This window comes from Pseudoalteromonas sp. H103, assembly GCF_001469205.1.
In the GTDB taxonomy this organism is placed as follows: Bacteria; Pseudomonadota; Gammaproteobacteria; order Enterobacterales; family Alteromonadaceae; genus Pseudoalteromonas; species Pseudoalteromonas carrageenovora.
The window spans coordinates 370889-428559 of sequence record NZ_LOFG01000015.1; the positions used below are offsets into that span (position 1 = coordinate 370889).

Consider the following 57671-nt stretch of genomic DNA (forward strand, 5'->3'; position numbering starts at 1 on the left):
GGGTCAGCTTACTTTCAAAATTTAAGTCAATGAATCCCTAATTATTAAAAATAAAAAAAACCTTGATGCAAAACATCAAGGTTTTTTTATAACTATATTTCTCAGCATTATGAGTCGATAGACTTATGATAATCTTCTAAGTCTTTTGCAGCATTTGGGTCGTTGAAAATGCTCTCATCAAGCTCGCCTTCTGATTTAGCAACCACACAGGTAACCATACAATCACCGGTAACGTTAACCGCAGTGCGTGTCATATCAAGTAAGCGGTCTACGCCGATAATTATTGCAATCCCTTCAACAGGAAGTCCTACCTGGTTAAGCACCATTGCTAGCATAATTAAACCAACACCGGGTACGCCTGCAGTTCCTACAGAGGCAAGTGTTGCCGTTAATATAACCATTAAATAATCAGAAATAGTTAAATCAACACTAAACACTTGAGCAATAAACACAGTAGCTACACCCTGCATAATAGCGGTGCCATCCATGTTGATAGTAGCGCCTAGCGGTATGGTAAACGACGCCACTGAGTTGTTTGCACCTAGTTTTTTTGTTGCTGTTTCAAGCGTGATAGGCATAGTTGCGCTAGAGCTTGAGGTACTAAATGCAAATAAACAGGTGTGCTTCATTTTTGCTAAGAAAATAAGTGGGTTTAAGCCTGTAAGCACTTTAAGTAGTACCGTGTAATTTACAAGCGCGTGTAATAATAATGCTAATACAACAACACCAAAATACTTGGCTAAACTAACAATTAAGTTAAGCTCGATAGTTGTAAATAATTTAGCCATTAAGAAAAATACACCGTAAGGTGCAATATTCATTAGTAATGTTACAAGTTTTAAAATAACTGTATTTAAGTCTTCAAAAACACTTGCTACACGCTTGCCAGTTTTACCACTTAATGCCATTGCTACACCAAATAATAGTGCAAACACTATGACCTGAAGCATATTACCTTTAGCCATTGCTTCAAACGGGTTAGTAGGGAACATATCTATAATTACACGGGCAAGGGTCGGTGCTTCTTTAGCATCGTAAGTTGCATTAGATGGTAGGCTGATGCCTTCACCAGGGCTGAATAACAGAGCAAGAGTAATAGCAACGGTAATGGCAATTGCCGTTGTTAGTAAATATAGGCCAATAGATTTTCCACCTAAACGCCCTAATTTTTTAGGATCACTTAAACTACACGTACCACAAACAAGGGATACAAATACAAGTGGTACAACTAACATTTTTAAGCTGGCTATGAATATTTGGCCACCAACATGAAAAATACCATCTACGAAAAAGGCTTTAATTGGCAAAGAGAATAACCCAAGTGGTATTAGATAATCGTCTTCACCAGCTAATATAGCCTGAAATATAAAACCTACTGCAACCCCAAGCGCCATACCAATCATGATGCGAGTGGTTAAACTCATTGAACGGATTTTTGACATATTCCCTGATCTACATTTTATAAATTTGCCATAGACTACCAGCAAGGAAATATTTACTACAGAAAAAATTAGTATTTATTTAAAATTATTTTGCGCAAAAAAGTAATAAAAAACTGAGATTTTAGACTAAGTTATAGGTTAATATTAAGTGAAAATTAATTTTACATATAATAACAACGCTAGGGAGAGGTTCATGCCTTTAATGCGACTGCTCGGCATTTTATTGCTTAGTTTTTTACTCACAGCCTGTGGTGGCGGTGGGTCACTTGAAAAAGATGGCACCATCGGTGATGACGATGATACAACAACCGAGACGTCCACATACACTGTGAGCTTAAAAGGTTACCTGCAATCAAGTGATACGGAATCTAATACCGTTACAGCTGCAGCACCTCTCCAGCTAAAAGCTACACTTGAAGATGAAGACGGGGATGCAGTTGCTGGTGAACGAATAACCTTTACCTTGGCTGATACAATAGGTGAGCTAAACCCAACTACGGGTACAGCTCTCACACAATCAGACGGTATAGCGACCATTGAGCTAACAGCTGGTGAAAATGCAGGTGCAGGGGAAGTAACAGCAACCTACACAATCGACAGTGTTAGTTACACTGATACATTTGCTTTTGAATCAGATGGTGCCCAGTCAACAGATCCTCAGTTAGAAGTTACTATAGTCAACTCATCAGGTGAGTCAGCTAGAAGTGTTGATTATGAAAACCCAGTTACGGCCCAAGTTGTGCTATTAATTGATGATGAGCCAGCCGCTTTTAAGTTAGTTGAATTTGTACTAACAGGTTTAGGTACAATTAATCCAACAAATGGTACTGCATTAACGAACGACCAAGGCATTGCAACTATTAGCCTTTTAGCTGGAACAGAAGCTGGTGCAGGTTCAATAGTTGCTACTTACACTGATAACGAAAACACAGTATTTAGCTCTGATGCATATACTTTTACTACCGAAGGCGACGCGCCAGTTCAAGGTGAGTCATTAGATTTTTCAATTAGTTTAAGTCTTACATCTTCAACAACACTTGCAGAAATTAGTACCATAAGTGCTACAGACAGTGGTGTTATAAAAGCAACAATTTTAGATGGCGATGGGGTTGAAGTTGACGGCGCTGTTGTTAATTTCTCTTCTACGTTAGGTAATTTGATTCCAAGTATTGGCACAGCGTTAACAAACGAAAGTGGCGTGGCTTCACTTAATTTAACCTCTGGGACTGTTGAAGGTGCCGGTGAAATAACAGCACAATATGAAGGAGTTGAACAAACGTTAGGTTTTTACACTCGAGGTGATGCTGTAAATCCTGATCAAAACACTGCTGATATTAGTTTTTCAATTTTAGAAAATTGCCCTGCAAACTTTAAGTCAGTAAGAGATGCAAGCTCGTGTGATGCAGTCACAAGTATTTCGGGCGACTCAACCGCTATTCTTTATATAGAGGTTACAAACGAAGACTCTACTACACCACTTACGCAAACATTGGTAACAGCCACAACTACTATTGGTACTATTACCCCATCAACTGGTACCGCTATTACCGATGCTAATGGCATTGCACTGTTAGATATTGTACCAGGGCAAGATGTAGGTGCTGGCGAAATTACAGTTTCAGTACTTGATAGTAATTTAACAAAGGCATTTCAAATTGCTGCTGTAGATATAGAAATTGCTATTTCAAGCTCAATTGCTGCTGATGAGCTTTTAGCCGCAGGTGCAACAGCATTAATATCTATAGAAATCTCTAAAGATGGTGAATTATACACTACACCGTTAACGGTTGAGTTTTCGTCTGGTTGTGTGAGTTCAGGACAGGCATTAATTGACGAAACAGTTACTAGTATTGGTGGATTTGCACGCTCAACTTATCGCCCATTAACCTGTGTTGGTGGTGATATAATTACAGCAACAGTTATTACTGGTGGTGATACAGTTTCTGCAAATACAACTATTAATGTATCACCAGCAAATATTGGTTTTTTACAGTTTGTAGAAGTTACTGAACCTGTGATTGCGTTAAAAGGAACTGGTGGTGCTGATAGAACTGAGATATCAGAAGTAACTTTTAAACTTGTTGATTCAAATGGAAACGATTTGGCATCAAGAACTGTTAATTTTGAACTTTCTACGTCTGTAGGTGGAATAACATTAGGTACCGCCAGCGCGATTACTAATGCCAGCGGTGAAGTTACAACGTCAGTTCTTTCAGGCTCTATTGCCACACCAGTACGTGTAATTGCATCAAGTGAAGAAGACGTTGATGGCAGTACTGTTATTGTAACGGCTCCTTCAGATATTCTTGTTGTCAGTACAGGTATTGCTGATCAAAATAGCTTTTCATTATCGCGTTCTATTTTCAACCCTCATGCTTTGAATGTGGATGGTAATACAGTTGCGGTTAACGCTCGCCTAGCTGATCATTTTAATAACCCTGTTCCAGATGGTACTGCGGTAACATTTATTACAGAGGGCGGAGTAATAGAACCTAGCTGTGTAACAACAAGCGGTACATGTAGTGTAACGTGGACCAGTAGTAACCCACGACCATTTACTGATTCAATGTACGAAAATAGCATTACTCAAAAATGTGATGGTGGATTACCTTGTCCATTAGGTATTTTAAATAACGACCTAACGGTAGATTTACCACTTGGTGGGCGCGCTACAGTTCATGCATATGCAATTGGTGAAGAGACCTTCTCAGATTTAAATGGCAATGGTTATTTTGATAGTGAAGACTTCTTTGATGATTTATTCGATATTCCAGAAGCATTTATTGATAATAACGAAGATGGCACTTATGGCGGTAAAGATTGTAATGATGGTACCGACCCATGTTCACGTGATAATTCAACCGGCGATGAGTTTGAAGAATTTGTAGATTTTGATGGTAATGGCGCTTGGACTACACAAAACGGTTTATACAACGGCTTATTGTGTCGTGAAGAAGATGAAATCGCAGGAATATGTAGCCGCCAAATGGTTAATGTGTTCCAAAACCAAGAGATTGTAATGTCAGGCGATACGGCATTCTTTAGATTAGTAACCTATGCTGACGATTGCTCGGCTATTGTAGGTGCTAGTGCATCTGAAGTGCGTGTGAATAGTGATCCTACAAGCCCGTTAGTTCGTCGTTCACAAAACGATGCAACCAGTCAGTTAATGTGTCAGGTTGATTCAATAGACTTAACACAAACTGCAACAGGTACGTCTAGTTTAAGTCTTACGGTATTTATTGCGGATATTTATAACAACCCAATGCCGGCTGAGACAACCATTTCTATTTCAACAGATAATGGTATTTTGATAGGAACCGATAGTTATACTTACCCTAATACAACAAGTATTGTACCGGTAGGGTTATCGTTTGGTATTACGCGTGAGGATTTGGATGGCGGTAATGAGCAATTTAGTGGTTTTTTAACTATCAGTGCAGAAGCACCATCAGGGTTAGAAACGACACTTTCAATTAACGTAACCGACGATTTATAATCGTTTTAAATAAAAAATGCCAACCTTTCGGTTGGCATTTTTCGTTGTGTTCTATATATTCCACATCAAATAATCTAAAAACACCTGTTTGTTTAATTTAACAGCAAAAATTGTTCGTTTATTCAGTAAATACAGAAAAGTTTGTATTAAAAGCTTGTAACAATTAGTGTTTGTAGATATACCTATAAATATTCGCGCCGTTTATACCGGCAAACACATTTTAAATATTTGGTTAGAAATAGGCAACTATGGGCAAATCGCTAGTAATTGTAGAGTCACCTGCTAAGGCTAAAACAATTAATAAATATTTAGGTAATGATTTTATCGTAAAGTCCAGTATCGGACATGTACGAGACTTACCTACTTCAGGTTCGAGCAAAGCTAAAGTGCCGGCAACTAAAACGCCAGCAGAAGTACGCAAAATGGAACCAGAAGAAAAAGCAGCGTATAAACAGCAACGAGATTACACAAATTTAGTTGCGCGTATGGGTATCGATCCTGAAAAAGGATGGAAACCTCATTACGAAATATTGCCAGGTAAAGAAAAAGTTGTTCAAGAATTACAAAAATTGGCTGAAAATGCAGACCAAATATACCTCGCAACGGATTTGGATAGAGAAGGGGAGGCAATTGCTTGGCACCTTCAAGAAATTATTGGTGGAGAACCTGAAAAGTATAAGCGTGTAGTTTTTAACGAAATTACTAAAAATGCGATTCAACAAGCTTTCGAAACCCCTGGTGAGTTAAATACCGATATGGTTTACGCTCAGCAAACACGTCGCTTTTTAGACCGTGTTGTAGGCTTTATGGTTTCGCCTTTGTTGTGGGCAAAAGTCGCACGTGGGCTTTCAGCAGGTCGAGTACAGTCAGTTGCAGTTCGTTTACTTGTAGAGCGCGAGCGTGAAATTAAAGCATTTATTCCAGAAGAATTTTGGGATATTCATGCTGATGTTAAAAACGCTGAATCAGAGTTACGTTTAGAAGTAGCCAAACAAGCAGGTAAGCCATTTAAGCCTGTAAATGAAGCACAGGCTACAGAAGCAGTTAAAAGCCTTGAGAATGCCGAATATAAAGTAATAAGTGTTGAGGAAAAACCAAGTAAGAGTCGCCCAAGTGCTCCTTTTATTACTTCAACTATGCAACAGGCTGCAAGTACTCGTTTAGGGTATGGTGTTAAAAAGACCATGATGCTTGCTCAGCGCTTGTATGAAGGTGGTTACATTACCTATATGCGTACCGACTCAACTAATCTATCTAAAGATGCTGTTGAAATGTGCCGCGAATATGTAACACAAGAGTTTGGTGATAAATATTTACCAAAAGATCCAATTAATTACAGTTCAAAAGGTAATGCACAAGAAGCGCATGAGGCAATTCGACCTTCGAGTGTAAGTGTGCTTTCTGGGCATGTAGAAGGTGTAGATGCGGATGCTAAAAAGCTTTATGAGCTAATTTGGCGCCAATTTGTAGCGTGCCAAATGGTACCTGCAGAATACGACTTAACAACACTGACTGTTGCAGCTAACGATTTTCAACTTAAAGCTAAAGGGCGAGTGCTTCGCTTTGATGGTTGGACAAAAGTACAGCCGGCAGTACGCAAAAAGAATGAAGAAGATCAATCATTACCAGCTGTTAAAGAAGGCGAAGTACTTAGTTTAATTGAGCTTGACCCTAAGCAACACTTTACTAAGCCGCCAGCGCGTTTTAGTGAAGCAAGCCTAGTAAAAGAGCTTGAAAAACGTGGTATTGGTCGACCATCTACGTATGCATCAATTATTTCAACGATACAAGATCGTGGTTATGTACGCGTAGAAAACCGTCGTTTCTTTGCTGAAAAAATGGGTGAAATAGTTACCGACCGTTTAGTTGAAAACTTCACTGATTTAATGAATTTTGATTTTACAGCAAAAATGGAAGGTCGTTTAGATGACATCGCCGAAGGCGAACGTGTTTGGACACAAGTACTTGATAAATTTTATGCTGATTTTTCTACTCAGTTAAACATAGCTAAAGATGAACCTGAGCAAGGTGGTATGCGCCTTAATCAAATGGTTGAAACCGATATTGACTGTCCTACATGTGGCAGAAAAATGGGGATTCGAACAGCATCAACGGGTGTGTTCTTAGGGTGTACAGGTTATAGCTTACCGCCTAAAGAGCGTTGTACTACAACGATGAATTTAGTGTCGGGTGATGAAGCTGTTGCTGCTGATGTAGAGGATGAAGAAACTGAAAAGCTAATGCAAATGAAGCGTTGCCCAATTTGTGAAACGGCAATGGATTCATACCTTATCGATGAAACTCGAAAACTGCATGTCTGTGGTAACAACCCTGCATGTAAAGGACATATAGTTGAAGAGGGCACTTTTAAGATTAAAGGTTACGATGGGCCCATTATCGAGTGTGATAAATGTGGTTCTGATATGGAGCTTAAATCAGGTCGTTTTGGTAAGTACTTTGGCTGTAATAACGAAGAGTGTAAAAATACTCGTAAGTTACTCAAAAATGGGGAAGCAGCGCCACCTAAAGAAGATCCTGTTCATATCACTGAGCTTGAATGTGAAAAGTCTGATGCGTACTTTGTACTGCGTGATGGTGCGGCAGGTATATTTTTAGCTGCTAATACGTTCCCTAAATCACGTGAAACACGCGCACCTAAGGTAGAAGAGTTAAAACGCTTTAGAGATCGTATTTCACCTAAGTTTTATTACTTAGCAGATGCCCCAGTTAAAGACCCTGATGGTAATCTTGCCGTTGTGCGTTATAGCCGTAAAAATAAATCTCAGTATGTAATGACTGAAGTAGACGGTAAAGCAACTGGCTGGACTGCTCATTATGAAGCGGGTAAATGGGTAGAAGAAGCGAAGAAAAAAGCTGCGCCTAAAAAGAAAGCGGCTGCTAAAAAAGCACCAGCTAAAGCAAAAGCAAAGCCTAAAGTTAAAAAAGAAGATTAATAAGTATTTAGTTACTTATTTACCTTTTTATAGCACATAAAAAAACCGGAATGCACAGCTTGTGTCATTCCGGTTTTTTTGTACCTAGTTATACCAACCTGCAATAATACTTAATCATTCTGCAGGGCTAAACGTGTCGCTATCTGTGTTAAAAAATTCTCAATTAGAACAACTAAATAGCGAATTTTTTGCCTAGCTATCAACACGTTTTTCTAGCCTCAAAATAAATCAATTAATTAAGCGAATTGGTATCAAATGTTTTCGCAACGGCTTTATTAGCAGTACATTCAACTAGGTGTATTGGTATTAAATCTTAACAGAAGATACTTTTTTATAACCTTCAGATTCAAGCTCATCATTTACGCATCTTAATACGTAGGCATTTATCTCTTCATTGCTTACGTCATCATCTTTAGCCCAGTTAATACACATTTCTGTGTACTCTTTTATCATTTCGGCTGAAGCTGTTGGCGTATCGTCTGCTACCGCGTAAGTCGCAGATACTGCAAATAGTGGAGCTACGATTAATGCTAACAATGCTTTTTTCATTCGTTTATTCCTAAATAAATGGTGTGATGACTGATTTAACTAGTCTAAATTAAAGTACAAATCAGTAGTGCCCAATCCAGAACAATTCTGTTGGTAAGTTGATTTTTAATCGAAAACGAAATAAAAGATAACGAAAAATTTTTATCGTGAAGATGAGAAAATTACGCTTAAATTATATTATAAGTATTTGTGTTGTAATAATTTATAAGCTAAGGTCGCTTTTTTTATAAAAAGTAAAATGAATGGCTGATCAGCAATCAAATATCCCTCACGCACCTCGTAAAGTACACAAGGTGGAGCAAAGGTTAGAATCATTTATATTTGCAGGGCGTTGGTTACTCGCGCCGTTTTTTGTGGGCTTATTGTTTGCAGTAATACTATTACTTATAAAGTTTTTTAAACAACTTTATTTAATGGGCATTGCAACCTTTAGCACAACAAATCAAGAATTACTCGTTGGTATACTTACGCTGGTTGATACAGCCTTATTAGCAGGTTTGCTTTTAATTATTATTTTTAGCGGCTATGAAAATTTTGTCTCAAAGCTCAATATTGAGGGCCATGAAGATAGGCCTTCATGGATGGGGAAGGTTGGTTTCTCTGGTTTAAAAATGAAACTTATTAGCGCTATTGTAGCCATATCTGCGGTTGAGCTTTTAAAGGTATTTATTAATTCAAATATTCACTCAAGTGATGAGTTATTTTGGAAGGTGATTATTCATATTACTTTTGTAAGCTCAGGCGTATTATTTGCGCTCACTGATTATTTAAATAGTAAAACACAATCACATTAAAAAGGTTAAGTTAGTGCTTTGGTGGCAGCTATTTCGTCTCATACCGACAAAAGTGGCCCTAAGCTTTAAGCGCACAAAAAAGCCCGATAAAATCGGGCTTTTAAAATATGTTAGGGCTTTATTAATTTACAAAAGCAAAATAGCACCCAAAACCGCCTATGCTTAACGTATTACCCTCTAAAGTGGCATTACAATGAGATAGTGAATCATGCGCTTCAGTCACTGTTTTACTCAGCTCAAACGTTTGATTTGTGCCAGCTAAATTAAACACACACATTATTGTTTGCTCGTTTAACGTTCTGTAAAAGGCAAGAATTGGCTCAGCAGTATCAATAAACTCTATGTTGCCTTCTAATAACACAGCATGCTCTTTACGCCATGCCATAAACTCACGGTAGGCATTAAGTATAGATTCTGAATCTTTATCCTGAACAGATACAGCACTTTGAGTGTGCGCGTTATCTACAGGTAACCAAGGTTTTGCATTACTAAAACCTGCATGTTTTGAGCCATTGTTATCCCATGGCATCGGTGTTCTGCAGCCATCACGACCTTTAAAGTTTGGCCAGAAAGTAATGCCATACGGGTCTTGTAAGTCTCCAAATGATACAGACGCTTCACCTAAACCTAGTTCCTCACCTTGATACATGCATACACTGCCTCGTAATGAAGCAAGGAGAGCTGTAAGCATTTTACACTGAGCTGGGTCTATTTCACCGTTTTGGCTCCAACGACTTGCTACACGCTCTACATCGTGGTTACTAAACGCCCAACACGGCCAGCCCTCGAGCATGCGCTGCTCAAGTGTTTGTACTGTTTCTCTTATGTATTTACTTGAATAATCATCAGTAAGTAGTTCAAAGCTGTAACCCATGTGTAGTTTGTCACCACCTTGAGTGTACTCTGCCATTGTCGCCAATGAATCTTCTGATGAAATTTCACCTAACGATACAGTGCCTGGGTACTTATTAAGTAATGCGCGTATATCTTGCATAAACTCAATATTTTCTGGCTGAGTGTTATTATAATAGTGATACTGAAAGGCATACGGATTGTCTTCACTAAAACCACGTCCTTGGCGTTTATCTTTAGGTTTCGCTGGATTATCGCGCAGTTGTGCATCGTGGTAGCAAAAATTAATTGCATCTAGCCTAAATCCATCAACCCCTTTTTTAAGCCAAAACTCAACGTTATCAAGTACTGCTTTTCTTACTTCTGGGTTATGAAAGTTTAAATCAGGCTGTTCGGTTAAAAAGTTATGTAAATAGTACTGACCACGACGAGGCTCCCATTGCCACGCACCACCACCAAATATAGATAACCAGTTATTAGGCGCTGTACCATCTTCTTTAGAGTCAGCCCAAACGTACCAATCTGATTTATCATTATTTTGATTTTCACGACTATCTAAAAACCATTGATGTTGATCCGATGTATGACTTAATACTTGGTCAATTATAATTTTGATGTCGCGTTTATGTGCCTGATCTATTAACTCATCAAAGTCGTTCAAGTCACCAAAAAGAGGGTCTATGTCGCGATAATCGCTGATATCGTAACCAAAATCTTTCATAGGTGATTTGAAAAATGGAGAGATCCAAATAGCATCAACACCAAGGCTTTTAATGTAATCAATGCGATTAATTATCCCTTTAAGATCACCAATACCATCGTTATTGCTGTCTTGAAAGCTTCGCGGGTAAACCTGATAAATAACCGCACCTTTATACCACTGCTGTTGGGCCATGCTTTTCTCCGTCGTTCCACACAGTATTTATATTGTTATTAGTTCGATTGAAACAATCGCTAAATTTTCAAAAAGCATACGTGAAGGGGGCTACTCTGTAAAAAGTCTGCATACGTATGCAGCTAATTTACTTACTTAAATGCGCTTTTAAAGAGGTGTATTTAAGGTGCTGTTTTTTTATTGCTAGCTTTACCAATCATGCTTTTTACTTATGAATAAAATAGTGCGGTCTGTTTTGGTGCTTATTTTAAAAGGCTTGCACGGTATTGGTGAAAGTGATGAATGGTCTTACCAATTTCATAAAACATTAAATTATTAAAATAACTTACGTAAATATTAAAAATTGCTTTATTTAACGCTATTTACACGCTGTATCATGGGTAATTCATAGTGCGAACATATCTATTTTTATAAGACTCATTAACAATCATGTTGCACCATAATAATAAATTTAAAATCAATAGCTTAGCTTTTATTTTGTGAACCAACTGTTAATTTATATTACATTGCATGGTCTTGAATACGTATGCATAAAGTTGTTAATAAAATAATTCGAGCGTTAATATTGATGCTGACAACAAAATTAGCTCGCCTGTTTGACTATCACTCAAATAAAGAAGCGAGTATCACAATATGGGTAACGGGAAAAACATCATGTCTATGTTCAAACCAAGTATATTAACTTTGGCATTAGCAACTGCAGGTTTAGCAAGCTTTACCTCTGTAGCAGCGCAAGAAGATACAGTTAAAAATGATGACGTTGAGGTTATCGAAGTAAAAGGCTTTCGTGGCAGTGTTGTTGAATCTATCAACACAAAACGCTTTTCTACACAGGTTGTAGAATCTATCTCTGCAGAAGATATAGGTAAACTACCTGACTCATCAATTGCTGAGTCTATTGCACGCTTACCTGGTTTAACAGCGCAGCGTTTAGATGGTCGTGCAAGCAGAGTATCAATTCGTGGTTTTGGTGAAAACGAAAGTGGTACTACGTTTAACGGCCGTGAACAGGTATCTATTGGTGATAACCGCGGCGTAGAGTTTGACCTTTACCCATCAGAAATTATGAGCGGCGTTACGGTATATAAAACACCAAACGCAAGTATCGAAGCAGAAGGTATTGCCGGTGTTATTAACATGCAAACCGTGCGTCCTTTAAGTAAAGGCGAGCGTGTATTTCAAGTTAATGGCCAATACGAGCAAACCAGCTTTGATAAACTAAACCCAGATGGTAACGACGATGGTTACCGCGGTACTATTTCATACATCGATCAGTTTGCTGATGACACCATAGGTGTTGCATTTGCCTTAACTTCAATGAGCTCACCAAACCAAGAAAAACGTTGGAACGCTTGGGGCTACCCCGAAAGAGAAGTAGGTGGCCAAACATATTCAATTTTAGGTGGTGCAAAACCATTTGTACGTTCATCGACACTTGAACGTGATTCAGCCATGCTCGTACTAGAAGCTGCACCGACTGACAAACTAAATATGACGTTTGATGCATTATATGTAGATTTTACAGATGAAAAAATCTTACGTGGTATCGAAATTCCATTTGCATGGGGGCAAGGTGCACGGGACGAAGACTCATTCGTAATAGATGAGGAATCTGGTTTTATTACGAGTGCCGTTACCGAAGGTCAACGAGTTGTTGTTCGTAATGACTACGAAGAGCGTGAAGCAGAATTAACCGCGTTTGGTTTTAATACTAAATACGATATTGACGATTCATGGTCAGTTGAATTTGATGCAAGTTACTCGCATGTAGATCGTAAAGTGTGGAGCCTTGAAAGTTACTCAGGTACAGGGCGCGGTGATTCACGTGGTGTTGCAGATAATTTAGGTTACACCTTTAATGGTAGTAATACAGGTGCTACGTTTACTCATGACTTAGATTATAGTGATTACAGCCTTATTCAATTAGGCGGTCCTTTATCGTGGGGCGCAAGTAAGGCCTTAAATAATCAATATGGTTTAATTGATGCTGATGGAAATGACATTTCTGGTTATAAAGATCAGGCACAGGATGGATTCATAAATGCACCAACGATTGAAGATGAGCTGTCTACGTTAAAGCTAGCTGCATCTAAAGTATTAGAAAACGAATACTTCAGCTCAATTGAGTTTGGTATGTCTTATAAAGAGCGTGAAAAAACAAAAGATTCGCAAGGTTTCTTTATGACGTTATCTGGCTTTTCGCTTGATAATCCTGGCATGCTAGCTGTGCCAGAGCAATATCGCATGGGTAGCGTTGACCTAGGCTTTATTGGCATGGGTGACATGATTGCTTACGATGTTAATGGGTTAGTAAATGACGGTTACTACAGCTTGTTAGATGAAAGCTTAACGAATACGAGCCATTTAACAAAATCGTGGACGGTAAAAGAAGAAATTACCTCAGTATTTGCACAGGCTAATATTAATGCCGAAGTAAGCGGCTTAGCACTTACAGGTAATGTGGGTGTACGTTATGTTCATACCGACCAGTCATCGCAGGGTAATGCATTTAACACTGTTGATGATATTGTGGTGGCATCACCTACCAATATTAGCCACGATTACTCACACGTATTACCAAGCTTAAACTTATCACTTGCGATTGATGAGCAACAAACAGTTCGCTTTGGTGCGGCTAAAACAATCTCTCGTGCACGTTTAGACGAAATGAATGCATCTATTGACGCATCTTACAATACTACACAGGATGAAAATGGTAACTACTGGTCTGTATCCGGTGGTAATCCTAATTTAGAGCCAAAAGAAGCAACTGGTTACGATTTAACGTACGAAAACTACTTTAGTGATGAAGGTTACTTCTCTGCTGCATTTTTCTATAAAGACTTAACGCAGTGGATTTTTGATGGTAAATACGAAATTGATATGTCGGGTGTTGCAGATCCATCAACAGGTGAAATTCCTGCAACATCAGAGGGCACAGGTAGTGGTAAAGTAAATGGCGGCGGCGGTGACCTATACGGTTACGAGCTATCTCTAGCGTTACCATTTAAAATTTTCCACCCGTCACTTGAAGGCTTTGGTTTAATTGCAAGCCATACAGGTATTGAGTCTGATATTGAAGATCAAAACGGTAATGAGTACGAGCTACCGGGTCTGTCTGACAAAATTCAAAGCTTAACGGTTTACTACGAGATGAATGGTGTGCAATTACGTACTAGTATGCGTAAGCGTAGTGCCTTTAAAGGTGATGTATACGGTTTAGGTTTTAACACCGAGCAAGTAGATATCCTAGGTGAAACAATTTGGGATGTTCAAGCGGGTTATGACTTTTCTGAAGCCGGTATTGAAAGCCTTGAAGGTTTATCAATTCAGTTCCAAATACAAAACTTAACAGAAGAGCCGTTTACATCGCTTTCTGGTGATAACGCGCTACAAGTTCGCGACTACCAAGATTACGGTCGTACTTACTTGTTAGGCTTTAGCTACAAGCTATAATAAAGATTGTGTGTAGGAGCCCTTGTAATTTGTGTTACAAGGGCTTTTTTATAGCTACTCTATCTAATACCAATCCGCAGTAAAACCTAATCATTTTGCGGGGCTAAACGTGGACAATAATATGAAACCAATAAAACACGTTGTCATTGCAGGCGGTGGCACCGCAGGGTGGATAGCTGCAGCTTTGCTTAATAAAGTGTTAGGCAAAGTAATTGACATAACGCTGATTGAATCAAGCACAATAGGCACTATAGGCGTTGGTGAAGCAACAATTCCGCCTATTATTCAACTTAATAACGCACTGGGTATAAACGAGCAAGATTTTATAAACGCCACCAATGCATCTATTAAATTAGGTATTGAGTTCGAAAATTGGAAAACTCCCTCTCATAGCTATATGCATGCTTTTGGCTCATTCGGAAAAGACTTTCCTTTTTGTGATTTTTACAATTTTTGGGTAAAGGGGAAAATTACCGGCTCTGAAGATAGCCTATGGGATTTTTCGTTAAATTACCAAGCCGCTCAACAGCTTAAATTTGCACCATTAAATACTATACCTAATACGCAATTACCTGGCTTGAGTTATGCGTATCACTTTAATGCAACTCGCTATGCAGAGTACTTAAAAACGCTTGCTACTTCGCGTGGCGTTAAACACATAGACGCTAAAATAGAGCAGGTTAATCAATGTCCGCACTCAGGCAATATTAAAAGCATAACACTTGATAATGACACCCAAATTAACGGCGATTTATTTATAGACTGTACCGGTCAGCGCGCTTTGTTAATAGAGCAAACACTTAATACAGGCTTTGTGGACTGGTCGCATTATTTACCATGTGATAGCGCCGTTGCTGTTCAATCTCAAGGCACTGATTCGCTAAAACCTTATACTCGCTCTATTGCGCATAGCGCAGGTTGGCAATGGCAAATTCCGCTGCAAAACCGTGTGGGTAATGGGCTTGTTTACTGTAGCCGATATTTATCTGATGAGTCGGCCACGCAGTTACTATTAAATAATTTACCCGCTGAGCCAATTACAGAGCCACGCGTTATAAAATTTAAAACAGGACGGCGCTTAAAGCAGTGGCATAAAAATGTGGTTTCGGTTGGACTCGCCAGTGGCTTTTTAGAGCCATTAGAGTCAACCAGTATTCACTTAATTCAAAGTGCAGTGACCCGTTTAATAAAGCTGTTTCCGCATTATGGTATTAGCGATGCGTTAGTCGCAGAGTTTAATAAGCAAAGCGTGACAGAAATTGAGCACATACGCGATTTTATTATTTTGCATTACAAACTAACAGAGCGAGAAGACTCGACGTTTTGGCGCCAGTGTAAGCAAATGGAAATTCCCGATTCATTAGCCCATAAACTCAATTTATTTAAACACACAGGAAAAGTAGTACGTGAAAACGACGAACTATTTGCAGAAGTTGCCTGGCAGCAAGTGTTTATAGGCCAAGGACTTATTCCCGATGATTACAATAGTATTGTTGACTCATTAAGCAGTGAACAACTTAACGATTTATTTTCTACATTAAAAACTCTTATTACTTCAACGGTAGAACAATTACCTACTCATAAAGATTTTTTAGCAAAAATTAAAAAGGCCTAATGATGCGATTTTTAAACACACTTTTACTTGTAAGTGCATGCACCTTACCAACCATTAGCTACGCACTTAACGTTGAACCTGCCAATTGGTGGGTAGGCATGAATAAAAACACGATTAACATCATGGTGCATGAGCAAAATATTGCAAACGAGCAAATTAAATTAGCTAAATACAACGGCGTTAAGTTAAATAAAGTAACCCGTACCGATAATCCAAATTATGTATTTTTAAATATTGCCATTACCGACGCCGCTAAAGCTGGAACGCTTAAATTTAATAGCAGTGAAGCGAGCCAAAGTTTCGAATTTCCACTACTTGCGCGTGATAAAAACAGTGTAAAGCGCCAAGGCTTTACATCTAACGATACCCTTTATTTAATCAACCCAGATCGCTTTGCTAATGGCGATGAGCAAAACGATACTGTTCCTAGCATGTTAGAAACGGCAAATCCTAGTATAAAGGGCGGGCGCCACGGTGGTGATATTCAGGGCGTTATAAACGCGCTACCCTATTTAAACGATTTAGGCGTTACACAGCTTTGGTTAACGCCAGTACTTGAAAACAACATGCCAGATTACTCTTATCATGGTTATGCAATTACTGACTTTTATAAAGTTGACCCACGTATGGGCTCAAATCAGTTATATAAAACGCTCTCGGTAAAAGCAAAAGAGCAAGGCATAGGCCTTGTAATGGATATGGTACTAAACCATTTTGGCTCAGAGCATGCTTGGGTTAAAGATAAACCTACCAAAGATTGGATTAACTTTAATGGTGAGTTTAAAAAAGGTAAAAACGCCACAAGCCATGCACGCCAAACTATACAAGACCCACACGCCAGCGAGTACGACAAACGCCAGTTTAACGATGGTTGGTTTGTAGAAACCATGCCTGATTTAAATCAGCGCCAACCACTGCTAAGTGAATATTTAATTCAAAACGCTATTTGGTGGATTGAATACGCGGATTTAAGCGGTATTCGCGTTGATACCTACTCTTACTCAGATAAAGCATTTTTGAGCGATTGGACAAAAGCCATTATGCAAGAATACCCAGACTTTAATATTGTAGGAGAAGAGTGGACCTCTAACCCTGCAATTGCCTCTTATTGGCAACGTGGTAAAAATAACCAAGATGGCTATACATCAAGCTTACCAAGCGTGATGGACTTTTCTTTGCAAGAGTCGGTAATTCAAGCGCTAAATGAAGATGAAAGCTGGAATACGGGCTGGGTTAAAGTATATGAGTCGTTGGCGAATGACTTTTTATACCCTGATACAAATAACATTATGGTATTTGCTGATAACCACGATATGAGCCGTGTATACACCGAACTTGAACAAGATGTTGCAAAAACTAAAATGGCCATGACGCTATTTTTAACTACGCGCGGTATTGCACAAATGTATTACGGTACGGAGGTTTTATTAGATAACACCCCAAGTAAAGACCATGGTGATATTAGAATAGACTTTCCGGGTGGATTTAAAGGCCAAACAAGTAATGCATTTACAGGTAAAGGGCTTACCTTGCAGCAAAAAGACATGCACAAAACAATTAGTACCTTGCTTAACTTTAGAAAAAACAGCACCGCGCTAGATAAAGGCAAATTAGTGCACTTTACGCCTCAACAAGGTGTGTATAGTTATGCGCGTATTAGCGACGAGCAAACTGTATTGGTATTTATGAATAAAAACACAAAAAAGCTAACGAAGAATATTGAATATATGCAGGAGGTAATACCAAAAAATGCTAAAGCGCTTAACATATTTACCAACAAAACACAGTTACTAGGTAACACAGTGGCTTTACCGGCAATGAGTGCAACTGTATTAGTTATAAATACCCCTTAATAGTTTACCTGAATACGTATGCAGCAACTGTATGGTTGCTGCACTAATCTTTAGTATAAAGTTATAAAAATACTGACAAAAAGACACACAATGAAAAAATCAGTTTATCTACCCGCAATACTGTGTAGCGCACTTATTGCTATGGGTTGCTCAGAAAGTAACAAATCCGAGCAACCACAAGCGCCAGCACAAACACAAAACGAATTAACCAAGCCTGTTGTATACCAAGTATTTACCCGTCTATTTGGTAATACCAACACTTCTAATATGCCATGGGGCACTAAAGAGCAAAATGGTGTAGGCAAATTTGCCGACTTTAATGACGCAGCTCTTAAAGGTATAAAAGAGTTAGGTACCACACATGTTTGGTACACCGGCGTGCTACACCACGCGTTAGTTGGGGATTACACAGATTATGGAATTTCTCAAGATGACCCTGATGTAGTTAAAGGCAGGGCGGGCTCACCGTATGCTATTAAAGACTATTACGATGTAAACCCTGATTTAGCAGTTAATGTTACTCAACGCATGGATGAATTTAGCGCACTTATTGAGCGTACACATAACCATGGCATGAAAGTAATTATTGATATAGTGCCTAACCATGTAGCACGAAATTACCAATCCCTTGGCAAACCCAAAGGCGTTAAAGACTTTGGCGCGCAAGACGACACCACTAAAGCGTACGATAAAAATAATAACTTTTACTACGTACCAGGGCAGTCTTTTCAGGTGCCAACATCGCAAGAGTATAAAGTTTTAGGGGGTAATGAACACCCATTAGCGGATGGCTTTTTTAATGAAACACCCGCTAAATGGACAGGTAATGGTGCCCGTGCAGCAAAACCTGACATAAACGATTGGTACGAAACAGTAAAAGTTAATTATGGCGTAAAGCCTGATGGCAGCTACGATTTTGTTCAATTGCCAAGTGAATACAAAAATAAAGACTACCATGCTCATTATGCATTTTGGCAAGATAAAGAGCTTCCTAACAGCTGGTACAAATTTAGAGACATAGTACTTTTTTGGCTCGATAAAGGCGTTGATGGCTTTAGATACGACATGGCAGAAATGGTGCCTGTAGAGTTTTGGAGTTTTTTAAATTCGTCGATAAAAATGCAAAAAAGCGATGCTTTTTTGTTAGCTGAAGTGTACAACCCGCTAATGTACCGTGCGTATATTCACCAAGGTAAAATGGACTACCTTTACGACAAAGTAGGCTTTTACGACACATTAAAAGCCATTATGCAGGGTAAGCAAGCTGCTAATACTATTTTTGCAGCCCAAAGCCAAGTTACTGACATTGAAGCGCACATGCTGCACTTTTTAGAAAACCACGACGAGCAACGTATCGCAAGCCCCGACTTTGCAGGTAACGCTGCGTGGGGTAAACCGGCTATGGTGGTTTCTAACTTAATGAGCCGCGCACCCACGTTATTATATTTTGGTCAAGATGTGGGAGAAGATGGCTCAGAAAACGCAGGATTTGGCACAGCTACACGCACCAGTATTTTTGATTACATTGGCGTACCGGCGCATCAAGCGTGGATGAATAACGGCAAGTTTGACGGCGCTAATTTAACGAAAGAGCAGTCGGCACTTCGTGATTACTATAAAGCCATTATGTCACTTAATAGTTTACCTGTTGTGGTTGGGGGTGAAATGACCGAGCTTAGCGTAACAGGAAGCGAGCGAGTTGTTGGCTTTATGCGCAAACTTGGCCAACAAACGCTGTACGTTTTAAGTAACTTTAGCAAACAACCTCAAACTATTACGGTTAACTTATCAAAAGCGCAATTAGCGGCACTTAGCGAACACACCCAATTGCATGACTTACTTGAGCAGCACAGCACCGAGATCACATCAGGGTCGCAAGGCGCAACATTTACACTCACACTTGATGCATTTAGCAGCGCAGTATTAACAAATAAGGCTAATAATGAATAATCAAAATAATAGCGACAAGCCAAATCTAAGCTTTTGGCAAATATGGAACATGTGTTTTGGCTTTTTAGGTATACAGTTTGGTTTTGCTCTGCAAAACGGTAATGTGAGCCGTATATTTCAAACATTAGGCGCCCAAGTAGATGATATACCCATTTTATGGGTTGCAGCACCGCTTACCGGTTTAATTGTACAGCCAATTATTGGTTACTGGAGCGACAAAACATGGGGCCGTTTTGGCCGCCGTCGTCCGTTTTTCTTTGTAGGCGCGGTGTTAACAACGCTTTCATTATTTATTATGCCGCATTCGCCTACACTTTGGATTGCCGCAGGTATGTTATGGATTATGGATGCGTCAATCAACGTGACCATGGAACCGTTTAGAGCACTTGTAGGCGATAACTTGCCAGAAAAACAGCGCGCTACCGGTTACGGTTTACAAAGCTTTTTTATTGGTATTGGTGCGGTACTAGCCTCAGCATTACCATGGATGATGACTAATTGGTTTGATGTAAGCAATACCGCAGCGCCAGGGCAAATTCCTGAGTCTGTTAAATACTCATTTTATTGGGGTGGGGTTGTGTTACTCGTTGCTGTGCTTTGGACCGTTGCACGTACAAAAGAGTACAGCCCAGAACAATTAGCTGAGTTTGAAAAGCAAAGCGCTCAACCTACTACCAGTAAGCTGGTTGATATTAACTTTAATAAAGGCGCCATTATTTTTGTGGTGTTAGGTTTAGCAACCCTTGCATTAGTAATGGGGTTTTCGCTTGAAAAAGAGCTTTACTTACTTGCTGGCGGTTTACTAGCGTTTGGTATTGTGCAGTGGATTGCAGCGGCGCTTAAAAGTGCGAATAAAACCCAAGGTGGTTTTTACCAAGTAGTACAAGATGTATTTACTATGCCAGAGGCCATGAAGCAGCTTGCATGGGTGCAGTTTTTTAGCTGGTTTACGTTATTTGCCATGTGGATTTACACTACCGCTGCGGTAACAAGCTTTCATTATGATAGTAGCGATGCAACCTCCAAAGCCTTTAACGATGGTGCAGATTGGGTGGGTATTTTATTTGCCGCTTACAATGGCTTTGCCGCGATTGCCGCAATGTGTATTCCGTTTTTAGTTAAAAAAATGGGTTTAAAAGGCGCCCATTGTTTTAATTTATTACTGGGTGCATTAGGCCTTGGCAGCTTTATGTTTATTCAAGACCCTAAAATGTTACTTATTCCTATGATAGGTGTTGGTTTTGCGTGGGCCTCTATTCTATCGCTACCATATGCCATGTTAAGTAACGCCTTACCAAGTAACAAAATGGGCGTTTACATGGGTATTTTTAACTTCTTTATTGTTATACCGCAGTTACTTGCCGCCAGTATTTTAGGGCTTATTTTACGTCACGCATTTTCAAATCAGCCTATTTACGCATTATTAATTGGCGCAGCCTCGTTCGTTGTTGCCGGCATTGCTGTAATGCGCGTTAAAAATTCCAATTAAGGACAAACAATGAAAAAATATAACCTTATAACTGCCTCACTCTTAACATTAGGCTTAACTGCCTGTGGTGCACAAAACACAAGCACAGATAATAAAAATACCGCTGCACAGGTTAAATCAGCTCCTGGCGCACCAGGTGTAGAGCCATTTTGGGCTTATGCAGGTAAAGCAGGAATTGGCACATCTTACGAGCAATACCAAAAAGGCCAATACAGTGATTCAGCTGCAACGGGCGATGTATCTAAGGTGTGGTTTTCAATTGCTAAAGGCATGATCACCGAAACCATGTTTGGGCTTATCCACCAAGCGCAGATTAAAGACATGCAGTTTGTTGTTACAGGTAAAGACTTTACCGTTAGTGAAGCTGATGAATTAGATGTCACCATAGATTACTTATACAAGGATGCGCAAGGGCGCCCACTTTCGCTTGCCTACAAAGTAACAAGCACTGATAGACAAGGGCGCTTTAGACTAGAAAAACACATATTTACCGACCCAGATGGGCAAACATTATTTGTTCGCAGTGTGTTTAACACTGAACTTGAAGGGTTAAAAGCTTATGTTGTTGTAAACCCTTACATAAATAATAACGGATTAGGTGACTTTGCTAAAACAACAGATCAAGGGCTTGTCGCATGGGAAGGCGATAACTATTTAACATTACAATCAAGTTCACCTTTTAAAGCTAAAACAGTAGGATTTACAGGTGAAAGTGATGGTATTAATGCACTTAAAACAACGCAAGCAATTAATAATCAGTATACAAATACCGGTGAAGTTTCAGGTAATGTAAACATGCTTGCAGAACTCGGTGATATTAGTAACAACACCACATTTGATTTAGCGTTAAGCTTTGGCAAAACGCAGCAGCAAAGTATTCAGCAAGGCGAACAAAGTTTGGCTAAGGGCTACCAAGCCGTACTCGATCATTACAACGGTAAAGGCGATGCGCTAGGTTGGCAAGATTACCTACAAAGCCTTAAACCACTAAATACAATGACTGAACAAACTGCCGATAACGGCAAGCTTTTATACACCAGTGCTATGGTTTTAAAAGCCCAAGAAGATAAAACACACGCGGGTGCGCTTATTGCATCACTGTCAAACCCATGGGGCGAAACCGTATCTGCTAAAGAGGGCTCTACCGGTTATAAAGCGGTATGGGTACGCGATTTTTATCAAGTAGCTATGGCTTTTATGGCACTCGGTGATACAGCTACAGCTAAAACAGCGTTCGAATACCTTGAAAAAGTACAAGTTAACAGCAGTACACCGGGTAACAATGGTGATACTGGCTGGTTTTTACAAAAAACACATGTTGATGGTGAACTTGAATGGGTGGGTGTACAGCTTGACCAAACAGCCATGCCTATTATGCTTGCTTGGAAACTTCACCAAGCAGATGTGTTAAGCAATAAAGAGCTAAAAACTTGGTACGGCAAAATGTTAAAACCTGCAGCTGACTTTTTAGTTGATGGAGGCCTCGCTAAAATTTTATGGAACGACACGCAGATCACTCCACCTGCAACACAGCAGGAGCGCTGGGAAGAGCAAGAGGGGTATTCTCCTTCTACTACTGCCGCAATTGTTGCAGGCCTAATAACAGCAAGCGACATAGCAACACTTAGCGGTGATGATAAAAACGCTAAGCGTTATTTAGAAATGGCTAAAAAGTATAACAGCGAAATAGAATCGCAAATGTTTACTACAGAGGGTAATTTAAAAGGCGAAAGTACCGATGGTGAATATTTTATTCGCATTGGTCAGGACACTGATGCCAATTCAAACACTAAAATTAACGCCAATAATGGCCGTGAAGGGTTTAATAAAAAGCAAATTTTAGATGGCGGTTTTTTAGAGCTAGTTCGCTATGGCGTTCGCGGTGCTAACGACGAAAGTATTGTTAAAACACTGCCTGAGTACGATGACGAAACGCTTGAAGATAACCTACAAGTAAAATACAGCTTTAGCTTTGACGATGGCAGCGGCACTTTTGCAGGCTACCGCCGCTATGGCAATGATGGCTACGGTGAAGATGAAGTTAAAGGCACAAACTATGCTGAGGGTGGTAGTAATACACCAGGCCAACGTGGGCGTGTATGGCCATTTTTCACCGGTGAGCGCGGGCATTACGAAATCGCAGCAGCTAATGCAAACAACGCCCTTAATGATGCAAAACAAGCACAAATTAAAAACAGCTATGTTAAAGGCTTAGAGCAATTTGCTAATAATGGCTTAATGCTACCAGAGCAAGTATGGGATGGCGTAGGTGTAAATAAAGCAGGTTACAAGCTAGGTGAGGGCACTAATTCAGCAACACCACTGGCATGGACACATGCTGAGTACGTTAAACTGGTACGTTCATTGAGCGATAAACAAGTATGGGATCATTACCCAGTTGTAGAGAAAGCCTTAAAGTAGAGTTACTTTGAAAAATTTAAAAGCCATGGTTAATAGCCGTGGCTTTTAGGTTTTAAAATGAGGCTTGAACGTTAAGCTGTTATATTAGTTTTAGTTATAGTGACTTAGCTGCTCCCCCTAGCAATCAATGCTGGTGGTAAAAGGGTGCTTTGCACTTCTTCTTCACGTATTAATTTAAGTAGGTTCTCTACTAACATTTGCCCTGCAACGGTGGTGTCTTGCGCTATGGTAGTAAGCGGTGGATTAATATAGCTCGCAATAGCTATGTTATCAAAGCCCACAACGGCCACATCGGTAGGTACTTTTATATTGGCTTCTTTAAGGGCGCGTATTGCGCCAATTGCTATTAAATCACTGGCGGCAAATAGTGCGTTAAACTTAATGTTATTAGCAATAAGTGAGCGTGTTGCATGATACCCCGACTCCTCAGTAGAGATAGCGTTAGCCATTTTTCGCTCATTTATAGTTACGTTATTAGCTAACAGCTCATCTTTAAAGCCTTCAAAGCGAGCAAAAAACTCTGGACTGTGATCAGATGCATCGCCAATAAATGCACAATCTGTACGGCTATGAGCAATTAAATGAGCTGCTGCAAGTTTGCCTCCGCCGTAATTATCACAACATACGGTGAGGTCAGGGCGGTTATCTACAGTGGCGCCCCAACAAACAAACTTTGTATTTTGATCTAGCAGGGTTTTAAATTTTGGTTGAAAGTCTATGTAATCACCGTAGCCGAGTAAAATAATACCATCGGCTCTGTGGCTATCCTCGTAATCTGCTTGCCAATCAGCACTTGCAGATTGAAACGAAACCAGTAAATCGTAACCTTCTTTTGCACATGCGCGGGTAATACTGCCAAGCATAGATAAAAAGAATGGGTTTATTTGTGATTCGTCAGAGGTTGGGTCTTCAAATAATAATAAGGCTAGAGTGCTGCTTTGCTGAGTACGTAGGTTACTGGCATTTTTGTCAACTTTATAATTAAGTTGTTTAGCTATGTCGTGAACGCGCTTGCGAGTTTCTTCATTAACAAGAGGGCTGTTACGTAAAGCACGAGATACCGTTGATTGTGAAACCCCTGCATAATGGGCAATGTCAAATGAGGTGGCTTTACCTTTCATTGTTACAACTTAATTAAATGCTAAATAATTGTGTCATTTTCGACTATTAATGAATTATTTCAAGCTTTTTACGATTTATTATTGATCTAGCCCTGACACCGGTGTCATAATGTCAATGTTTTATCATTTTGTTGTCAAAACGTATTAGCTGCTACTTAAAGTGGCAGCCTTTTTTACTGTGATAGCTACTTTGAGGTGATAGCTCAAAGTGTATAAATAACAACGCAATGCCGTTGTAAAATAATAAGCATAAGCCGCTTACACAAAAGAGATAATACCATGAGCCAAAATTCTTCTGCCCAGTTTACTCCCATTTTAGTCGCCGATATAGGCGGTACTAACGCTCGCTTTGCATTAATTACCGATTTTAACGAGCAATCAAACCAATTTGTTATTGAGCATATTAACATATTTCCTAGTGCAAACTTTGGTTCTTTAGAAAGCGCGCTTGAACAGTATTTAACAACTATTCCTCACGTAACGCCAACTCACGCATGTTTGGCAGTTGCAGGCCCAATAAAAGCAGGGCAAGTACATTTAACAAATTTAGGTTGGCACTTTAGTGTTAACGAATTTAAAGCACATTTTAATCTAACTCAGTTAGAAGTTATTAATGATTTTGCTGCATTTGCCTATGCCGCCCCTTATTTAGACTCAACGCAGAATATTACCATTAAACCAGGGCAAGCCGATGCTAACGCGAATATAGGTGTGATAGGCCCTGGTACAGGTTTTGGCGCTGCGTGCTTAGTGCGTACCGCGCAATCTACGGCAGTGTTAAGCTCTGAAGGCGGCCATATGACGCTTGCACCGGTAAACGAGCTTGATTCTTTATTAATAAATGAGCTTCGTAAAGAGCATCCTCATGTTTCAATCGAAACTGTTTTTTCAGGCCCAGGTATTGCTCATTTATACAAAGCAATGGCTGCTGTGAAAGGGGTTCCAGCTAAAAACTTAGATGCCGCGCAAATTAGTAGCTTGGCTAACAGTGGCGAGTGTGAAGTGTGTGATGCAACACTTAACCAATTTTGTGATTGGATAGGCAGTGTTGCTGGCGACTTAGCTGTAGTATATGGGGCATTAGGTGGCTTATTTATAGGCGGTGGTATTTTACCACGTATGCAAAGCAGATTATTAGAGAGCCGTTTTGTAGAGCGTTTCTCGCAAAAAGGCGTAATGTCTCAATATGCAGGCCAAATTCCGGTTACGCTAGTAACACAAGATAACATTCCGCTTATTGGCGCTGGTGCGTGTTTATATAACAGCAAATAGTTTTTTGCTTAATGGTTGTATTTGGATAATGAACAAATGAAAAAAGTAACCATAAATAGTGTAGCAAGCCATGCGGGCGTTTCTAAGAAAACGGTATCGCGGGTTTTAAATAATGAGCCTAACGTAAGTGCTGCCACTCGCGAAAAAGTGCTTAAAGTATTTAAAGAGCTTGATTATACGCCAAACCCAATAGCACGCGGACTTGCACAAAATCGTAGCTTTATTATTGGCTGTTTGTACGATAACCCAAGTAAAAGTTATATAACGCGAGTGCAAACAGGTGCACTTGCTGCCTGTAAAGAGAATAACTACAACTTATTAATACACCCATGCGAATTACGTGGCGATGATTTAATTAACGATATAGAACAGTTATTACAGACATCACGCTTAGATGGCGTTGTACTTACTCCGCCATTTGGTGATTTTGAAAAGCTCGCTAATTTTTTAAAAGCTAAAAAAATACCTTATGCACGCGTTGCATCAGCACTGCTTGAAGATGATTCAATTTCGGTGCGTAGTAACGATGAGCAAGGCGCTTATGAAATTACTGAGCATTTAATTTCGCTTGGGCACAAATCTATCGCCTTTATTAAAGGGCACCCTGACCACAGTGCAACTCAGCAGCGCTTTAAAGGTTACAGACGAGCTTTAGCAAGTCATGGAATAGAATTTGACGAGCGCTTGGTAGAAGAGGGTAACTTTAGTTATCACTCAGGTGTAGACAGTGCACGCAGTATTTTAGATTTATCGCCAAGGCCTACGGCTGTATTTGCATCGAACGATTACATGGCGGCAGCGGTGCTAAAGCTTGCCACACAACGCCAATTAAGAGTGCCAGATGATATATCTATTGCAGGGTTTGATAACGCACCAATTGCACGCCATATTTGGCCAGGCTTAACTACCATTGCACAGCCAGTTGAAGAAATGACTAAACAGGCAGTGACACAGCTTATTTCGCATATTTCACAACCTCAAGAACAGCCATACCAGGTAACTCTTGAATCACGACTAATAACGCGAGAGTCTACAGCGGCTATTAAGTAAACTTTTTTGTTTTTCACAGTAACCCGAATTTGAGTGACGCTTATTCGGGTTTTTTTTGTGCGGTTTTTACTAGATAAACTAAAATTACCATGTTCATTAATTGGTCACGTTAAAATTTTACACTATTTTTGTTACCCAGGGTTGACACCGGTGTCAATGCTATGCGTTAATACAGTGACACCGGTGTCAGGGTTGTTGTGAGAGGCTCCCTGGTAGCGTACCTTTGAACGGGTAAATCAAAGATGCTCAGTGCAGTTATTTACGTGGAGTCTGTAATTGCTACTGAGCCTTTTTCCTCTAACTGATAGAGATGAGCTAAATTATGTTGCACCCTCGCATTAAAGAAGTCACCCAACGCGTTATTGAACGCAGTAAACAAACCCGTCAAGATTATTTAGATCGTATTTCGCACGCAAAAAAACAAACAAGAGTTCGTGCTGGACTAGGCTGCGGAAACATCGCTCACGTTATGGCTGCCTGTAGCAGCGACGACAAAGCGCGCTTAAAGGCTGATGAGCAGCCTAATCTTGCTATTATCAACTCATATAACGATATGCTTTCGGCCCATGTGCCATACAAAGACTACCCAGATTTAATTAAAGACCTTGCAACTAAGTACGACGCAACAGCACAAGTTGCTGGTGGCGTACCTGCAATGTGTGATGGTGTTACGCAAGGGCGTGACGGCATGGAACTATCGCTTTTCTCACGCGATGTTATTGCTATGTCTACAGCGATTTCATTATCGCATGACGTGTTTGACGGCGTATTTTGTTTAGGCGTATGTGACAAAATTGTCCCAGGTTTATTAATTGGCGCATTATCATTTGGCCATTTACCTGTGTTCTTTTTACCAGCAGGCCCAATGCAATCTGGTATCCCAAATAAAGAAAAAGCACGTATTCGTCAAAAGTTTGCACAAGGCTTAGTAAGCCGCGAAGACTTGCTAGAAGCTGAAAGCGCATCTTACCACAGCGCGGGTACTTGTACGTTTTACGGTACTGCTAACTCAAACCAAATGCTTATGGAAATAATGGGCTTGCACCTTCCAGGTAGCTCATTTATTAACCCATACACAGAGCTTCGCGATGGACTAACAGGTAATGCTGTAGAAACCATGCTTAAGCAGCTTACAGATGATAAAGAAAGCCCATGTTTAGCAGATGTGATCAGCGAAAAAACCATTATTAATGGTTTAGTTGGCTTGCTATCAACAGGTGGCTCTACTAACCACGCTATTCATATTGTTGCTATTGCAAAAGCTGCGGGCATTCAAGTTACATGGAAAGACATGTCTGATCTATCAGAAGTGGTTCCACTACTTACGCGTATTTACCCGAACGGCTCAGCAGATGTAAATCACTTCCAAGCTGCAGGCGGAATGGGCTTTTTAATGCGTGAACTTGCAAGCGCTGGTTATTTGCATACCGATGTTAAAACAATGCTAGGTGATGGCCTTGCACCGTACATGACAGAGCCGCGTCTTGATAAAGACGAAAGCTTAATCATGAGCGATTCAAATGGTCCAACTAAAGTTAAATGGGTAGATTGTCCTGAAAACTCTCTTGATGAAGAAGTACTTCGCCCAATCAACAACCCATTTAGCAAGCAAGGTGGCTTACAACTACTTACTGGTAACTTAGGTAAAGCAGTAATTAAAGTTTCTGCCGTTGCTACTGAGCACCAAGTTGTTACCGCGCCTGCTAAAGTATTTAGCTCACAAGGCGAGCTTCAAGAAGCGTATAGCCGTGGCGAGTTAAACCAAGACTTTATTGCTGTGCTTAAAGAGCAGGGCCCTAAAGCTAAAGGCATGCCAGAGCTTCATAAATTAACGCCTGTAATGGCAACACTTCAAGATGAAGGCTTTAAAGTAGCTATTGTTACCGATGGCCGTATGTCGGGTGCATCAGGCAAAGTACCTGCTGCAATCCACCTAGCGCCAGAAGCTGTTGAAGGTGGCATTATTGCTAAAATTCACGAAGGTGATTTAGTAACACTAGATGCGCCAAGCGGTATATTAAAAGTACATGTTAGTGATGAAGAGCTTGCTAAGCGTGAACTACAACTTAGCCAACCAAGCCTAACATTTGGTACAGGCCGAGAGTTATTTACTGGATTTAGAAATATTGTAAGCAGTGCCGATTTAGGCGCGAGTGCTTTTGGACTTGAATAATAATTGCCACACACTGGGTAATGAGGAACAAGTAATGAGTATTGAAAAAATCTTAGCGTCGGCACCTGTGGTGCCAGTGGTTGTAATCGAAAAACTAGAAGATGCAGCACCACTAGCTAGAGCGTTATATAACGGTGGCTTAAAAGCCCTTGAAATCACGCTACGTACACCTGTTGCTGTTGAAGCAGTAAAACTTATGAAGGCAGAAGTTCCAGAAGCTTTCGTTGGTACAGGTACAGTGGTTGATAAAGCAAGCTTTGACGCTTCAGTAGAAGCGGGCGCTGATTTTATGGTAAGCCCAGGCGTAAGTGATGAATTATTAGCATTGGCTAAAAATTCAGATATTCCATTTTTACCTGGAGCTGCAACTGCGAGCGAAGTTATGCAGTTAGCAAGCTATGGCTTTAAGTATTTAAAGTTTTTCCCAGCTGAAGCCGCTGGCGGAACAGCAATGCTTAAGTCGATTGGTGGCCCATTACCACATATTACTTTTTGCCCAACTGGTGGCATTAGCCTAGCAACTGCACCTAACTACTTAGCACTTAATAATGTTATTTGTGTTGGTGGTACGTGGATGTTAGATAAACAACTTATTGAAAATAAAGACTGGCAAGCCATTGAAGCGCTTGCTCGCCAAGCAAGTGAACTTAAATAGGAGTCTAAAATGATTAATGTAGCAATTAACGGTTATGGTCGTATCGGTCGCAATGTATTACGAGCGCTTTACGAGTCAGCGCAAAACAGTGAAATTAAAATTGTAGCAATTAACGATTTAGCACCTGCTAACGTAAATGCACACTTAACACAGTTTGACTCAGTCCATGGTCAATTTTCTAAAAAAGTAACACTTGCAGATAACACCATGCTAATAGGTGATGACGTAATTACGCTTACTCAAGAGCGTGACCCTGTAAACTTACCGTGGAAAGAGCTAAACGTAGATATCGTTTTAGAATGTACGGGCTTTTTCACTAAGCGTGAAGACGCGGCTAAGCATATTACAGCTGGTGCTAAAAAAGTAATTGTATCAGCACCTGGTAAAGACCTAGACGCAACGGTAGTACACGGCGTTAACAGTGATGTAATTAACGCTGATAGCAACATTATCTCTAATGCATCATGTACTACTAACTGTTTAGCGCCAATTGCAAAAGCAATTAACGACACTGTAGGTATTGAGCAAGGTAGCATGACAACAATTCATGCTTACACAAACGATCAAAACTTATCTGACGTTTATCACCCAGATCTATACCGTGCGCGTAGTGCAACACAATCTATGATCCCAACTAAAACAGGTGCTGCTGCAGCTGTTGGCTTAGTACTTCCTGAGCTTGCGGGTAAATTAGACGGAATGTCGGTACGTGTACCTACTATCAATGTTTCTTTAGTAGACTTTACGTTTATCACTAAACGCGACACAACAGCTGAAGAAATCAACGAAGTAATGAAAGCCGCAGCAACAGGTTCAATGAAAGAGATCTTAGAATACAACGAGCTTCCGCTTGTTTCTATCGATTTTAATCACAACCCAGCGTCATCAATTTTTGATGCAACGCAAACTAAAGCTGACGGCAAACTAGTCAAAGTAATGGCTTGGTACGACAACGAGTGGGGTTTCTCAAACCGCATGTTAGACCAAGTTAAAGCATTAGGTCAGTACTTATAATTGACCCTGTAAAAGTTTAGCTTTATCCAACCAAGCCGCGTATATCGCGGCTTTTTTGTATCTATAGAACATTTATATTTAACCTCCAAATCTTAAAATTCAAGCTCCCTAATTCACAAAGTTAATAACAAGTACAGATGTAACCAGTGTGTTTACAGTTGTTTACAAATCAAAAGCATAGTTCTTAATTTTAACTGCGCTCTATCTTATTGAATTTAATGGTTTTTGTGTTTTATCTCAACTTTGTAATTAACACTTAGTATCTTGTCTATGTTTTTGAAGCCCCTCGATGTTGAAATTATGGTTTTATTAATACTATTATTAACAGCTAGTTAACGTTGTTAGGTGTTGACTGGTTTCATAATTATAAAAACCATAGGTAGCTATGGCCCAGGGAGAAATAAATGTTTAATAATAAAGTATCTAAAGCAGTCAGTTTAGCATTAGCATGCTCAGCTCTGTCTTACACATCGTTCTCATTTGCAGCAGAAGAAGAAAGTGCAGAAAAAGTAGAAAGAATCCAGGTTACTGGTTCTCGTATCAGAACTGATAGCTTTGCTAGTGAAGTTCCAATCGATATTATCACTGTAGAGGATGCCGAAAATGAAGGTATTAAAACGCTTGGTGACTTGTTAAGAACTAGTACAGCAGCTGCTGGTTCAAACCAAATAACTTCTGCGCTTAGTGTTGGATATGTTACTGCCGGTGGTAAAGGAACAGAAACTGTTTCACTTCGTGGTTTAGGTGCATCTCGTACGCTTATTCTATTAAATGGTCGTAGAGCAGGCCCTGCAGGTACTCGCGGAGAAGTTTCAGGCTTCGATTTAAATACTATCCCACTTTCTACTGTAGAGCGTGTTGAAATTTTAAAAGATGGTGCCTCATCTTTATACGGTTCAGATGCAGTTGCCGGTGTTATAAATATTATTACTAAAAAAGGCGACTCAAAAACAGTTACTGTTGATGTTAGTCAACCATTTGAATCAGGTGGTGAAGAACAACGTATAAACTTCTCTTACGGTGAAGAATTTAGTAAAGGTTCTTTTCGTGTAACAGCAGATTATAAAATTACAAAAGAATTAAAACGCGGAGACCGTGATTTTCTTGATTGTTCTGAAAGATTATTAACATATGAAGACGGCTCTTCAGCGGATCCTATCGATCCTCGTACTGGTGAAGCTCACTGTAATGAAACAGGTTATGGATTATGGGTATATAGTGGTGGAGCTTCTAATATAATTGGCAGTGGTCCGCAGCTTGCTTATGATTACGATGGATTCTTTGGTAATAATGGTTACAGTAACTATAACACCACAGCTTCAGAAGCTGGTGATTTAAGAACGCCTGATGGTTGGTACCCAGTTTCTTATGATAAAGAAAGTGATGGATGGTGGAATATGGATCATCCGTTCCGCGATGAAGAAACCATGAACCCAGAAAATAAAGTATGGTCAGTATATGCGTTAGGTGATTATCAAATTACTGACGATATTACAGCTTATGCGGAGTTTATCCATAGTTCTAGGAATACAAAGACCCAAAGCTACCGTCAATTTTGGACTGCTGATGTTGGCATAATCCCAGCTGATAACTTTGATGGTTTCTCTGGAGACGCTTTCTTCCTACCTGTAGCTTTATCAGACCACTATTCTTCAGATACCACTGTAGATTATACCCGTGTTGTTTTAGGCGCTACTGGTAGTATTGGATTTTGGGATTGGGATGTTTCTTACCAGAATAGTTATAACGACGGTGAATATAAAAATGATATTTTTTACCGTGACTCATTGGTTATGGCTCAGCTAAATACTGCAAACGGCACATCGTGTAACGGTGAAGTTACAGAGTTTTCAAATAAAACTTGTGTAGATTTACCATGGACTGATCCTCAGTTCTTATACGGTAACCCTTCTGATGAAGTTAGAAACTTTATCTTTGGTGAAGATATTGGTAATACTGTTTATAAGCAGCAAACTTTTGAAGCTTATATGACTGGCGATATAGTGGAAGTTCCTGCAGGTTCAATTGCGACTGCATTTGGTATTTCAATCCAAAAAGACGAAATTGATGATACTCCTGGTGAAAACACGTTAAACGGAAATTCATGGGGCTTATCAGGAGCAGGTAAAACTGCTGGTTCTCAAATTTCTCGTGCGGTATATGCTGAGTTTAAAGTTCCACTAATTAATGATATGGATTATGTTGATTCATTAGATCTAACAGCATCAGCACGTTGGACTGATGTGTCTACTTACGGCAATGATACAACGTTTAAGCTAGGTTTGAACTGGGTTATTGTTGATGGTCTAAGTGTTCGTGCAAATCGTGGTTCTTCTTTCCGCTCTCCTGCATTGTTTGAGCTATTCTTAGCAGACCAATCTGGCTTTAGTGGTCAGTTATCGATTGACCCGTGTTTAGATTGGGCTAATGAACAAGCGGCAGGTAATATCACTGATACTGTAGCTAATAACTGTCAAGCTGCGGGTATTCCTGCTGATTACACTGCTGGCGGAAGCTCTGCAATTATCTACACTAGCGGTGGTGCTGGTCGCTTGAAAGCTGAAACAGCAATAAATGAAAACATTGGTGTTGTATGGACTAGTCCTGAAGATACTTTTGCTGCGTCAATTGATTACTATGACATTGTAATCTCTGATGAAGTAACTAGTTTATCTGGTAGCCAAATAACGAGCAGATGTTTTGAATCTAAAGATTTCGCAAACGAGCCTCTATGTGATCTATTTACTCGTCGCAACGGTGATAACAATGATTACGGTATAGATGAAGTTAGAAGTGGCTATGTAAATGTTGCAAACCAAATTGCACGTGGTGTTGATTACAACTTTACTTATCAAGATGATTTTGATTTTGGTTCACTGCGTATGCGCCTAGAGCATACAATGCAAATTGAACGTAAATATAAGTTATTTGAAGACAGTGAAGAAAATAACTACGTAGGTGAGTTAGGTGAGCCTAAGCATACAGGTAATGTTTCTTTAACTTACTCAAAAGATGACTACAGCTTAACGTGGACAACTCGTTATGTAGATTCAACTAATGATTACGAATACTACAATGATTCGAAAGAAACTACTTACCGTGGCGAAACTGTTTATGCTACTCGTGAGACAAGATGGGTAACGTATCATTCACTTTCTGGTACAGTTGATACTGATATGGGACTTAAAGTAACAGCAGGTATTGCTAACTTATTTGATGAAGAGCCTCCTATTTTATCAGCTAGTGGTACTTTAAATGTTGGTAATGCGGCATTGTATTCTCAATATGACAGAGTTGGTCGTCGCTTCTTTGCGAACGTAACTTATAGCTTCTAATTATTGAATATTTCTAAAGCTCTCAATATGAGAGCTTTTTTATTTTAAGGACGTAAATAAATGTATTTCTCTCGGTTGTTTTTTTTGTTGATTTTAATATGTTCGTTCAATGTAAGTGCGGTTAAAGTGGAGCAATCTGTTTTATCTGCTTACGCTAAACATTCACAATTTATTGATATTAAAATATCGCCATCGGGTGATTATATCGCATCAACATCACGTAATGATGAAGGTGTGATTAGCTTAACGGTATTAGATTTAAATAAAAATGAAATTATATCCGTAACACGAGGCAAGGGTAATGAATCTGTAAGTACATTTACATGGTTAAATGAAGAAAGATTATTACTTACTATGGCAAGAGAAGTCGGATCTTTTGAGCTACCAAGACCCACTGGTGAACTTATAGCAATGGATGCAAATGGTAAAAGAAAAGTTATCTTAACAGGCCCTCGTTCTAAAACTGGGGATATTAGGTTCTCATCTATTATTGATATTTTACCTACTGAACCAGATCAAGTGTTGATTTATAGCGTGGAATGGACTGCGTCTGAGCCATATTTAGACTTATATAGAATGAAAGTAACTACTGGTCGTAAACGTAGCTTAGGTAGGGTTCCTATGCGAGTTTACAAAGGAAGCGGTGTTGCTGTTTACACTAATAAAACTGGCGAACCATTAGCAGCTCAAGGCATCGATCCTAATAGAGATAATAAAGCAGTACTTATGGCCCGTTTAAGTGTTGATGATGATTGGAAGGTTATACTCGAAACTAATCAATATGAAGGCTCTTTTACTCCACTAAAATTTATTGATAATGAAACTTTAATAGGTTTAAGTGATTTAGAAACGGATACACAATCAATAGCAACATTAAACATAAGAACTAAGAAGCACACGGTGCTGGCATCACATAATGAAGCTGATTTAACCCCTGTGTTCAGTGTTAAAACAGGCCAAGCAGATGAGATAGTCGCAGGGGCATATGAGTATGATGAGGTAGGTATCGTATTTCTCGATGATGTAGACGATCCTGCAAATCAGGCTCTTATTAAGAGCTTAATGGGCACTTTTAAAAATCAAAATGTACGTGTAACTTCTTCTACGTACGACAATAAAACAATGATATTGAGTGTTTCATCAGCTAATACCCCTCAAAAGTTTTATGTGTATGATAATGAAAAACGTAAACTTTCAGTATTAACAGCGAGCAAACCATGGCTAAAATCTTCTTTAGTTCCGAAAACACAAATCATTACTTATAAAAATCGTGATGGTGACCTTTTAACAGGGCTTTTAACGTTACCGAAAGATAAATCAACTAATTTACCGCTTATCTTATTACCTCACGGTGGCCCACATGGAGTTCAAGACTCAATAGCAAATTTGAATTCAGATGTAAAAGTACTCTCTAGCCACGGGTACGCTGTTTTTCAGCCAAACTATAGAGGCTCAGGTGGATATGGTCGCTCATTTTTAACGAGCGGTTTTAAAAACTGGGGGACATCTATGATTGATGACATGACTGACGGCACTCGAACACTGATAAAACAAGGTATTGTCGATAAAACCAGAATGTGTGTTTATGGCGGTTCTTATGGTGGTTATGCAGCACTTCAAAGTGTTATTAGAGAGCCAGAACTGTATAAATGCACAATAGGTTTTGTAGGTGTTTATGATTTAGATTTAATGTACACCGAGGGTGATATTAAAGAGAATGAATCAGGTACTAATTATCTAGATACAGTATTACCCTCAGGTAATGCAAGAATTGCTCAATCACCAGTACATAATGTAGATAAAATTAAAGTGCCTGTTTTTATTATCCAGGGCGAAGAAGATGTTCGAGTACCGAAAGAACATGCGTTTAAGTTAAGAGAAGAGCTTAAAAAGCGCAATATGCCTTTCGAGTGGATGATGAAAAGCGGTGAAGGGCATGGTTTTTATAAGCCAGAAAATAATATTGAGCGTTGGACTGAAATGCTTGATTTTCTTGATAAACACATAGGTAAATAGTTTCTATACTATATAAATAAAGCCACTCAATGAGTGGCTTTTTGTTTTGTAGTTTTTAACTGATAGGGGTTCTTTAAAGCTGTGCTGAGTATATTAAAAGCGTGAGCAATTTTAAGATCTACCTAGCTTAATTTTGATTCAATTATCTTAAATTTTGGTCTTTTTGAAAGCTCAGGTTGCATTGCATACTGAGCTATATCGGACATTTTAGCAAACAGTTCGCTTTGCTTATCTGCTGTGCTAACAGTACTTAGTAAATCCTCAATTAAACACCCAAAAGCGCGGACTTCTATTAATTGTATTTGCTGTTGCTGATATTCGCTAAGCATAGCTAAATTTGTAGCTGCACCAAAATCGCCAAATAAAACGTCATATTGTTCATTTATCATGGTGTTGTGTGCGTAAATATCGCCATGGCTTACGTAATTGTCATGTAGGTGAGTTAGCGTATTTGCCATCTGTTTTGCTATTTTATAAACAGCTTCAATAGGGTAATTACAACCATCATTAAATGTATCGCGCGTACACGTTTCTAAACTTGGTGGTAAACCTAAATTTGTATAATTGGTATCTATTAATTCCATGACTAAGCCAAGCTGTGTGTTTTGCTCTATATAGCTCAATACATTGATTAGGTTTGTATGATTTGAAGCTTGTAGGCAGCAATTTACTTCATCAAGCGGGTAGCCATCACTTGTAATTGCCCCTTTAAAAAGCTTTACCGCCACATTACTATGTTTTGCTTTTGCAAGGTGTATAACGCCCGATGCACCTTGACCTATTACTTTTTTAAGCTGAAAATTTTCAAGCGGGGTATTTTTTAAAGTACTTTTAGTTAAGCACTGAGCTTTATTAAATTCATTACCTGCAAAGGCAAGCCAAGCAAGTTTTGGTAGTTCTAGTAGCCAATCATCGAGTTTTGTTAGGTTGTTTGCAGAGAGCCTCACAAGCTCTAAATTAGTACAGTTAGCCATGCTTGTCGGTAAATATTTTAGGTTATTACCTGCAAGCGCAAGCTTTTTAAGCTGGGTGTAATTACCAAAGTCTTCAGGCAGTTCGCTTAACGTGTTATCGGTGAGTATTAACCACTCAATATGTTTTGGTAGGCTTTTTAGTGCAAACTCTGAAATTTGATTACCTTTAAATGCGACCATAATTAGAGCAGGGCATTTAGCGAGCACTGTAGGAATATGCTTAAACTGGTTAAACGATAAAAACACGCGTTTTAAACGGTGCAAACATGTAAACTCAGCTGGTAAATCAGATAAATTATTATTTGATAAATCGAGTACTTCTAAGGTATCTGCAAGGGTAAATATTTCAGGTGGAAATTCAGTCAACTCTTCAACGAGTTGTAAATGTGTTACGCCATTCAACTTACCAGCTTTAAGCTCCGCAAGGGTATTCATAAATTTTCAAAAGCCTTTTAAAATGAAAAAGCCAACATCTCTGTTGGCTTAAATTTAAACTATAAAAAGTTTAGAATTGTGCGTTATGGTAAACGTTTTGTACGTCGTCACAGTCTTCAAGCATAGCTAAAAAGCGTTCCATTACTTCAACATCTTCACCCTCAATAGGCGCTTCAATTTGTGGAACAAAGGCAATTAAATCTTCGTCAAATTCTGTAACGCCCATTTCTTCAAGTGCTGTGCGTGTGTTGTTGTATTCAGTATGCGGAGCAAAAACAGTTACTTTGCCGTCTTCTACTTCTACATCTGTTACATCTACATCAGCCATCATTAATGCTTCAAGTACTGCTTCGTCGTCATCACCGTCAAAAACAAAAATAGCGAGGTGATCAAATAAATGTGAAACCGAGTTTTGTGCACCAATTTTAGCATTTGCTTTAGTAAAACAAACACGTACATCAGCAAAAGTACGTTTGTTGTTGTCGGTTAAACAATCAACAATAATCATACAGTTACCTGGGCCGTAGCCTTCGTAACGAGTTGCGGCGTAATCTTCACCGCCACCACCTTTGGCTTTATCTATAGCTCGGTCAATTACGTGTGCTGGTACTTGGTCTTTTTTAGCGCGTTCAATTAAACGGCGTAGTGCTAGGTTACCATCTGGATCTACACCACCGTTTTTAGCGCATATGTAAATTTCTTTACCGTACTTAGAATAAACTTTAGTTTTAGCACCCGCAGTTTTAGCCATTGAATCTTTTTTGTTTTGGTAAGCTCTTCCCATCTGCGTTTCGCCTTAATGTATTTAAATAATAGAATAAAATTGCAAGGCCGTATTCTAAAGGTAAAGCGGCGTTATCGCCAGTAAATGGCTGTAATTAACCTAAACTGTGGATAACAAACCTATCTCTAGCAGCTATTTTAAGCGCTAACTGCTTTGAATTTACTTGCAATAGGCTAGTAACTCTCTTAACCAAAGTTCGGTTAATTAATCTTCCTGCTGCTGTAATTGCCACATTTGTGCATATTGGCCATTCTTTAATAAAAGTGCTGAATGCGTGCCTTGCTCAGCCAGTTCACCTTTGTTAAATACCAGTATGTTATCGGCGTCTATAATGGTTGAAAGCCTATGAGCTATCACCACGCTGGTATGGTTTTGAGTAACTGCACGCATTGCATTTAATATTGCTTGTTCAGCGTGCGAGTCGAGTGCTGAGGTTGCTTCATCAAATATTAAAATAGGGGAGCGCTTTAAAATAGCGCGTGCAATGGCAATACGTTGTTTTTCGCCGCCTGATACCTTTAAACCCCGTTCGCCAACCAGTGTTTGATCGCCGTTTTCTAATGTTGAGATAAAGTCTTTTAAATGCGCCATTTCTATTGCTTTATCTATTTCAGAATCGCTCGCTGAGGGTCTGCCATAGGCAATGTTTTCTCGTATGGTGGTATTAAATAGCACAGTGTCTTGTGGCACTATAGCAATGGCGCTGCGCAGGCTATTAAGTGTAACTGAATCTATGGCTTGGTTATCTATAGTAATAGTGCCCGAGCTCACATCGTAAAAGCGATAAAGTAACCGTGCTAATGAGCTTTTACCTGCGCCACTTGCCCCTACAACAGCTACTTTACTGCCTGCATTTATTTTAAAGCTAATATCATTGAGTATTGGGCGATTAGCATTGTAACTAAAGCTTACATTATTAAACGCTATGTCGCCGTTAGTAAGTATTAGGTTTTGTGCATTAGGTCGCTCAGTGACTTGTGGCTTTTTATTAAGTAAACCTAGCATGTTTTCTAAATCGGTAAGCGCTCGCCTTATTTCTCTATATACAAATCCCAAAAAGTTAAGCGGTAAAAATAATTGGATCATGTATGCGTTTATCATTACAAGTTCACCAATTGTTAAAGCGCCTGTTACCACTTCTTTGGCGCCTAACCACATAAGCGCTGTTATAGCACTGGCAATAATTAAAGCTTGGCCAGAATTAAGCGCCAGTAACGACATTCTATTTTTTAAACGGGCGGTTTCCCAGTTTGCTAAAAATGAGTCGTATGTTTTGGCCTCAAATTCTTCGTTGTTAAAGTATTTTACAGTTTCAAAGTTAAGAAGGCTGTCTATAGCGCGGGTATTACTTAAATTATCGGCGGCATTTGCCTCACGTATAAAGCGGTTTCGCCACTGCGTTACTGTTACGGTAAAGGTAATATAAATAGCAACCGCTAATAAGGTTATTAACGCAAACCAAACAGAAAATAGCGTCCCAAAAATAATAGCAACGGTGAGTATTTCAAAAAGAGTCGGTACAATATTAAACATCAAAAAGCGCATTAAAAAGCTTAACCCACTCGTGCCGCGTTCTATATCACGGCTTATACCGCCGGTTTGTCTATCTAAGTGAAAGGCAAGCTCAAGCGAGTGTAAATGTTTAAAAACTTTTAAACCAATATCGCGCATAGCGTGCTCTGTTACACGAGAGAACACTGCATCGCGTACTTCGCCTAAAAAAACACTTGCAAACCTAAGTCCACCATACATAAGCAGTAGTAACGCGGGAATAACTAAAATTGGATTAATTGATTTATCTACCGAGTCGATAATTTCTTTTAATGCCCAAGGCATTAAAAGTGTTGCGCCTTTAGCACCTATAAGCGCTAAAAGAGCAATAAATACCCGCCCTTTAAATTTAGTAATGTAAGGCCACAGCGTTTTAATGCTTTGTTTTAAGGTCATGGCATCGGCGCGTTTTTCTGTGGTTTGTCTAGAGCGCATTAAAAGCCTCGGTAAAATTAAATTGAATACTAAATAGATATGTATTGTATTTTAAATACTTGCCCTTATATACTACGCATCCCTTATTTTAGTTTTAAATTAATCATGTTTAAATTTCGTGTGTTTATAACTGCCTTTTTGCTACTTGCTGCACTTTTTAGTGTGCAGAGCAATGCTGCGCAAACAACACAAAATTTAAGCCCAGCTGTAAGTTCACACATTTTATTTACAGATGCCGTTGATATAACTAAAACTAAGTCTGTCACAGAGTCTGCAGGCGTACCTGCACCTAAAAAAACGCATCAAACAGATTTTTCAGCTCACCAGCCACGCCTTACTGCCAACAATTCATCGTTTTTTTTGCACAGTGTACAAAGTGAGCCAGAATACGATGTTGTTTTTGAGTTTTTTGCGCAGCACCTTGTAAGGCAAATATTTTTACGCCCCCAAGCTGTAAATGCTATTCAGCCTTGGTATACACTTGTAACTCATAGTAAAAAGTCGCGGCTCAGTGGCTGGAAAGATGCGAACTTACTCTATAGAGCAGTAACTACCTACCACGCTTAATTTTCCTTATTTAATTTTTATTAGGTTTTAACGTTTTTCGTTTAAGCCTTGAGATTAATTGTACTTTTAAAAAGTACGTTGCCAGTAATTTACTGGCAATAAGGAAAAAACATGTTAAGTGTAAAAAAAGAGCAAAAGCCATTTATGGCTAAATTTAAACTAAGTTATATAGCCATGCTTATTGTGCTGATTTTATTAGCTATTAGCGCATTACCCAACTTATACCCTAATAAATCGTGGTTGCATGTAAGCAACGCGCCACATAGCGAAGCCCAAGTCGTACCAAGCACTAAAGCATTAGTTACTTTTTTAAATAACCAAGGCTTAGAGGTCGAACAAGGCCTTGATAAGCAATCAACTATAAATATTCTGTTAAACGAGCCAACTAAAAGCGCCCAAGCGCAAGCGGCTATAAAGGCGCAGTACCCAAACACGCAAGTTAAAATTGTAGAGCATGCAACCAGTCCACCATGGTTACAAAATTTTGGTTTATCACCAATAAAGCTTGGTCTTGATTTAAACGGTGGTGTGCTATTTGTACTCGACGTAGATCTAGATAAAGCCGTTGATGAGCAATTAGTGAATGCGTATCAGCAAGCTAAGTCAATTATTGTTAAGCAAAAAGCGCACGGTCTTAAAGCGCAGCAAACTGAGCACGGGTTTGAAATAAACGCATTGCCTAATGCAACCGAAAAGTTAACACCTGTTATTGATGAGCTACAAAGTCGCTTTGCTAATTTAGCGGTTACAACAACCAATAACGGCAATGTTAAAAACGCCAAGTTTAGCTACTCAGAGCAAGGGCGCAGCAACTTTGATAAAGAAATAATGAGCCAAACGCTTACTACGCTTCGCTCACGCATTGAAGAATTAGGTATAACCGAAGCTGTAACACAGCGTCAAGGTAAGCAGCGTATACGTATTGAGCTGCCTGGTGTACAAGACCCAACTGAAGCTAAGCGTATTATTGGTGCTACCGCATCTCTTGGGTTTTATCAGTTAAAAGAAATTGGTGGTAAAACATTTAATATACAGTCTGGTGGCACTATAAACCTTGACCCTGTGCCTATTTTTACCGGCGATCACATTAATAATGCAAACATTGGCCGCGACGATTGGGGTAAGCCACTGGTTCAACTTAGCCTAGATGGACAAGGCGGCGATGCCATGTCGGCTTTTTCAAAAGCTAATATTGGTAAGCCTATGGCCACGGTTTACTCTGAGTACTCTCAAAACGCAAGCGGTGAAACCGTTAAAAAAAGCGAAGTTATAAACGTGGCTAATATTGCTCAGCATTTAAGCTCACGTTTTAGCATTACCAATATGAAAAGCCAGCAAGCAGCGGCCGATTTAGCCCTGTTATTACGAGCAGGCTCACTAACCGCGCCTGTAACAATAGTGCATGAGCAAACAATAGGGCCAAGCCTTGGCAGCGAAAACATTAGTAATGGTTTAGCCGCATTAATGCTTGGTATGGGTATTACACTTGCCTTTATGGCGCTGTGGTATCGCCGTTTAGGGCTTATTGCAAACGTAGCGCTGTTGTTAAATTTAACGTCGCTTGTTGGCCTAATGTCGTTATTACCGGGGGTTGTATTAACCCTTCCGGGTATTGCCGGGCTTGTGCTTACTATTGGTATGGCGGTAGATACAAACGTTATTATATTTGAGCGAATTAAAGAAGAGCGCCGTAAAGGGCGTACGCCATACCAAGCAATTCAGGAGGGTTATAAACAAGCCGCAAATACAATATTTGATGCCAATATAACCACTATGATCACCGCGCTTATTTTATACGGCATAGGTTACGGGCCAGTTAAAGGCTTTGCCATAACATTGGCACTTGGATTGATTACTTCAGTATTTACTGGCGTGTACGTATCAAAAGTACTAAGCCAAACGTTATATTTAAAATTGGCTAAAAAAGCAGGAGTAAATGCACATGCTTAACACTTTTTTAAAGGGCGAGGCGGGTACGCGCCTGCGTTTTTATGGCATGCTTTTGAGCGCCATACTTGTACTGCTGTCGGTGTTTACGCTTAGTCAAAAAGGGCTTAATTTTGGCCTAGACTTTACCGGTGGCTACCTAACGGAATTTACCACCAGCCAAGGTGTTGAGCTAAAACAACTTGAGCAATTTATTACTAAAAATCACAATGGCGAGTTTGAGCTAACCGCGCAAGGTAATAGCCATTTTCAACTACGTGAAGCGCCTAGCGATTCAACAGCAAATAGTAATGATTGGCAATCTGCCATTACTCAAAACGCAGATATAAACGCTGAGGTTTTATCATCAGCGTATATTGGCTCACAAGTAGGTGATGAACTGTTTGAACAAGGTTGTTTAGCACTATTTTCAGCTATGGTTGCAGTAATGCTTTATTTAGCGGTGCGGTTTGAATGGCGTTTAGCCGTAGGCTCAGTGGTTGCGCTTGTTCATGATTTACTACTCGTACTGGGGCTATTTTCGCTATTAAGTATTGAGTTTAATTTAACCGTACTTGCCAGTTTACTCGCCATTATAGGTTACTCACTTAACGACTCCATAATAGTGGGTGATAGAGTACGCGAGCTTTTACGTGTTAAATCTAATAATGCGCTTAGCCCCGCAAGTATTATCAATAATGCGATAAAAAGCACCTTAACGCGTACACTTATTACATCGGGTACCACGCTTGCTACGGTTGCCAGCGTTTGGTTACTCGCAGGCGCGCCATTACAAGGCTTTGCCATTGCATTATTTACAGGCATTGTAGTGGGCACGTTCTCGTCTATTTGTATAGCGGCAACCTTGCCAGAGCTATTGGGCTTAAGCGCTAAAAACTACGAAGAAAAACTAGATGTAAAAACCCAAGCATTAATGGATATGCCATAAATGCGAGTCTTAATAATTAAGTAAACATAACGGCGCTTAAAATAATGGTTTTAAGCGCCTTATAACGTTAAAATTAACCATATAGTTTACAGCATTGGTTATTAGCGCTCCCTCATGAATAAAGCCCACGTAATAGAACACCTTAAATTTGCACTTGAAGCACAATTAAATAGTGCAAAACAAGCAGCAAAAGCTGCGCACGACGCCGCCACTCACGAAGAAAGCGTTGCAGAAACGCAGTACGATACCCTAGGGCTCGAGGCTGCTTATTTAGCACAAGGGCAAGCTGAGCGTGTAAACGATTGCTACAAAAGCATTAAACAATTTGAAGCCATTTTTAAAGAGCCCACTCACAATAAAGTGATTATAAGCTCTCTCGTCTGTTTGGAAGATGAAAGCGCCTTACAAAAATGGTTTTATTTAGGCCCAGCCGCAGGCGGCTTAACGGTTGAAGTGAAAGGGCTAACTATTCAAGTTGTTACTCCTGAAGCCCCACTGGGTAAACAGCTTTTAGGCAAACAGCTTGATGATGAAGTAAGCCTAACCATTGCAGGAAAAAGCCATGAATATGAAGTGGTAGAAATTTTATAAAACATTAGTTTTATATGTAGGTCGGATAAGCGAAGCGCCATCCGACAAAGCCATATCAATACAATAAACGCTTATACTTATAAATTAATTGTCGGATGGCATGGCTTCGCCATTTATCCGACCTACGTCAATGTTGTATATATCCTAAATTTGCGCTTTATTTGTCTAATGCGTAACAAATAATACAATGGATATGCAATGCAATATCGTCGTAATTATGTAAAAGGTGGGACGTACTTTTTTACAGTTAATTTGCTCGATAGGAATAAATCGTTGTTGGTTGAGCATATCGATTTATTAAGAGAGTCTATCCGTTTTGTTAAATCTCATAGGCCATTTTATATAGATGCATGGGTTGTGCTGCCCGATCACCTTCATGCAGTTTTAACTTTACCAGATGATGATGTGGATTATTCGAGTCGCTGGCGAGAAATTAAAAAGCGATTTTCAAAATCACTCCCAAAGACAGAGTTTTTAACTCAAACAAGAAAACGTAAAAATGAGCGAGGAATTTGGCAACGCCGTTTTTGGGAACATACCATCAGGGATGATAATGATTATTGGCACCATGTTAACTATGTTCATTTTAATCCTTTAAAGCATGGTCTAGTTAGTCGAATAGTTGATTGGCCTTATTCAAGTTTTCACAGAGCCGTAAAGCAAGGGATTTATACGAATAACTGGTGTGGCGAAAAGATATAAATTATTTGTAGGTCGGATAAGCGAAGCGCCATCCGACAAAGCCATAGCAACATAATACACTTTAGCTTTGTACAAAAGTCTGTTGTTGAATGAAATAACTTTTGCCTTTATTACGCGTCGGATGGCATGGCTTCGCCATTTATCCGACCTACGAATTAGCCTTTTTCACAAATTTCGCTGTTACCATCATTTCGCCAATGCCATCTACTTTGCAATCTAGCTCGTGATCTTTTTTATCAAGCACACGTCTCACGACCGCTTTGGTGCCAATTTTAATGACTTGTGAACTGCCTTTAATTTTTAAATCTTTGGCTACGGTTACTTTATCGCCATCATTAAGTTGGGTGCCGTTGGCATCTTTAACTGAAATTGCGTCTTCATCGTTTGTACTATTTGGGTTCCATTCATAGGCACATTCAGGGCAAATAAGCAGTTGCTGGTCTTCGTAAACATATTCAGATTGGCACTGTGGGCAGGCAGGGTGTGACATTTATAACGCTCATTTAATATTAATTTTGCGTATTTTAATCTGCATTAAAAGGAAAATATAGTTAATCAATATTTTTTATCTTCACGCTAAAAATATCTCGTTTGTGTGGTTTTTAAAAAGGGCATATAAAGCTGATGTCGCTTAAGCAATTTAAGCGCTAACACTTACAGTAGGTATTTGTTAAAGCACCCATCGTATTAAGTGATACGCGCAATGCCCACTTAGTACGATGGGTGTTTCTATTTATAGTGCTGAGTATTTTATTAGGCATGCTTTTTATATTTCTGACTTAACTAGGAAAAGTCGTGTTTAAAACCTTAATAGTGGTTGATAACAACGAGCAAACACTTGCTCAATCGTTCGAAAATGTAATTACGTTTAATAGTTACTTACGTGATTACCCAAAACATAATGAACCTAAAACTCGCATTATTAATTTATGCGACTCAAGCCAATACTTGAGTAAGGGTTATTATTGCTCTTTGCTTGCTGAGGCGCGCAAACACCAAGTGTTACCCAGTGTTAAAACAATAAATGCGCTTCGTAGCGGCCAAGCTCCTATGTTAAATGTTGGGCAAATTGATGGCGAAATTTACTTTGGTAATGCGCTAAACGAATTACAAAGTAAAGCGGCTAAATCGGTATTTAAGCAATACCCAGCGCCTATTTTATATGTAGATGAGCAAGGCTTATTGCAACAGGGCTCGCTAAGTTCTTTAAACGAGGAGCAATATAGCAATTTTGTAGCAAAACTAAATACGTTTACCCAAACACAATGGCGCATTGGAAATGTGCAGCGCCGTTTTAGATGGGATATGGCAATACTTGTTGATCATAACGAAAAAGTACCACCGAGTGATAAAGATGCCATTGCCCGTTTTATAAAAGCAGCTGCTAAACATGGTATTAATGCGCAAGCACTCAGTTTTGATGAAATAGACAATATTGCCCAGTTTGATGCGTTATTTATTCGCCAAACTACAGCGATTGACCATCCAACGTATCGCCTTGCAAGCAAAGCGCAAAGCCTAGGTTTAGTGGTAATTGACGATGCTGAATCTATTTTACGTTGTTGTAATAAAGTATATTTACACGATGCATTTAACTACCAAAAGGTGCCGAGCTTAAAAACGGTTGTAGTGGCTGATCTATCAGCGCAAACGCTTGAGCAATTAGAAGAGGCGTTTACCTATCCGCTGGTTTTAAAAATGCCTGAAGGGTCGTTCTCTAAAGGTGTATTTAAAGTTGCAAACCGCAGTGAGCTTGAAGCTAAATTAACCGAACTGTTTGAATATAGCGCATTGGTACTTGCACAAGAATACATGTACACAGAATACGATTGGCGAGTAGGTGTATTAAATGGCCGCGCTATATATGCGTGTCGCTACTTAATGGCACGTAACCATTGGCAAATTTATAATCACGATGCTAAACGGTTTTTCTCTGGTGGTTTTGAAACGCTACCTACCTTTGAGTTACCAAAAGCCGTATTAGAGGCCGCTTTAAAAGCGTGCAAAACAGTGGGTAAAGGGTTATATGGCGTAGATGTTAAAGAGCATCAAGGCAAAGCATATGTGCTTGAAGTAAATGACAATCCAAGTATTGATCACAAAGTAGAAGATGGCTATTTAGGCGACGAACTATACATGATCATTATGGATGAATTTAAACAACGCTTAGAAGCGCGAGGCCGTGGCTAATACATGAGTAACCTTGTTATTCGAAAAGCACTTAGCAGTGATTTAAACGCACTAATAGACGTTGAAAACGCTTGCTTTAATAACGATAAATTGAGCCCGCGTAGTTTAAAGCGCTGGTTAAGTGCTAAGCACGGTATTTTGCTCGTTGCAGAAAATGGCGAGCAAGTATGCGGCTATGGGCTTGTGTGGTGCCATAAAGGCACACGTTTAGCGCGTTTATATTCGCTTGCTGTAAAACCCACAATGCAAGGTAAAGGCATTGCTAAAATGCTATTAGCTGTGCTTGAAAAACAAACCAGTGAGCGTGGGCGAATTTACTTACGATTAGAAGTGGCCGTAAATAACGAAAGTGCTATTGGGCTATACAAAAGCTTGGGTTACAGAGTGTTTGGTCAATATAGCGATTATTATGACGATCACAGCGATGCATTGCGAATGCAAAAAAATATTCGCCAAACGAGTGAGCTAAAAGTAGCGCGATTAACGCCATGGTATCAGCAAACTACCGAGTTTACCTGTGGGCCAGCGGCGTTATTAATGGCAATGGGGGCACTTAAGCCAACAACCGAGCTTAGCCAATCACATGAGCTGGTACTTTGGCGCGAAGGCACCACTATTTTTATGACATCGGGTCATGGTGGTTGTCATCCGTTTGGTTTGGCACTTGCTGCTAATAAGCGCGGCTTTAAAAGCGAGGTCATGGTAAATACCACAGAGCCTTTGTTTTTAGATGGCGTACGCAATGAGAACAAAAAAATAGTACTTGCAACAGTGCATCAACAATTTGTTGATGGTATTGCACAGGCAAATATACCGCTTACGCATAAAGATGTTGAGCTTGAGCATATTGAGCAGTGGTTAAGTCAAGGCTTTAGTGTGCTGTTACTAATTAGCACATACCGGTTTGATGGTAAAAAATCACCTCATTGGGTGTGCGTTACCCACCTTGATGAGCACTGCGTGTATGTTCACGACCCATTTTGTGAGCCAGGAAGCGACAAACAACTCGCAATAGATTGCCAGTACGTGCCTATAGCGCGCAGTGATTTTAGTAAAATGTCAGCATTTGGTAGCCAACGTTTAAGAACCGCAGTAGCCATTGCTAATAATTAATAGGTTTTAAGTAAAGAGTGACTTTTTTAGATTTAATTGATGTAGCCCCTTATTCGTGGGCGGCCATTGGTACCGCCGCTTTTTGCGGTGCCATAATTGGGTTAGAACGGCAATTGCGCGGTAAACCTGTGGGTATTCGTACCTCAGCCTTAATAACGCTGGGCACGTATTTGTTTTTATCCACCGCGTTTAACTTACAAGGCGATGTGATTGATCATTCGCGTGTAGTGGGGCAAATAATTACAGGCATTGGCTTTTTAGGCGCTGGCGTTATGCTTGCAAAAGACGGAGCCGTTGTAGGGGTTACCTCAGCTGCAACCATTTGGGTGCTTGCCTCAATTGGCGTAATGATAGCCACTGACAATCTAGCTGCTGCTATTAAACTTTCAGTGCTGGTGGTCGGTATTTTATACGGTGTAGATGTACTGGAGGCAAAATTTAAAAGCCTAAGCAAAGGGGTACACACTAAAGTAAAAAATTATCAAAAACGTTATTATCGAAAAGAGTTTAACGACCCAGAACGCCACTGATTTAACGCCACTAATTTAGTGGCGTACTACGTTAAAATGTATTAGTTAAAGCGTGACTGCTTGATACTCTATTGCCTCGTTAATAGGCGCAGGGCGACCAATAAAATAGCCTTGTACGTTATCTACATTTAGTTTTCTGAGTGTGAAAAGCTCATCTTCATTTTCAATGCCTTCCGCTACAATTGAGCAGTTAATTGCTTTTGCAAAACCACATAACGCCTTTGCTAATAAAAACTTTCTACGGTCGTTATTTATATTTTGGGTAAGGCTAATATCAAGTTTTATAATATCGGCTTCTAACTCTAATATATGCTGAAAAGACGAAAACCCAGCGCCTACATCGTCTATGGCCAGCTTTACGCCTTTTGCTCTTAATGGCTCAAGTGCAGAGCGCATAGCCTGGTAATTTGTAATAGGAGAGTGTTCAGTCACTTCTAATATTATTCTGGTGCAATCTACATCATTTAATACGTTATTAATTGCACCCGATAATATATGCGCTGGCGATGTATTAATGGTTATGTAGGCATGGGGGGCAAGCTCATCCATGCAGTGCAGGGTATTTTGTATAGCAAGCATTTCTAGCGCTTCACCTAGTCCTAAGTTGTCGGCATCTTTAAACCATACATCGGGTGTTTTGTAAGGTTCAGTAAAAAATCGAGAAAGCGACTCATAACCCGATAGCCGGTTAGTCGCTAGGTTAAAAATGGGCTGAAAATAAATAGTGATGGCTTTTGTTTTTATAATATTTTCAATGAGTATTTTTGTTTCAATACTTAATGTATCAGATTGTGCTTTTTGCTCTATTAGCTCGCTAGCAAGCTCTGATATTAGTTTTAAAAACGCCAAATCTTTATTATCTAAATTGTTATCAAATATCGTTTTATAGCAGCAAAAGGTACCGTAAATTTTACCTGATGCTAAAACTATAGGTACACCAATATATGAGCCAATATTTAATTTTTTTGTGACCGGCATAGCCTTAGTTATTGGGTGTTTATGCGTGTTTGGTATGATAGGTTCAAGGTCGTTATCTGAGATTTTTTTGCAATATGTTTGGCAAATGGGGTCTGAATTACCAACTGCTACACAGGTGTTGTTGGTTTGGTTATCGACCACTTTAAAAACGCGATCTGTTTTTGTAAACTCCGATATAAACGCAACATCCATTTTAAGATGTTTGCGCACAAGCGAAAGAAGGCGAAATAGTTTTTCGTCGATAGAGCCATCACTTTGTTGCTCAAAAAGCTGTTTTTTTATTTCATCGCTCATACAATAACCTGAATCGAATTTTATGTAATAGTGTAATTTATATAACAATAAAAGCCACTCAATAACTATTATGCATTAACCAAATAATTTTCTTCTTACTACTTTTCTGTATTCGCTTGGCGTTTGGCTTAGCACTTTTTTAAACACGCGAGTTAAATGGCCTTGGTCGTTATAGCCGACCTCAAGCGCCACTTCTTGAATAGTTAAATTAGACGACGCTAATAATTCTTTAGCACCTTCAACCCGTAATTGCTGCCAATATTCTATAGGGCTTTGATTAGTTGCAAGCTTAAAGCGCCGTGTAAAGGTACGGTAGCTTAAACTAAATTGTGCCGCTACTTCTTGTAGGTTTAACTCGCTGGCTAAATTGGTTTTAAGCCAAAACTGAATTTGGGCTATAAGTTCATCTGGGTGGCGGTCAACCGCGCCTTCAAGGTAGCGCTGATCTTCGTAGGGTTTACGTACTTCGTGCGAAAAGTTACGTTCTACGTGCTGTGCAGCGGCTTTGCCGTAATATTGGCTAATAATATGTACGATCACATCGGCAAGTGCATTTAAGCTTGCAACCGTATATATGCGCTCAGATTGGGTTATAAAAAAGTCGGGTTTTAGGCTAACCAATGGGTAGTCGTGGCTAAATTGTTTTGCATAATGCCAGTGGGTTGTAGCGGGGTGCCCATCAAGTAATCCTGCCTCTGCAACTAAGCAATTACCAGTACCCACACCAATTATATGGCTGCCAGTTTCAAAGCTTTCTTGTAGCCACTCAACTACCTCTTTATTAGTACGAACGACAGGACGAGGGTTTCGCCAAATGCCGGGTACAATAATTAAATCGTTATACGGTGCGTTAGCAGTAGTGCAATCGGGGACTATAGCAAGGCCGGTACGATTTTGTATTGGCTCATTATTTTTAGCAATTAAATTTATACTAAGTGGTCTAAAGTCAGCTTGGTTTAAGTGGCCTTTTGCAAACGCTTCGCCGGCTCTTAGCATTTCAATGGGTAGCGTTAAACTGGTAATAAGTAAGTGTGGGTACACAGTGATTGCAATATTTAACGCGGGATTAAGAGATTTTTTATTCATTTTAATGCTCCGACCAGTACTCTTTGGCCTTTAATGCTGAATATTTGGCTATTAAAGCACAAAGTGCTGTGGTTAATCCATTTAAACTGTTTGCTTCTCCAATAACACGCTTTAAAGGTTAATTATGACAGCATTACCTGTAATTGTAGGCATGGGCGGTATAAACGCCGCAGGCCGAACTTCTTTTCATCAAGGTTATCGCCGTATCGTGTTAGATGCATTAAACGCACAAGATCGTAGTGAAACATTTTTAGGCCTCGCCACATTAATGAACTTGGTAAGCGTTGTTGATGGCAACCTTCAAGATACAGATGGTAATAATGTTGAGCAAAGCGACATAGAAGCACGCTTTGGTGAGCAAATTATTGCTGGGACGCTTATTCGTAAAATTGAAAAAGAACATTTTGATGCAGATGCCACGCCTTGGCAGCAAAAGATGACCTTAAAGACATCTGACGAAAACGCAATTGTATTTGAAACTCGCGCACGTGATTTACCAACCCCTGTGCCTGCAAGCTGGAAAGTGCAAGAGCTTGACGGCAAAAAAGTAAAAGTAACGATAGCCGCAGACTTAGACGTAAAGCTTGATTCTACACGTGATAACCCGATTAAATCGGCGGGGCAGTTTCCTACAGGGTTTGATCCATCAATTATGTATAACAGCCGTTATCAGCCTCGCGGTTTGCAAGCCACCATTTTTGCTGCAAACGATGCGATTAAATCAACAGGCCTTGACTGGCAACGCATAATGAATAGCGTAGAGCCAGATAAAATTGGTACCTATTCAGCCTCTGTTATTGGCCAAATGGACGATAAAGGATTAGGTGGTTTAGTTAAAGCGCGTCAGCAGGGCGATCGTGTTAGTACTAAGCAATTAGCACTTGGTTTAAACACGATGTCGACTGATTTTATAAACGCGTACGTTACAGGTAATGTAGGTACTACGTTTTCTACCTCGGGCGCATGTGCCACTTTTTTATATAACTTACGCGCTGCAGTAAACGATATTCAAGCAGGGCGCACCCGTGTTGCGGTTGTTGCAAGTGTTGAATGCGCTATAACGCCTGAAGTAGTCGAAGGGTTTGGTAATATGAGCGCCCTTGCAAATGTTGAAGGCCTGCGCCGTTTAGATAACTTAAGCAGTGAACAAGAGCCCGATTACCGTAAAAGCAGCCGCCCATTTGGCGAAAACTGTGGTTTTACATTAGGTGAAGGCGCACAAGTCACTATTTTAATGGATGATGCATTAGCACTAGAGCTTGGTGCAGATATTATGGGCTCAGTACCTGATGTATTTGTAAATGCCGATGGCATTAAAAAATCAATCACTTCACCGGGTCCGGGTAATTACATTACCATGGCTAAATCTGCGGCATTGGCAACAAGCTTATTAGGTAAAGGCGCACTACAAAACCGCAGCTTTATTTTAGCGCATGGTTCAAGTACACCGCAAAACAGAGTAACTGAGTCACTTATTTATCATAAAGTAGCGCAAACCTTTGCCATTGATAGCTGGAAAGTAACAGCGCCAAAAGCTTATGTAGGGCATACAATTGCACCTGCAAGTGGCGATCAGCTAGCTATTGCGCTGGGTGTATTTAGTCATAATATTATGCCAGGTATTACTACCATAGATAAAGTTGCTGACGATGTTTATGCAGATCACTTAGATATACGTAACAGTCATTACGATTGCGGCGATATGGACATAGCTTTTATAAATTCAAAAGGCTTCGGCGGTAATAACGCCACTGCTACAGTACTTAGCGCTAAAGTAACACTACAAATGCTTGCTAAGCGTCATGGTGATGAGGTTATAAGTAATTATGCAGATAAAAATACATCTGTTATTGCTGCGCAAAATACCTATAAAGCACAAGCAGACCTTGGTAAGTACGAATTAGTATACCGTTTTGGCGATGGCGCCATTGACGATAACGACATTGTAATAGGCGAAGACGGCATAGAGCTTCCTAGTTTTGAGAAAGCAATTTCGTTTAGTACAACCAACTCCTATCAAGATATGTTTTAAGCACACATACTTGAATCCCAAGGCGCTGCTTAAAGCGCCTTTTTTTATTTAAATATTAATTCAATTTAAAAAGCATCATATTATTTTTATATTTAAAGTTATGATATGTAATTAAAAATTGAAAAAATAAGTATATCTCATTAGTTTTAATGCTGGCTTTAATTGAAAATTATTATATCTGTTCCATACTATTTATTAATAGATAAGCCATATCAAAACTATTCCTAAAACTAAAAAATTATTAATTTGGCTATTAACTGTACTTACATTTATTTGTAACTAGGTTTTTAATCACTTGGTTTTCGGCTGAGCTGATTTTAATACTCAATATTATTAATCGACTTAGGAATAGCAATGAAATTAACATCATTAATTAAATGGCTTATTAGAGCAAAGTACCTCACTTTTTATATTATATTTTTTGGGTCAAAGGTTAGTTTAGCTTCAACTGTTTTATTTGATGACACACCACAAAATGGAACATCATTATGGTCTACTTCATCAAGTAAATCATCATTAACACAAGCAGATGATCCCGTCGCAGATGGTTCTATTGCAATAGCGATGAAAGCTCACAATTGGACACAATCTGGATTACGCATTGCTAAAATCCCTCCTTATAAAGATACAATTCTTGAAGCAAAAATTTTCAGAGTGTCAGGCAGTAAAGGAACATTGATGTTTCGCCGTGGAAAAAACTCCTTAAAAATAAATCTTGATGAGTCCAATAGTGAATTTTGGACACTAAATGGACAGCCTGGACACAGTGATTATATTGATAATAAATGGCATAAGATTCAAATTCACCTTAAGCATTTTGATTTAAACGAGGGGGAAAATGTTTTAGCGCTTGGAATTCAAGGGCCACAAGGGACTGGAACGTTTTACATGGACTCTGTGTCTTTTATTGAAAGTGAACCAGATATAAGCACTTCTCCGCCTATTTCTGGGGATTGGGTTGTGTCTTTTGAAGAAGAATTTGATTCAAACGTACTTGATCCAAGTTACTGGCACGTTGGAAAGCAGTATTTAGGAATGAGTGGTATTGCTGGGAATGCGGGTGGTGAAAATATTGATGTTGAAGCAGGTATGTTAACGCTTAAGGCAGAGAGAAGTAATCTTGAACAGGGGAGTAAATCATATAAATACAAAGGTGCAGAAGTCAGCACTTTTAGAAAATTTAGACAGCAATATGGGTATTTTGAAGCGAGGATAAAGCACGAGTCTACACACGGTGCTTGGCCTGCATTTTGGTTGCTCCCAGACAAAGGTATTTATGGTAATAATTCATACAGAAGACAAGCATTATTAAAGTTTGATCTTAATGACGTCCATGAAGCTGCTTACTCCGCAATTTTACGGTTCAAAATCTCCCAAGCAACAAATAAAAGTAGTATTGCAATACATAAAACACTTACAACGGACTGGTCTGAAGATACTGTTACTTGGAATACTAAGCCAAAAATTGATCCTGCTTGGTTTGTTCAAAGATATGGAGAGACAACAGGTAATATAGTTGAAGTTGATGTTACTGATTATATACGCGATCAACAAATTGCTGGTAAAGAGGCTAGTTTTGCATTAGTAGATAATTACATGCGAAAGCAGCTTGTTGAAGTTTTTAGCACTGAGACCAATAATTTAAATGACAGACCTATTTTAATTGTTAATGAAAACAATATTGTTGCAACGGATGATGCATACGTTCGTGGAGGAGAGTACTCAGATGAAAATTATGGTGAATATTCATCTCTTCTAGTTAAAGACGTGTGGGGTGACACTTCGTCTACCTTTGGTAAAGGAATGGAGTTCGATATTATGGAATACCAAGGAACTTGGGGAGAAGGTGTAAGTTGGTCAGCTCTTCACTGGGATGGTTATGGTAGTAAGCATATATCAAAAGACTCTGGGGAGCTTTACCTTAATAGCTCGGACAATGGCTTTCATGTTTATGGTATGCATTGGGAACCTAATTATGTTGCCATGTACATAGATGGGGACAAGGTCTGGGAGTTTGAGAGCGAAAGGATAGGTAGTTTACCCTCATATATAATATTATCATTACAAGTAGGTGGCTGGGATGGTAATTCAAGTAATATTGATGATGACTTTTTTACTAATATGTTAGTAGATTACGTAAAAGTTTGGAAAAAACCGGAATATGATTAGTCGTTTATATTAGTATTTATAAATTTTAATTAAGCGTATTAACTATAGTTAACCTTTATATAGTTTCACTGAATTTACGGCGCTGTTTAAAGCGCCTTTTATGTTTTGACTTTACCAAACTGATAGTTTGTTGATTAAAAAATCATCATGTTGGTTGTTTCTTATCTTGCGATTATAGGCTAGACTTGTTTTTATAATAGAAACATAATCTAGGATGGATAAATCGATGAAAAAACTTTTACTCGCACTCTCTCTCGCTTCAACCTTTGCTCCCTTATCAGTATCAGCAGATGATTTTGTACCAGCACAAGTGATAAATAAAAATTACGACCAGCTCACTAATACGTCACCGCGTGCATCAAGGCTAGAAGGGATTAATTTAAGCAGTTACGTGGTTGATGAAAACGGGCTGGTAAGTGATATCGAAATTGTGGCCACTGCAGGGCAAAAAAAGTATCAACGAGAAGTTATCGATTACGTTTCTAAACTTAATTATAAAAGTGCACGACTTAATGGCGGGGCTATTTCTTCAGCTAAAACGATTACTGTAAGCTCACAAAATGTACATGCCAGTTTTTCTAACGATCAAGCATCTCCAGGGTTTTTCAACGATTATGAAAAAGCCAGCCAGCTTATTGATGATAAAAGGTACGATGAAGCTAAAACGTATATTACAGAGCTTGAAAACGAGCATACTAAAAATACTGTTGAAATTGTTTTACTCGCGTGGCTTAAAAGTCAACACAGCTACTTTGTACAAGACTGGCAAAGCTTTGATGAGCATATTTATGAAGCGTTTTTATTTAGGGATAACTTACCCGACCAAATTAAAAAGCGAGTGATTAAAAATGCACTGCAGTGGTTTATATCAAAGCAAGATTATGTGCGCGCTTACGATGCTATTGAGGCATTAGGCGATATAGAATCTATAACCTTTTCAGAGCAAAATAAAGCGCAGTTATTAGCGCAAGTGAACGATATATATAAAAATTCGGGTGATATAAATCAGCAAATATTGCTTGAGTCTGAGCAAGCTGTTTTACCTTTATTGTCGAAAAGTGAAGTTGAACTAAAGACTGAAAAGCCTTTATCTAAAGTGCAGCTTCGCTGTGAAAATAAAGTAGTAGATTACGATACAAGCGCTATTGATAAAATTGTAATTTCGAAAAACGACGTGCGCTGTGGGTTACTATTAAAAAGCGCTCAGGCTCAAACAGTTACAATTAAACAAAGTGGTGAAAGCTTTTTATAAAATTTACTAAGTATACTTACTAATTATATCCCCGCAGACTAATGCGGGGTTTTTGTTTTAAAAGTATTTAAATTTTATATATATTTAGCAATTAAACTGCGTTTGTTATTTCGCTTCCAGGTAATGTAGCGCTTAGCAAGTAAGGTGGTAAGCCCAATCACTACAGCTATAAATGTAAGCGTTGCTATGTAGCTCATCCCATAACCTGGTGGTAAACCCACAAGGGTTTCTCCGTATGTCATATCACTAAAGTTAAGCCCTAAAAAGGGAATTAATAGCCAAGCTATTGCATGCAATAAATACAAATGTACAAGGTATGAAAACATACTGGTTTTACCGAGTACTTGTAAAAAGCCATGAGAGAAGTCTACTTTAAAGTGGCTTAAAAGCTTAAGTGCTATAAGGCCCAAGCCTACTGTTAACAGCATAAACTGTAATGAAAGAGGGTATTTTGTTGGGTTTAAAAGCGACATGACGGTATCAACAGTATTACTATGAACTGTAAATATTGAAGCGTCACCGTATAAATTAAAACCGCGTAGCACTGCATATAAAGCTAAGCAACTTATACCCAGTAAAGCTGCATAGTTTATCGCTTTTGTACTGTATTTTTTCGCTTTGTAATACACACCAGCGCAATAAGCGAGTGTCATTAATCCTACAATGGGTGCTACAGGGTAGGTTGTTCTGATTTTAAAGTCGAAAGGC

The 57671-nt window shown here is 39.3% G+C and carries 39 protein-coding genes (2 of these 39 running past the window's edge); 28 read left to right on the forward strand and 11 right to left on the reverse strand.

What is annotated here, in order from left to right:
• On the forward strand, positions 1-41 hold the final stretch of the coding sequence (gene sohB, locus ATS74_RS11515) for a protease SohB (RefSeq protein WP_058549036.1). 976 nt of this gene lie to the left of the window's left edge; only the last 41 of its 1017 coding nucleotides appear in the window; the start codon falls outside the window, past its left edge; its stop codon occupies positions 39-41.
• A 66-nt stretch (positions 42-107) separates the two neighbouring features.
• On the opposite strand, the gene ATS74_RS11520 is transcribed toward sohB, so the two are convergent.
• Positions 108-1442 carry a dicarboxylate/amino acid:cation symporter gene (locus ATS74_RS11520; protein ID WP_058549037.1) on the reverse strand — a complete coding sequence of 445 codons (1335 nt, stop codon included), beginning with the start codon at positions 1440-1442 and terminating at the stop codon, positions 108-110.
• 193 nt (positions 1443-1635) lie between these two features.
• On the opposite strand from ATS74_RS11520, the gene ATS74_RS11525 reads away from it, so the two are divergent.
• Both ATS74_RS11525 and topA read left to right on the forward strand, forming a co-directional pair.
• A complete protein-coding gene (locus ATS74_RS11525; RefSeq protein WP_058549038.1) occupies positions 1636-4941 on the forward strand; it encodes an Ig domain-containing protein in 3306 nt (1101 codons plus the stop codon).
• 248 nt (positions 4942-5189) lie between these two features.
• The gene (gene topA / locus ATS74_RS11530) at positions 5190-7895 is read left to right on the forward strand and encodes a type I DNA topoisomerase (RefSeq protein WP_058549039.1); all 2706 of its coding nucleotides are present in this window, start codon (positions 5190-5192) and stop codon (positions 7893-7895) included.
• Positions 7896-8201: 306 nt separating this feature from the next.
• Here the strand turns inward: topA and ATS74_RS11535 are convergent, their stop codons facing one another.
• Entirely contained in the window at positions 8202-8444 is a 243-nt protein-coding gene (locus ATS74_RS11535; RefSeq protein ID WP_058549040.1) for a hypothetical protein, read from the reverse strand.
• A 242-nt stretch (positions 8445-8686) separates the two neighbouring features.
• Between ATS74_RS11535 and ATS74_RS11540 the strand changes: the two genes are divergently transcribed.
• The gene (locus tag ATS74_RS11540) at positions 8687-9238 is read left to right on the forward strand and encodes a TIGR00645 family protein (RefSeq protein WP_058549041.1); all 552 of its coding nucleotides are present in this window, start codon (positions 8687-8689) and stop codon (positions 9236-9238) included.
• A gap of 121 nt (positions 9239-9359) precedes the next feature.
• Here the strand turns inward: ATS74_RS11540 and ATS74_RS11545 are convergent, their stop codons facing one another.
• Complete coding sequence (locus ATS74_RS11545; RefSeq protein ID WP_058549042.1) at positions 9360-10985, reverse strand: alpha-glucosidase family protein; 1626 nt, start codon at positions 10983-10985, stop codon at positions 9360-9362.
• 654 nt (positions 10986-11639) lie between these two features.
• Between ATS74_RS11545 and ATS74_RS11550 the strand changes: the two genes are divergently transcribed.
• The 6 genes from ATS74_RS11550 (at position 11640) to ATS74_RS11575 (ending at position 23769) form a co-directional block, all read left to right on the forward strand.
• Entirely contained in the window at positions 11640-14441 is a 2802-nt protein-coding gene (locus ATS74_RS11550) for a TonB-dependent receptor (protein ID WP_058549043.1), read from the forward strand.
• Between the two features lie 121 nt (positions 14442-14562).
• A complete protein-coding gene (locus ATS74_RS11555) occupies positions 14563-16056 on the forward strand; it encodes a tryptophan halogenase family protein (protein ID WP_058549044.1) in 1494 nt (497 codons plus the stop codon).
• Entirely contained in the window at positions 16056-17909 is a 1854-nt protein-coding gene (locus tag ATS74_RS11560; protein WP_058549045.1) for a glycoside hydrolase family 13 protein, read from the forward strand. The genes ATS74_RS11555 and ATS74_RS11560 overlap by 1 nt, the downstream gene beginning before the upstream one ends.
• Positions 17910-17999: 90 nt before the next feature.
• Positions 18000-19859, forward strand: coding sequence for an alpha-amylase family glycosyl hydrolase (locus ATS74_RS11565; RefSeq protein WP_058549046.1), 1860 nt, complete (start codon positions 18000-18002; stop codon positions 19857-19859).
• On the forward strand, positions 19852-21348 hold the full coding sequence (locus ATS74_RS11570) for an MFS transporter (protein WP_058549047.1): 1497 nt from the start codon (positions 19852-19854) through the stop codon (positions 21346-21348). Before ATS74_RS11565 ends, ATS74_RS11570 begins: the two co-directional genes overlap by 8 nt.
• A gap of 9 nt (positions 21349-21357) precedes the next feature.
• A complete protein-coding gene (locus ATS74_RS11575; protein WP_058549048.1) occupies positions 21358-23769 on the forward strand; it encodes a glycoside hydrolase family 15 protein in 2412 nt (803 codons plus the stop codon).
• 104 nt (positions 23770-23873) lie between these two features.
• Here the strand turns inward: ATS74_RS11575 and ATS74_RS11580 are convergent, their stop codons facing one another.
• A complete protein-coding gene (locus ATS74_RS11580; protein WP_058549049.1) occupies positions 23874-24890 on the reverse strand; it encodes a LacI family DNA-binding transcriptional regulator in 1017 nt (338 codons plus the stop codon).
• 279 nt (positions 24891-25169) lie between these two features.
• Here ATS74_RS11580 and glk point away from each other — a divergent pair, with 279 nt between their 5' ends.
• The 7 genes from glk to ATS74_RS11615 all read left to right on the forward strand — a co-directional run bounded on the left by glk (position 25170) and on the right by ATS74_RS11615 (position 36405).
• Positions 25170-26162: a glucokinase gene (glk, locus tag ATS74_RS11585; protein ID WP_058549050.1), complete on the forward strand. Its 993-nt coding sequence runs from the start codon at positions 25170-25172 to the stop codon at positions 26160-26162.
• 36 nt (positions 26163-26198) lie between these two features.
• Positions 26199-27212, forward strand: coding sequence for a LacI family DNA-binding transcriptional regulator (locus tag ATS74_RS11590; RefSeq protein ID WP_024034047.1), 1014 nt, complete (start codon positions 26199-26201; stop codon positions 27210-27212).
• A 322-nt stretch (positions 27213-27534) separates the two neighbouring features.
• Complete coding sequence (edd, locus tag ATS74_RS11595) at positions 27535-29385, forward strand: phosphogluconate dehydratase (protein ID WP_058549051.1); 1851 nt, start codon at positions 27535-27537, stop codon at positions 29383-29385.
• A 34-nt stretch (positions 29386-29419) separates the two neighbouring features.
• Positions 29420-30040, forward strand: a complete 621-nt coding sequence (eda, locus tag ATS74_RS11600) for a bifunctional 4-hydroxy-2-oxoglutarate aldolase/2-dehydro-3-deoxy-phosphogluconate aldolase (RefSeq protein WP_058549052.1) — start codon at positions 29420-29422, stop codon at positions 30038-30040.
• 9 nt (positions 30041-30049) lie between these two features.
• Positions 30050-31054, forward strand: coding sequence for a type I glyceraldehyde-3-phosphate dehydrogenase (gene gap, locus ATS74_RS11605; protein ID WP_058549053.1), 1005 nt, complete (start codon positions 30050-30052; stop codon positions 31052-31054).
• A gap of 404 nt (positions 31055-31458) precedes the next feature.
• Positions 31459-34389, forward strand: a complete 2931-nt coding sequence (locus ATS74_RS11610) for a TonB-dependent receptor domain-containing protein (protein ID WP_058549054.1) — start codon at positions 31459-31461, stop codon at positions 34387-34389.
• A gap of 60 nt (positions 34390-34449) precedes the next feature.
• Entirely contained in the window at positions 34450-36405 is a 1956-nt protein-coding gene (locus ATS74_RS11615) for an alpha/beta hydrolase family protein (protein ID WP_058549055.1), read from the forward strand.
• Positions 36406-36527: 122 nt separating this feature from the next.
• Here the strand turns inward: ATS74_RS11615 and ATS74_RS11620 are convergent, their stop codons facing one another.
• The 3 genes from ATS74_RS11620 to ATS74_RS11630 all read right to left on the reverse strand — a co-directional run bounded on the left by ATS74_RS11620 (position 36528) and on the right by ATS74_RS11630 (position 40584).
• Positions 36528-37814 (reverse strand): leucine-rich repeat domain-containing protein, encoded by a 1287-nt coding sequence (locus ATS74_RS11620; protein ID WP_058549056.1) that lies wholly within the window; start codon positions 37812-37814, stop codon positions 36528-36530.
• Positions 37815-37884: 70 nt separating this feature from the next.
• Positions 37885-38598 (reverse strand): YebC/PmpR family DNA-binding transcriptional regulator, encoded by a 714-nt coding sequence (locus tag ATS74_RS11625; protein WP_058549057.1) that lies wholly within the window; start codon positions 38596-38598, stop codon positions 37885-37887.
• Positions 38599-38802: 204 nt separating this feature from the next.
• Positions 38803-40584: an ABCB family ABC transporter ATP-binding protein/permease gene (locus ATS74_RS11630; RefSeq protein WP_058549058.1), complete on the reverse strand. Its 1782-nt coding sequence runs from the start codon at positions 40582-40584 to the stop codon at positions 38803-38805.
• Positions 40585-40689: 105 nt separating this feature from the next.
• Here ATS74_RS11630 and ATS74_RS11635 point away from each other — a divergent pair, with 105 nt between their 5' ends.
• The 5 genes from ATS74_RS11635 to ATS74_RS11655 all read left to right on the forward strand — a co-directional run bounded on the left by ATS74_RS11635 (position 40690) and on the right by ATS74_RS11655 (position 45319).
• Positions 40690-41151, forward strand: a complete 462-nt coding sequence (locus ATS74_RS11635; RefSeq protein ID WP_058549059.1) for a hypothetical protein — start codon at positions 40690-40692, stop codon at positions 41149-41151.
• A gap of 111 nt (positions 41152-41262) precedes the next feature.
• Positions 41263-43101 carry a protein translocase subunit SecD gene (gene secD / locus ATS74_RS11640; RefSeq protein WP_058549060.1) on the forward strand — a complete coding sequence of 613 codons (1839 nt, stop codon included), beginning with the start codon at positions 41263-41265 and terminating at the stop codon, positions 43099-43101.
• Entirely contained in the window at positions 43094-44026 is a 933-nt protein-coding gene (gene secF, locus ATS74_RS11645) for a protein translocase subunit SecF (protein ID WP_058549171.1), read from the forward strand. Before secD ends, secF begins: the two co-directional genes overlap by 8 nt.
• 114 nt (positions 44027-44140) lie before the next feature.
• Positions 44141-44617 (forward strand): GreA/GreB family elongation factor, encoded by a 477-nt coding sequence (locus ATS74_RS11650; protein WP_058549061.1) that lies wholly within the window; start codon positions 44141-44143, stop codon positions 44615-44617.
• Between the two features lie 198 nt (positions 44618-44815).
• Positions 44816-45319, forward strand: coding sequence for an REP-associated tyrosine transposase (locus ATS74_RS11655; protein WP_058549062.1), 504 nt, complete (start codon positions 44816-44818; stop codon positions 45317-45319).
• Positions 45320-45467: 148 nt separating this feature from the next.
• Here ATS74_RS11655 and ATS74_RS11660 read toward each other — a convergent pair whose 3' ends face one another.
• Positions 45468-45809, reverse strand: coding sequence for a zinc ribbon domain-containing protein YjdM (locus ATS74_RS11660; protein ID WP_058549063.1), 342 nt, complete (start codon positions 45807-45809; stop codon positions 45468-45470).
• A gap of 305 nt (positions 45810-46114) precedes the next feature.
• Between ATS74_RS11660 and ATS74_RS11665 the strand changes: the two genes are divergently transcribed.
• From ATS74_RS11665 to ATS74_RS11675, 3 genes are read left to right on the forward strand one after another with little or no spacing between them, the layout of a single operon-like run.
• On the forward strand, positions 46115-47509 hold the full coding sequence (locus ATS74_RS11665) for a RimK family protein (protein WP_058549064.1): 1395 nt from the start codon (positions 46115-46117) through the stop codon (positions 47507-47509).
• A gap of 3 nt (positions 47510-47512) precedes the next feature.
• Positions 47513-48622, forward strand: a complete 1110-nt coding sequence (locus ATS74_RS11670) for a GNAT family N-acetyltransferase/peptidase C39 family protein (protein ID WP_058549065.1) — start codon at positions 47513-47515, stop codon at positions 48620-48622.
• Between the two features lie 17 nt (positions 48623-48639).
• Positions 48640-49152 carry an MgtC/SapB family protein gene (locus ATS74_RS11675; RefSeq protein ID WP_058549066.1) on the forward strand — a complete coding sequence of 171 codons (513 nt, stop codon included), beginning with the start codon at positions 48640-48642 and terminating at the stop codon, positions 49150-49152.
• 45 nt (positions 49153-49197) lie between these two features.
• On the opposite strand, the gene ATS74_RS11680 is transcribed toward ATS74_RS11675, so the two are convergent.
• Positions 49198-50424, reverse strand: a complete 1227-nt coding sequence (locus ATS74_RS11680; RefSeq protein WP_058549067.1) for a sensor domain-containing phosphodiesterase — start codon at positions 50422-50424, stop codon at positions 49198-49200.
• Positions 50425-50499: 75 nt separating this feature from the next.
• Positions 50500-51510: a GlxA family transcriptional regulator gene (locus tag ATS74_RS11685; RefSeq protein WP_058549068.1), complete on the reverse strand. Its 1011-nt coding sequence runs from the start codon at positions 51508-51510 to the stop codon at positions 50500-50502.
• A gap of 124 nt (positions 51511-51634) precedes the next feature.
• Between ATS74_RS11685 and ATS74_RS11690 the strand changes: the two genes are divergently transcribed.
• The 3 genes from ATS74_RS11690 (at position 51635) to ATS74_RS11700 (ending at position 56963) form a co-directional block, all read left to right on the forward strand.
• Entirely contained in the window at positions 51635-53542 is a 1908-nt protein-coding gene (locus ATS74_RS11690; protein WP_058549069.1) for a beta-ketoacyl synthase, read from the forward strand.
• Positions 53543-53896: 354 nt separating this feature from the next.
• Positions 53897-55711, forward strand: a complete 1815-nt coding sequence (locus ATS74_RS11695; protein WP_058549070.1) for a CBM96 family carbohydrate-binding protein — start codon at positions 53897-53899, stop codon at positions 55709-55711.
• A 226-nt stretch (positions 55712-55937) separates the two neighbouring features.
• A complete protein-coding gene (locus tag ATS74_RS11700) occupies positions 55938-56963 on the forward strand; it encodes an energy transducer TonB (RefSeq protein ID WP_058549071.1) in 1026 nt (341 codons plus the stop codon).
• A gap of 74 nt (positions 56964-57037) precedes the next feature.
• Here the strand turns inward: ATS74_RS11700 and ATS74_RS11705 are convergent, their stop codons facing one another.
• Positions 57038-57671 carry the 3' portion of a DUF1624 domain-containing protein gene (locus ATS74_RS11705; RefSeq protein WP_058549072.1) on the reverse strand. Its footprint extends 551 nt past the window's final position, so only the last 634 of its 1185 coding nucleotides appear in the window; its start codon lies beyond the right edge, outside the window; the stop codon is at positions 57038-57040.

Coding starts and splice junctions, on each gene's coding strand:
- eda (WP_058549052.1), top strand. CDS start 29,420: ATGAGTATTGAAAAAATCTTAGCGTCGGCACCTGTGGTGCCAGTGGTT.
- secD (WP_058549060.1), top strand. CDS start 41,263: ATGTTAAGTGTAAAAAAAGAGCAAAAGCCATTTATGGCTAAATTTAAA.
- ATS74_RS11525 (WP_058549038.1), top strand. CDS start 1,636: ATGCCTTTAATGCGACTGCTCGGCATTTTATTGCTTAGTTTTTTACTC.
- ATS74_RS11590 (WP_024034047.1), top strand. CDS start 26,199: ATGAAAAAAGTAACCATAAATAGTGTAGCAAGCCATGCGGGCGTTTCT.
- ATS74_RS11635 (WP_058549059.1), top strand. CDS start 40,690: ATGTTTAAATTTCGTGTGTTTATAACTGCCTTTTTGCTACTTGCTGCA.
- ATS74_RS11695 (WP_058549070.1), top strand. CDS start 53,897: ATGAAATTAACATCATTAATTAAATGGCTTATTAGAGCAAAGTACCTC.
- ATS74_RS11540 (WP_058549041.1), top strand. CDS start 8,687: ATGGCTGATCAGCAATCAAATATCCCTCACGCACCTCGTAAAGTACAC.
- ATS74_RS11610 (WP_058549054.1), top strand. CDS start 31,459: ATGTTTAATAATAAAGTATCTAAAGCAGTCAGTTTAGCATTAGCATGC.
- ATS74_RS11650 (WP_058549061.1), top strand. CDS start 44,141: ATGAATAAAGCCCACGTAATAGAACACCTTAAATTTGCACTTGAAGCA.
- ATS74_RS11580 (WP_058549049.1), bottom strand. CDS start 24,890: ATGAAAGGTAAAGCCACCTCATTTGACATTGCCCATTATGCAGGGGTT.
- ATS74_RS11520 (WP_058549037.1), bottom strand. CDS start 1,442: ATGTCAAAAATCCGTTCAATGAGTTTAACCACTCGCATCATGATTGGT.
- ATS74_RS11690 (WP_058549069.1), top strand. CDS start 51,635: ATGACAGCATTACCTGTAATTGTAGGCATGGGCGGTATAAACGCCGCA.
- ATS74_RS11620 (WP_058549056.1), bottom strand. CDS start 37,814: ATGAATACCCTTGCGGAGCTTAAAGCTGGTAAGTTGAATGGCGTAACA.
- ATS74_RS11680 (WP_058549067.1), bottom strand. CDS start 50,424: ATGAGCGATGAAATAAAAAAACAGCTTTTTGAGCAACAAAGTGATGGC.
- edd (WP_058549051.1), top strand. CDS start 27,535: ATGTTGCACCCTCGCATTAAAGAAGTCACCCAACGCGTTATTGAACGC.
- ATS74_RS11670 (WP_058549065.1), top strand. CDS start 47,513: ATGAGTAACCTTGTTATTCGAAAAGCACTTAGCAGTGATTTAAACGCA.
- topA (WP_058549039.1), top strand. CDS start 5,190: ATGGGCAAATCGCTAGTAATTGTAGAGTCACCTGCTAAGGCTAAAACA.
- ATS74_RS11565 (WP_058549046.1), top strand. CDS start 18,000: ATGAAAAAATCAGTTTATCTACCCGCAATACTGTGTAGCGCACTTATT.
- ATS74_RS11655 (WP_058549062.1), top strand. CDS start 44,816: ATGCAATATCGTCGTAATTATGTAAAAGGTGGGACGTACTTTTTTACA.
- glk (WP_058549050.1), top strand. CDS start 25,170: ATGAGCCAAAATTCTTCTGCCCAGTTTACTCCCATTTTAGTCGCCGAT.
- gap (WP_058549053.1), top strand. CDS start 30,050: ATGATTAATGTAGCAATTAACGGTTATGGTCGTATCGGTCGCAATGTA.
- ATS74_RS11535 (WP_058549040.1), bottom strand. CDS start 8,444: ATGAAAAAAGCATTGTTAGCATTAATCGTAGCTCCACTATTTGCAGTA.
- ATS74_RS11615 (WP_058549055.1), top strand. CDS start 34,450: ATGTATTTCTCTCGGTTGTTTTTTTTGTTGATTTTAATATGTTCGTTC.
- ATS74_RS11660 (WP_058549063.1), bottom strand. CDS start 45,809: ATGTCACACCCTGCCTGCCCACAGTGCCAATCTGAATATGTTTACGAA.
- secF (WP_058549171.1), top strand. CDS start 43,094: ATGCTTAACACTTTTTTAAAGGGCGAGGCGGGTACGCGCCTGCGTTTT.
- ATS74_RS11570 (WP_058549047.1), top strand. CDS start 19,852: ATGAATAATCAAAATAATAGCGACAAGCCAAATCTAAGCTTTTGGCAA.
- ATS74_RS11630 (WP_058549058.1), bottom strand. CDS start 40,584: ATGCGCTCTAGACAAACCACAGAAAAACGCGCCGATGCCATGACCTTA.
- ATS74_RS11555 (WP_058549044.1), top strand. CDS start 14,563: ATGAAACCAATAAAACACGTTGTCATTGCAGGCGGTGGCACCGCAGGG.
- ATS74_RS11545 (WP_058549042.1), bottom strand. CDS start 10,985: ATGGCCCAACAGCAGTGGTATAAAGGTGCGGTTATTTATCAGGTTTAC.
- ATS74_RS11700 (WP_058549071.1), top strand. CDS start 55,938: ATGAAAAAACTTTTACTCGCACTCTCTCTCGCTTCAACCTTTGCTCCC.
- ATS74_RS11575 (WP_058549048.1), top strand. CDS start 21,358: ATGAAAAAATATAACCTTATAACTGCCTCACTCTTAACATTAGGCTTA.
- ATS74_RS11685 (WP_058549068.1), bottom strand. CDS start 51,510: ATGAATAAAAAATCTCTTAATCCCGCGTTAAATATTGCAATCACTGTG.
- ATS74_RS11560 (WP_058549045.1), top strand. CDS start 16,056: ATGATGCGATTTTTAAACACACTTTTACTTGTAAGTGCATGCACCTTA.
- ATS74_RS11550 (WP_058549043.1), top strand. CDS start 11,640: ATGTCTATGTTCAAACCAAGTATATTAACTTTGGCATTAGCAACTGCA.
- ATS74_RS11625 (WP_058549057.1), bottom strand. CDS start 38,598: ATGGGAAGAGCTTACCAAAACAAAAAAGATTCAATGGCTAAAACTGCG.